Below are 57,067 nucleotides of genomic sequence, written 5' to 3'. Positions count from 1 at the left end.
GGGTAGGCGAGGTCGCTCAGCGGGGCCAGCTCGCCGCGGGCGTCGACGACGTAGCGCCGGTCGCCCTCCCCGGTCCCGGTGACCTCCACCAGCGTCCCGACGCGCGTGTCCACGGGCAGCCCGCCCTCCGGCAGCGCGGGCTCGCCCGCACCCTCGACGGTCAGCGGCGCCAGGTCGGAGCCCAGCGGGAAGAGCGTCAGCCAGTCGGCGCCCGCCTGGACCGGGGTGGCCGTGTCGAGGCCGAGCGCGCGCAGCACCGCGGCCTCGTCGGACTCCGGGACGGCGTGACGCACGCCGCCGGCCACGAGGTGGAGCTCCCCGGCGACCTCCACCAGCACCCCCGCGTCGGGGTCGACGTCCGGGGCCGGCGCCTCCGGGTCGAGGTCGAGGGTCGTGCCGCCGTCCGGGGTTACGCAGGACGCCCACCCGGTGGCGGTGAGCCGGCTCGGGAGCGGGAGCTCGTCGGGCGCTCCCGGGATGCCGATGGTGGCCCCGCGGGGGGCGTCGGTGATGTCGTCCTCGCCGACGTCGACCACGTGGAACGAGCCCGAGTCGAGCACCAGGCGCGCGCTCGTCACGTTGAGCACCGGGTGCAGGGTCCCCTGGATCCCGACGTACCGGCTGCCGTCGTCCTCGACGATGACGAGCGACTGGTCGTCCCAGCCGTCCGGCAGGGACGGGCTGAGCAGGCCGAGCCCGAGGCTGCCCAGCACCAGCAGCACGGTCAGCGACACCCCGGCGACGACGCCGCGCAGCGGCTTGGTGGGCTCGAGCTCCCGGCCGCCGGGCGCACCGCTCGTGAACGCCGTGAGCAGCCGGCGACGGCTGTAGGTCTGCGCCTCGACGAGGTCGCGCTTGGAGGCCACGGCTCAGACCAGGCCGGCGGCGGTCACGCCGAGCGGGAGCAGCAGCGCGAGGCAGGCGATCTCGAGGAAGTCGCCCAGCCGCGCGAGGCCGACACGACGCCGCGGCGCCACGAGTCCGAGCCCGATGACGACGGCCGCAGCGGCGCCCGCCAGCACGACCAGCGCCGGGCGCCACGACGGGTGCTGCGTCGCGGCGACCACCGCCACGACGACCAGCACCAGCACGGACATGCCGACCGTCAGCAGCACGTCCAGACGGGAGTACGTCTGCCGTGTGGCCAGCAGCAGCCCGGCGGCGGCGAGCACGAGCAGCAGGGTCCCGGCGACGCCGGTCGCGACGACGGCGGGGGCGGCGAGCACCGCCAGAGCTCCGATCGCGACGCGGAGCGCCACCTGCACGCGGTGCCCGGCGGCGAGCTGCGCCCGCACCTGCCCCGGGCCCACCGGCTGCGGGTCCGCGAGGATCTCGGCGTCGTTGCGCGGCGAGACGACCCGCAGCGGCGTGCTCGACAGCGCCAGCCAGGGCACCCCGATGCTGGCCGTGGCGACCGCGGCCACGACGACGGCCAGCACCTCGCCGGGCTCGGCACCCGTCAGCGCGATGGCCGTCCCGGCGACGGCGACCGCGAGCCCGCCGGCGAGCGGCGCGGCGCCGAGCTCGCGGTGGTCCACCAGGGCCGGCATGCCGAGCAGTCCGGCGACCAGCACACCCGTACCGGCCAGCGCGGCCGGCCACCCCCAGGACGGCGCCTGCGTCGTGGCGGTCAGCCCGGCGACGCCCGCGAGCACGGGGGCGACCAGCACGAGGACGCGGCCCGCGGCCGGCTCCGTGCCCACGCGGCCGACGACGGCACCGGCGACGAGCGCCAGCAGCGAGCCGAGCCCCGCGACGACCGGCGGCACCAGGGAGGCACGGTCCGCGCCGAGCAGCAGCGCCGCCCCGGCGAGCAGCAGCGCGGCAGAGGCCCACGCGGCGCTCAGCGCCGAGTCGCGCGGCGTCCACGGGGCGTACTGCTGCTCGACGGCGTCCGCGACGGCCTCCACGACGTCGTCGTAGATGCGCTCCTGCTCGCGCCGGGCGCCCGACTCCAGGGACAGCACCGCCCCGTCCTCGACGCCCTCGGCGAGGAGGCTCCGGGCGGAGTCAACGGGCGTGCCGTCTGCGCGGACCAGGCGGTACCCGCCGTGCGCGGTCGTGGCGTCCAGGAGGCCGAGCGCGCGGGCCAGGCCCGGCAGCACCTCGGCCATCGGCACGGCGCCCGGGATCCCGAGGTCGAGCCGCCGGTCCCCCGCGGTCACCGACACCCGCACGAGCGTCCCGACGGACGTCGTGGAGGCGGAGGCGTCTGTCATCGGGTCCCCTGTACTCCCTGGGCAGGTCGGCGGTCAGCATAGCGACGGCTCACGGAACCGCCCGTCGGACCGAGCACGCTCCCCGGGTGGTCGCGCCCGACCGGGTGGTCGCCGACGGCGTTCGACCGACTGGCCGTCACTCCTGCGGTGCACGGCCAACACGACAATCGGGACGACTCGGCGCAGAACAGCACCCCCGTCTGGGCCGATCGGGTGAAGCGCAGCACCAGTCAGCGTGAGCGTCCACAGGCTGCGTGATCTGGAGTGACGCTCGTCGAAGCCCTGGGCTAGCCTCCTGAACGGTCCCAGGGGTCGATCCGGTCCTTGGTTCTGCGGCGCCGCAGGGGTGCACGCACCGAGCAGGCCCGCAGGGCCGTGGCAGGGGAGGTGACATGGCAGCAGAGGTCTCCGCAGCAGATGGCGCGCTCAAGCAGGGCGCCGACGCGGTCGCCCAGAGTCGTGGGGAGCTGCAGCGCGAGCTGAGCGCCCTCGAGGGCAAGCTGTCCGGGATCGGGTCGCACTGGCAGGGCCAGGGCGCCGTGGCGTTCACCGCGCTGATGGCGCGCTGGCGCGAGGACGCGAACACGATCGTGTCCGCCCTCAACGAGTTCGAGGCCAACCTGCTCTCCTCGCAGTCGACGTACACCGCGTCCGACGAGGCCCAGCAGTCCACGTTCAGCCGCCTGCAGGGCCGGCTGGGCTGACCCGGGAAGGACGAGACGATGGCTGATCTCAAGGTCAACTTCGGCGGTCTGTCGACCGCCGCCGCGGACATCCAGACCTCTGCGGGCAACATCGAGTCCCGCCTGGCGGACCTCGACCGGTCGCTCCATCCCCTCAAGGCCAACTGGTCCGGTGAGGCGTCCACCGCCTACACCGCCGCCAAGGCCAAGTGGGAGGCCGCGCTCACCGACATGAAGGCGCTCCTCGCCGACGTCGGCCGTGCGGTGTCCACCTCCGGGGAGGACTACCAGTCCACCGAGCGAGCCAACGCCGCCCGCTGGTGACCACCCGGCGCTGCGCACCGCGCAGCGCCACCCAGCACCACCCGCGCGGTCGCGTCCGCCGTCCCACCGACGGCCGGGCGCGACCGCGCGGAGCACGGGCGCCGCGGGGGCGGCGCGCCGAGACTTCACGCGGAGGACGGACGTGGCAGGGGACGTCGAGGTCAGGACGCAGGTCCTGGAGGCCCGACTGCGGCAGCTCGTGAGGCTGTTCGACGACACGGACCAGCTCAAGACCCGCATCCAGACGCTGCGGTACAACCAGAGCGGCGGCGTGTGGCCGGAGATCCCGAGCGTCCAGGCGTTCGCGGCCCGGTACCGCGGGGCGCTGGAGCTCGTCGAGCAGCGCCTCGAGGTCATCCGGACCACCATCGACGCCTGCCGACAGGCCCTGGCCGACAGCGCGCTGTCGCTCGAGCAGCAGGACGCCGCCATCCAGGAGCAGTTCCGCCTGCTCACCGAGCGCCTGGAGGCGACGCCCGTGCCCGAGGCGCTGGTCGCGGGTGCCGTCGCGGCCGGTCGACTCGGCCGGTCCGCGTTCTGATGCGCCTCGCGCCGCGCCGCGCGGGCGCCGTGGTCGCCGCCGTCGCACTGATCGCCCTCGGGGGGGCCAGCCCGGCGTCCGCCGCGGTGCCCGGCGCCGACGACGGCCGCTGGTACTACGAGGCCACCAGCATGGCGGAGATCCACCAGCGGACGACCGGCGAGGGCATCACCGTCGCCCTGCTCGACGGCCCCGTGAACATCGACGTGTCCGACCTCGCCGGTGCCGACATCCGTCCCCACGAGCCCTCGTACTGCGCCGAGACGCCCGGCGGCGAGCCGTACCCGGCCACCTCAGCCGCACCGGACGCACGCCACGCGACGTCGATGGCGACCGTGCTCGTCGGCAGCGACGCGGGCCTTGACGGCCAGCCCGGCATCCCCGGTATCGCACCGGGTATCACCCTGCGCACCTACGCCTCGTACTTCGACAGCCTCCCCTGCAAGTCCCCGACGGGGGGCAGCTGGCTGGCAGACGACCCCATCAGGGACGCGGTCGCCGAGGGGGCGGACATCATCTTCGTCCCAGGCACCCAGGACATGTCTGCCAGCGTCATCGCGGAGGCGCAGCGGGCCGGGGTGATCGTCATCGGCGCAGCCGGCAACGACGGCAGCTTCGTCTGGGGCATGCCCGCGGCCTTGAACGGCGTGGTCGCCACCGGCACCCTGACACCCGACCAGACCCTCGATCCCGGGAGCCCCGACGGCGAGCGCCTCGGCGTCGTGGCGCCGGGCTCCCAGTTCCGCTCCCTCTCGCCGACGTGGGACAGCTACGGCATGTCGACGGGCTCCTCGAACTCCGCGGCGTACACCGCGGGTGCCCTCGCGCTGCTGTGGTCGCTCTACCCGGATGCCACCGACGGGCAGATCCTCCAGGCCCTGGTGCGGACCACGGACGGCGAGGTCAAGGACACCTGGACGCACGACCCCGACTGGGGCTACGGCGTCGTCAACGCCCGGGTGCTGATGACCGTGGACCCGACCACCTTCCCCGACGTGAACCCGTTCGTCGACGACGACCCCAATGCGATGCCGACCGCTGCGGAGATCCTGGGCCAGGCCGAGCCGACCTCGCCCACGAGCGGCGACGAGCCCAGCGCGACCGCCACCCCCGAGGACGTGCCCGGCGACGCCTCCGGTACCCGCCCTGCCTCGCCGGGCACTGCCGCAGATGGCATTGGCGTCATCCTCGGGGCGGCAGCCGGCGTGGTGGTGCTCGGCGCCACCGTGGCGATCGTCCTCGCACGCCGCCGCCGGGAGCCGGCGGTGGCCGGCTCCGACCACCACGACGCACCGCCGACCGACACGAGGGGGAACCATGGGTGAGCGCGCAGAGCAGCTCGGACGGACTCGGGAGGCCGACCTCGGCGTGATGGACATGTCCGTGCGGCAGCTCTCGGCCTACTCGTCGGACATCGAGCCCACCGTCGAGACACTCCGGGCCGTCGGGAGCGACACCGGCATCGAGGGCGCCAGCTCCGACGCCGCCGCCATCCAGGAGCAGTTCCGTCCGCTCACCGAGCGCCTGGAGGCCGCCCCTGTCCCCGAGGCGCCTGTCGCGGTCGGCCGGCTCGGCCGGTCCGCTTTCTGATGCGCCTCGCGCCGCGCCGCGCGGGCGCCGTGGTCGCCGCTGTCGCACTGATCGCCCTCGGTGGCTCCACCACCGCGTCCGCCGCCGTGCCCGGGGCCGACGACGGCCGCTGGTACTACGAGGCCACCAGCGTGGCGGAGATCCACCAGCGGACGACCGGCGAAGGCATCACCGTCGCCCTGATCGACGGGCGCGTGAACACAGACGTGTCCGAGCTCGCCGGTGCCGACATCCACCCCCATGAACCGTCCTACTGCGCGGGGACGACCGGCGGGGATCCCTATCCAGGTACGTCGACCGAACCGGATGCGCGCCACGCCACGTCGATGGCGACCCTGCTCGTCGGCCGCGACGCCGGCCTCGACGGGCAGCCCGGGATACCCGGCGTCGCCCCCGGGATCACCCTGAACACGTACGCCTCGTACCTCGAAGGCCTTCCGTGCGAGACCCCCCGCGGGGACGGGGACCTCTCGGACGACACCGTCCGCGACGCGATCACCGACGGAGCGGACATCATCGTGGTCCCCGGGACCCAGTACATGTCCGCGACGGTCGTCGCCGAGGCGCAGCGGGCCGGGGTGATCGTCGTCGGCGCGGCCGGGAACGACGGCGGCGCGATCACCGGCATGCCTGCCGTGTTCAACGGAGTCGTCGCGACGGGCACCCTGACCCCAGACCAGACACTCGACCCCGGGAGCACCTCGGGGGACCGCCTGGGCGTCGTCGCGCCGGGCTCGCGGTTCCGCGCGCTCACTCCCACCTGGGACGGCTACGAGACGGCGAGCGGGTCCTCGAACTCCTCGACGTACACCGCGGGAGTTCTCGCCCTGCTGTGGTCGCTGTACCCGGAGGCCACGGACGGCCAGATCCTCCAGGCGCTGGTCCGCACGACCGACGGCGAGGTCAAGGACACGTGGACGCACGACCCCGCCTGGGGCTACGGCGTGGTCAACGCCCGCGTGCTGATGACCGTGGACCCCACCACCTTCCCTGACGTCAACCCGTTCGTCGACGACGACCCGAACGCGATGCCGACCGCAGACGAGATCGGCGGTACGGCCGAGACGACCGCACCCGCGACCGACGACGAGACCGGCGGCACCCCCGACCCCGAGGGCGCGCCGGGCGACGCCTCCGGCACCGACGCCACGCCGCCGGCCACGACCGGCCCGGGCATCGGTGCCGCGCTCGGTGCCGCCGCGGGCGTCGTGGCGCTGGGCGCCGTCATCACCCTTGTTCTCGCACGCCGCCGCCGCGAGCCGGCAGTGGCCGGCTCCGACCACCACGACGCACCGCCGACCGACACGAGGGGGAACCATGGGTGAGCGCGCAGAGCAGCTCGGACGGACTCGGGATTTCGACCTCGGCGTGATGGACACGTCCGTGCGGCAGCTCTCGGCCTACTCGTCGGACATCGAGCCCACCGTCGAGACACTCCGGGCCGTCGGGAGCGACACCGGCATCGAGGGCGCCAGCTCCGACGCCGCGGCCGACCGGTTCGCGGGGCTCGCGCGCGAGGTCGCGGCCGTCGCCGACTACCTGTCGAGCCTCGCCGATGCCGGCGCTCGCTCCACCACGGCGATCGTCGCAGCGAAGACTGCGTACGCCAACCTCCCCGACGGGGAGCTCACGTTCGCCGAGCGCGCCGGCCTGACGGCCGCCGCGACCGTCGCACTCCCCGGCTTCGGCACCGTGACGGGCATCGCCGCCGGCGAGATCCTCTCCCGTCAGCGGGAGCAGGAGCGCGAGGCGAGGGCAGCTGCAGCTCTGCGGCAGCTCGACGCGTCGATGGGCGCGATCAACGTCGATCCTCCGCGGCGCCATGACTGGAACGACTTCACGCCCGGCACCGGCACGACCGACCCGAGCGGGCCGACGGGCAGCACCGGCAGTCGCAGCGGACCCGACGGCTGGACGGGCACGAGCGGCACTGGCGGCCGCACCGTGGGCGCCCCGACCCCGACGCCGGGCGGGGGCACCGTGGACATCGGGTGGACTCCCGGCGGCGGCTCGGGCAGCGGGAACGGCGGCGGCGGGTCCGGCACCGGCGGCGGTGGCTCCGACGGCGGGTCGGTCGGCCCGGGCTGGCAGCCCGGCGGCGGGTCCGGCTCCGGTTCCGGCGGCGGCAGCGGCTCGGGCGGCGGCTCCGGGACCGGCGGCGGCTACGTGCCCGGGACGGGCGACGGGAGCTCCTCCGACGGTCTCGTCGGCGGGACGGTGCCCGGCTCGGGCGGCGGAGGCAGCGGCGCCCACCTCGGCGGCCCCGGCGGCTCGGCGTGGGGCTCCGGCGCGAACGGCCTGTCCGGCCTCGGTGCGGGTGGCCTCGCCGGCGGCCTGACGGTCGGTGGCGCCGCGCTCGGCGGCGCCGGGCTCAGCCGGCTCGCCGGAGGCGGCGGAGTCGGCGTCGGCGGCGTCGGGGGGATCGGTGGCGCCGGTGGGTCGGGCGCCGGCATCCCCCTGGGGACGGTCGGCGCGGGCTCGTCCGGCTCGGGTCTGTCCGGGTCGACGTCCGCCCTCGTGCAGGGCTCGCAAGCGGGTGCCACGGGTGCCGGCGCGTCGGGTGCGCGGTCCGGCGGCATGCTCGGCGCCCCGATGGGCGGCGGTGCCGGGGCCGGGTCGTCGAAGGGGTCGAAGCGCCGCGGTTCCGACGGTCTGCTGGCGCCGGACATCGACGTCGAGGAGGGCGCCGAGCGTCCCGACCTCGGTGTGGCGGCAGGCGCCGGGGGCCGCGACTCCCTGCGTACCACCCCGGTCGAGGAGCGCCCGTCCTCGGGCGACGTCGACCCCGACGAGTGGTGAGGGTCCGACCGACGTGAGTGACGACCCCGAGCCGCTCGCCGACCTCCGGGACGATCTGGATCGGCGCGCGCAGGTCTACGAGCGCGCCGTCGACGCGGGCCCCCCGGTCGCGGGCGCGGACGAGACCGGACAGCTGAGCGTGCTCCTCGGCGCGGACGGCCGGCTCCACCGGGTCAAGTTGACCAGCACCTGGCGCAACGTCCTGGCACCAGCCGATCTCGGCCCTGCCCTGGTCAGCGCGGTGGCCTCGGCTGCCACCGCACGGCTCCGCTCCTGGGCGGAGCAGGTCGCCGACGACGACTCGACGCCGCTGACACGACCGGCTCCGCCCAGGAGCACCAGTCTCGCCGCCGACCTGGCCGACATCGTGAGCGCACGCGGTGATCGGCTGGACGCCCGGTACGCGATGCGGTCGCTCGCGGAGATGCTCCGGGAGATCAACGCGGAGCTCGACACGGCGCTCGAGCAGGTCCAGCAGCGCGCGTCGCGGGAGCACGCGGGTCGGAGCTCGGACGGCCACGTGCGCGCCTGGGCGGACGGTTCGGGGTCCCCTGTGCGGGTGGAGGTCGACGAGGGCTGGGCTGCACGAGCCCACGGCACGAACATCTCACGGGAGATGACGCAGGCGGTGCACGCTGCCGCCGCGGCTGCCGCCGCGGCTGCACCGGCCTCGTTGCTCGACGGCACCGCACTGGGGGCGATCGCGGCCGACGTCGCCGACGCGCGGGGTCTCGCGGCCCGCCTCGGTGTGCTGTGAAGGCGGGAGGACGGCGATGAGCGTCACGGCCGCTCTGGACGCGCTGACCGCCGACGCGGCGCTCTGGGACGACACCGCGGACGGGCTCGAGGACGCGAGGACGCGCGTGATCGGCCTCCACGTGCGCCCCCGGGCCTTCTCGTTCGCCGCTCTCAGCGTGGCGGACACCTACGAGTCCCTCCGGGCCCAGGTCGAGCGCCTGCTCCAGGAGGGTGAAGCCGCGAGCGGCGGTGCCGCCACCGCCCTGCGACGGGTGCGCGCGACGTACGAGGGCGCCGACCAGGACGCCCGCGACAGGATCGCCGGCCTCTGGACCTGGGACCACTGAGAGGAGCTGCGATGGACGAGGTGGTCGCCGAGATCACGGAGCTGCGCGAGCGGCTCGACCGCAAGGTCGCCGAGCTGGCTGCGGCCGTGAGCTCCGCGCTGCGGGCGGTGCCGGATCTCCTCACGTGGGTCGTCGAGCGGGTCGAGGACGGCTGGAACGCGTTCGTGCGCCGGTTCCGCGAGGTGACGCTGTGGATCGGGGACAAGCTGCTGTACGCCGGGGACCCCGGGGAGCTCACCGAGACGCGCGACGCCTGGCATGCGGAGGTCGCCGCGGTGACGTCCGCCCTGGCGGAGAGGCTCGACGCCGGCGACCTGCGCACCGACGACGCGTGGGACGGCGCGGCCGCCGAGCAGTACCGCCAGAAGGTGCCCGAGCAGCAGGCGGCCCTCCGGGCCGTCCGTGACGAGTTCACGGCAGGTATCACCGCGGCCCTCGACCAGGTGCGGGACGGGATCGTCGTGTTCTGGTGCGGTGTCGGAGCGGCGGTCTTCTCCCTGCTCGCGGGGATCGGCGGCGCGATCGTCGCGACGGGGACGATCATCGGTCTCCCAGCAGCTCCGGTCCTCGCCACTCTCGCGGCGCTCACTGCGCTCATGGAGCTGGGCGGGACGCTCCTCGTCCTCACGTCGAAGGCGTCGTCCGCCGAGAACACGCTCAACGGGGTCGCGTCCTCGGGCCTGACCGCCTGGCCGTCCTTCGCGCTGTCATGAGCACGGCACCAGTCCTCATGACACCCGAAAGAGCCCGCCGCAACGCCCTGGTCTGCGCGATCGCATCGCTTCTCGCCGCACCCTTCGCGCTCGCGACGGGTGTCCTGACCGCGGTGTACGGCACCGAACCAGACCTCCGCCTCGCGGCGTGGGCGGCAGCGCTCACCGGGGTCGGGCTCGGCACCTCCGCCTGCGGCTTCGCGGTGGTCGCAGGGCGGGCCCCTGTCGCTTCCTCCTTCGTCCTGGTCTGCCTGACACCGTTGCTCGCGCTCGGTGGCTTGGTGCACGGCGTCGCGCGGGTGGCGGGCGGTGCCGGCTCACTCCTGCTGTCGGTCACCACACCCGTCATCGTCGGTCTCGGGGTCGCGCAGCTCGCCGTCTTCGTCCACCAGGCGGCGCGCACCATGGCGCTCGCGTCCGCGGCCCGGGCGGGCGGCGCACGCCCGCCTCGCTGAACAGACTCGGCGAGCTCCCGCGGCGCTGACGTCACGCGGTGCGGACCACCCGGGCCGCCGAGCGCCGAGGGGCATCCATCGGGCCCGGGAAGCTCAGCCGCGCGGCGTCGGGGCGTCGATCCGGACGCCGCGGTCACCGACCTGGATCGTCGAGCCCGACGGCACCGGCACGCGCTGGTCAGAGGGGACCGGCACCACGCGGCCGCTCGGCAGGCGCAGGGTCGTGCCGTTGCCCGAGCCCGCGTCGGACACCCAGAACGTCCCCGCCTCGATGCCGAACCGCGCGTGCGTGCGGGAGACGCTCCGCTCGGGGTCCTCGACGACGATCACGTGGTCGCAGCGCTCGCCCGGGGTGGGACGCGGCGCGCGGCCGATGAGGCCCGGACCGGTCACGGACATGACCTGGCCCGTGTCGAGGGTGACGAGGAACGGCGCCGGCTGCGCCCGGTCCACCGCGCGTGAGGCAGCTGCGGGCGCGGGCTCGACCGGGGCCGGACCGGGCACGACCGGCCGGATCCCCGCCGAGGACGGCGCCTGCGCGGTGGGCGCCGGGGTGGACGGCACCGAGGTGGGCGGGGTCGGCGCGGCCGCGGCCGGGCCGACCGGCGACGGAACCCCCGACCCCGGGCGTGTGGACGACGACCCCGCCGCGGCGGGGGACGCCTGCTCCGCGGCAGCGCGGGCGGCGCGGCGGCCGGCGGGTGCGGGCGGGTGCGCTGCCGCGCCCGCCGGGACGGCGCCGGACGGAGCAGCGGGCACGGAGCTGGGCGGCGTCGTCGTGGCGGCACCCGGGCCCGGGCCGGCACCGCCCGCAGCCGCGGCCGGCGACACCGCGGGGCCGCCGGGCACCCCGGTCGCGTACGCGTCGGGTCCGGGCGGCGCGGCCGGCCCCGCCACACCTCCCGGGGTGCTCGTCGCCCACGACCCCGGCCCACCGACCTGCGACGCGACCGACGCGACCGGCCCGGGCACCGCGGAGCCGCGCGGTTCCGCGACGGCCCCCGCGCGCTCGCGCTCCGCGGCGTCCGACACGGCCTCGGCGGCGCGCTCGTGCGCCCGGACGTCCACGACGACCGCCCGGCCGACGCGGTCGTGCCAACCCTGCGCGCGTCCGGTGCGGTCGAACGCTCCGGACGCGACGACGACCCACTGCCCGAGTCCCGCGACGGCGTGGCCGGCGGTGAGCACCAGACCGCGCAGGAACGCGCGGGCCGGCCCGACGGAGTACGGGGTCTCCTCGCGGGCCGTGCGCAGCCCGAGCGCGGTGTTGCCGAACGTGCGGCCCGTGTGCGCCTCCCAGACGACGAGCCCGACGGCCAGCTCGAGGACGGCGAGACCGACGAGCAGCCACGACCCGGTCCACGCGAGCAGCCCGCCGGCGACGGCGCCGACGGCGACCGCGTCGAGGGCGTAGGCCAGGACCCGGCGCGCGGGCGCGGCGGGCGTCGCGTCCCCGAAGGCGGGGTGCAGCACGGCGGGGCGCGGTTCGCGCGCGGCGGACGCCGACCGGGTGCGGCCCTGGGCGCCCTCGACGAGGGTCACGGTGGCGTCCGGCTGCGCCGGCGTCCCGCAGGCGGTGCAGAACCGCGCCCCGGGCTGCAGGGGACGCCGGCAGCTCGCGCACGCCGCGACGGTGGCGACCGGCACGGCGCTCATCGTCTGCTCCACGTCCCGCCCCCTGTCGCCGTCACCCTGGTCCTCCAGCTCCACGTGCTCACGGCCGGCTCCACCGGCTCGCTCCGGGCCTCACGAGGTCACCCGCCGCAGGGTCTCCACGAGGTCGGCCGCGACGAGCGCGGCGGGCAGCGCGAGCACGACGCCGAACCCCTCGACCGCGTCGGCGAACCGGGACGCCACGACGGAGCGCCAGCCGCGGCCGAGCGCGACCGACACGGCCGCCACGAGCACGGCGAGCACCGCGCAGCCGACGGCGACCAGGACGGCCGACCCTCCGAGCCGCGGGCCGCCGAGCACCGCCAGCTCGACGAGCACCAGGCCCGCCGCGGCGCGCGGCGCCCAGCGGGCGACCGGCCCCCGTGCCGCGCGGGGCTGCAGCCCCAGCACGGCGAGCAGCGCGGCCACCAGCGCCACCGCCGCCCAGCCGCGCAGGGTGCCGCGCACCGGGTCCGCCAGGGCGGCGCCGACCACGACCGGCACCAGCAGCGGCGGGACCGCGCAGACGAGCAGGACGCCCGCATCCGTGCGGCGCTCGGCCGCGCCGACGGTGAGCACGACCTGGCGCTCGTTCACGCGCCCGAGCGCCCGCGGCCGGGGGCCGCGGACGGACGGCGCGGTGCGGGCCACGTGCGCGAGGTCGACGAGCTGCTCGTCGGGCACAGACAGCGCGAGCACGGGCAGCGCCCGCAGGGCGACCGGGACGAGGCCGAGCAGGGCCGCCGCGGCGAGCACCCCGGGCAGGCCCGCGAGCAGCACCGTGAGGACGACGGCGGCCGGGACGCCGGTGCCGGCGAGGACGGCGGAGGCCAGGTCGCGGCCGGAGCGGTGCGCGCGGGCGGCGACCCACCGGACGGCGGCGGCGGCGGTCGCGCACACCAGGCCGGCGGCGAGCGCGAGGCGGCGGTCGGCAGCGGTGGCCGGGTCGACGGCCGCGACCCCCGCGGCGAACGCCAGCACGGGTACGACGAGCGTGGCGGCCGAGCGCGCCGGGACGGGGACGACCGCGAGCGCCAGGGCACCGACGGCCAGGACCAGCGCGGCGACCAGCGTGAGGGCGCCACGCGGGGTGGGATCCGCCAGGACGACGACCGCGAGGACGCCGGCGGACGCCGCGGCGGCGGCGAGCAGCGCCGGCTGCGGGTCGGGGCGTCGTGCGACCCGGCCGGTCCGCAGCCGGGCGGCGCGGCCGCGGGGCCGGGGGGCGGGCGCGACCACGTGGACGGCGGCCCCGTCCGGCACCTGGGCGGCGACAGGGGCGGCGAGGTCGAGGACGCCGCCCGCGGAGTCGAGCACGAGCAGTCCGGGGACCAGCGGGACCTGCGCGGCGGCGAGGAGCTCCCCGAGCGTGCGGCCCGCGTCGAGGGCGACGTCGAGGCGACGGCCTCCCAGGTGCACGGCGACGCGCGTCAGCGCCGCGGGTGCCTGGACCGTCACGCGCGCTCCCTCCGCGGTCGGGCGCTCGGGACGGACGGCGGCGGCGGACCCGCCTGCCCCCGGGCGCAGCGCAGTCATGCTATGCGGTCGGGCCACGTCGGCACGTCGGTCCTCGTGCGGTCGCGCCCGTGGTCCCCAGGTTCGCCCGGGCGGCGGACCCGTGGCCCGCCCGCGCGCGCCGGCCCGGGTAGGTTGACCGCACGAGAACGTCGGGGGGCGTGCGGCTCCCCGCCCGGCAGGAGGGACCGAGCGCCGACGATGTCGATCGCGCCGCAGCAGGGGACGCGCCTGGAGCCGCCCGCCGTCCCCAGCGGGCAGGTCGTCCTGCAGCCGCCACCGGAGATCCAGGCGTCCGACGGCGTGAGCGGCCTGCTGGCGAACGCGATCCCGATGCTCGGGTCGGTCGGCTCCATCGTCTTCGTCGCGATGAACCAGCCCGGTCCGCGCGGCTACATCGCCGCGGGCATGTTCCTGCTCGCGTCGCTCGGGTTCGTCGGCGTGAACGGCTGGCGCCAGCGCTCGCAGCACCAGGCGCAGGTGGTCGGGGCCCGGCGCGAGTACCTCGCGTACCTGGCGGACCTGCGGTCGTCGGTGCGCCAGGCCGCGAGCGCCCAGCGCCGCGCCGCCGAGTGGACGTCGCCCGACCCGCGCGCGCTGCCCGCCGTCGCGGAGGAGCGCACCCGCGTGTGGGAGCGGCGGCCGCAGCACGACGACTTCCTGCACGCGCGCGTCGGCGTGGGCACGCAGCCCCTCTGCCTCGACCTGGAGGCGCCGCAGACGCCGCCGCTCGCCCAGCTGGACCCGGTCGCCGCGTCGGCCGCACACCGGTTCCTCGTGACGCACCGCGTGCAGCAGGGCGTGCCGCTGGCGTTCGACGTGCGCTCGGTCGCCCGCATCGAGGTCACGGGCGCCGCCGCGGAGTCCCGCGCCCTGGCCCGCGCGCTCGTGACGCAGCTCGCCACGTTCCACGCGCCGGAGGACCTGCAGGTCGCCGTGATCGCTGACGCCGCCGCGCTGCCCGAGTGGGACTGGGTCAAGTGGCTGCCGCACGCCCACTCCACCCGCTCCCGGGACGCCGTGGGGGCGGCCCGGCTCATCGGCACCGCCCTCGCGGACGTGGAGTCCCTGCTGCCCGAGGACCTCGTGGACCGCCCGCGCTTCGGGTATGCCGCGGAGGCGCCGCTGCCGCACGTCCTCGTGGTGGTCGACGGCGGGCAGGTGCCTGTCGGCAACGCGATCCTCACGACAGACGGGGTCCTGGGTGTGACGGTCCTCGAACTCCCGGAGCGCTGGGGCGAGCTCGACGACGTGACGACGCTGCGGCTCAACGTCGGCGCCGCCGTGACGACCCCGGAGGCCACGCGCGCGCCGGTCGACGTGCTGCGGCTCGGCAGCGCGCCCGTCCGGGTGGACGGCGACCAGATGTCCGTGCCGGACGCCGAGGCCACCGCGCGCCGGCTGCTCCCGCTGCACGTCGAGTCCGGTCCGGAGCGCTCCGACGAGGAGGTCTCCTCCGAGCTCGTGGACCTGCTGGGCGTCGGCGACGTCCGCGACCTCGACCTGTCGGTGGCGTGGCGGCCGCGGCTCCCCCGGGACCGGCTGCGCGTGCCCATCGGCGTGACCCCGCAGGGTCAGCCCGTCGCCCTCGACATCAAGGAGTCCGCGCAGCAGGGCATGGGACCGCACGGCCTCATCATCGGCGCGACGGGGTCCGGCAAGTCGGAGGTGCTGCGCACGCTGGTGCTCGCGCTCGCGCTGACGCACTCCTCGGAGGACCTCAACGTCGTCCTCGTCGACTTCAAGGGCGGCGCGACGTTCGCGGGCATGGCGGACATGCCGCACGTGTCGGCGATCATCACGAACCTCGGCGAGGAGCTCACGCTCGTCGACCGCATGCAGGACGCCCTGCAGGGCGAGATGGTCCGCCGCCAGGAGCTGCTGCGCGCCGCGGGCAACTTCGCGAACGTCGCGGACTACGAGAAGGCGCGCCGAGGCGGCCGCACCGACCTGGCGCCGCTGCCCGCGCTGCTGATCGTCTGCGACGAGTTCTCCGAGCTGCTGTCGGCCAAGCCGGAGTTCGTCGACCTGTTCGTGACGATCGGCCGGCTCGGTCGTTCCCTGCAGATGCACCTGCTGCTGTCGTCGCAGCGCCTCGAGGAAGGGAGGCTGCGCGGGCTGGAGTCGCACCTGTCGTACCGCATCGGCCTGCGGACGTTCTCGGCCGCGGAGTCACGCACCGTGCTCGGCGTCCCGGACGCGTACACGCTGCCGCCCGTCCCGGGCACCGGCTACCTCAAGCCCGACACGACGACGATGATCCAGTTCCGCGCCGCGTACGTCTCCGGGCCCCCGAGGACGCGGCGCACCGCGGGCGGCGGCGGTGCCGTCACCGGCACGGGCCGTGGGCGGCTCGAGTCGTTCACCGCCGCGCCGGTGCTCGGAGGCGTCGAGGAGCTGCCGGCCACCACCGAGGTGCTGCCGAGCGAGCCGGAGGAGACCCGCGCGACGTTCGACATCGCGGTGCAGCGCATGAAGGGCCAGGGTCCGCCCGCGCACCAGGTGTGGCTGCCGCCGCTGGTCGTGCCGCGGACGCTCGACGAGCTGATGCCGGACCTGACGGCGGACCCGCGCCTCGGGCTGGTCTCGCCCGGCTGGCGGGCCGCGGGGACGCTGACCGTCCCGCTCGGCACGGTCGACCGGCCGCTGGAGCAGCGGCGCGAGAACCTCACCGTGTCGCTCGGCGGCGCGGCGGGTCACATGGCGGTCGTCGGCGCACCGCGCACCGGCAAGAGCACGGTGCTGCGGTCCGTCGTCACGTCGCTCGCGCTGACGCGCACCCCGCTCGAGGTGCAGGTCTACGTGCTCGACTTCGGCGGCGGCACGTTCGCCCCGCTCGCGTCGCTGGCGCACGTGGCGGGCGTCGCCTCGCGCGCCGAGCCGGACGTGGTGCGGCGCGTCGTCTCCGAGGTCGAGTCGATCGTCGACGAGCGCGAGCGGTACTTCCGGCAGCACGCCATCGACTCCATCGAGACGTACCGGACCCGCCGCGAGCAGGGCACCGCCGACGACGGCTACGGCGACGTGTTCCTCCTGGTCGACGGCTGGTCGACCGTCCGCACGGAGTTCGACGAGCTCGAGGCCCGCATCCAGGCGCTCGCCGGCCGCGGCCTCACGTTCGGGGTGCACCTGGTCGCGACCGCGGCCCGCTGGATGGACTTCCGGACCCAGGTGAAGGACCTGTTCGGCACCCGGCTGGAGCTGCGGCTCGGCGACCCCATGGACTCCGAGATCGACCGCAAGGTGGCCGTCAACGTCCCCCAGGAGCGTCCCGGCCGCGGGCTCGCGGTGTCCAAGCACCACGTGCTCACCGCGCTGCCACGCATCGACGGCGACCCCTCGCCCGACACCCTCGGTGCCGGCATCACGCACCTGGTCGACGCGGTGAACGCCGCCTGGCAGGGGCCGGCGGCGCCGAAGCTGCGGCTGCTGCCGGAGCAGGTCACGCTCGCGCAGGTCCTCGCCGACCCCCGCGCCGACGCCGGTCGGCTCCTGCTCGGTATCGACGAGGCGGCGCTGGCCCCCGTGGGCGTCGACGTCCGCGAGGAGCCGCACCTGTACGCGTTCGGCGACGGCGGCTCCGGCAAGTCGGCGCTGCTGCGCGCCGTCGCCCGGGAGGTCCGCCGGCTGCACACCCCGCAGCAGGCGCAGATCTTCGCGGTCGACGTCCGCCGGTCGCTGCTCGGGGAGATCCCCGAGGAGTACCTCGCGGGCTACTTCACGACGCAGGAGCAGGCCGCCGGCGAGATCCAGGGCCTCGCGGACTACCTGCGCGGGCGGCTGCCGGGGCCGGACGTGACCCCGGAGCAGCTCCGGAACCGCTCGTGGTGGTCGGGCGCCGAGGTGTACGTGCTCGTGGACGACTACGACCTGGTCGCCACCACGACCGGCAACCCGCTGACCCCCCTCGTGCCGCTGCTGGCGCAGGCCGGCGACGTGGGCCTGCACCTGGTGCTCGCCCGCCGCTCCGGTGGTGCCGGCCGCGCGCTGTACGAGCCCGTGCTGCAGGCGCTGCGCGACCTCGCGGCGCCGGGCGTCGTGCTGTCCGGCAGCCCGGACGAGGGAGCCCTGGTCGGCGGGGCGAAGCCCGTGCCGGGCGTGCCCGGGCGCGCGCAGCTCGTCACCCGGGACGCGGGTCGTCAGGTCGTGCAGCTCGCGTGGACGCCGCCGACGCTCTGAGTCCGCTGGACCGCCGGACCCGGCCGCGCGCCGGGCGCGGCGGCTCTCCCGTCAGGCGGCCTCGACCGCGACGCGCAGGTTGCCCAGCACGAGTGTCCAGCCGGCCCCGACCAGAGCGGGGCGGCCCGGCGGGAGCGACCAGCGGCGGCCGTCCGCGTCGACGAGCAGGGTGCCGTTGGTCGACCCGCGGTCGAGGACCTCGAGCCCGCCCTCGACGGGGTGGGCCTCCAGGTGGGTCTGCGACACGGACTGACCGGGGTCCGGCACGGTCACGAGGTCCCAGGCCGTGCCGGGGGCGGTCGGCCGGCGCCCGACGAGCGTCGGCCGCGTCACGACCACCCGCTCACCCGTGCCGAGCACGAGCGCGAGGGCGGCGGGCGCCGGAACGCCATCCACCGGTGCGCGGCGCACGAGCCGGGTGTGCTCCAGGTCCCCGAGCTCGGGGACGGTGGGGATGGTGGCCTCCGGCAGCCCGCCGGCCGACGGGCGGCCGACCAGCGGACCGGGTTCCCGCCGAGCAGGGGAGGCCGGCCCGTCGGGGCGCGCTGCCGTCGGCACGGGGACGCCCGCCGACGCGACGGGGGGCGCCGACGCGGCGGGGGGCGGCGACGCGACGGGGGCCTGCCACGTCACGACAGCGGGCGTCGCCGACGCGGGGGTCGTCCCGGGCTCCGCCGTCCCCTGCGCCCGGCCGCGTCGCGGCGCCCGGAGCACCAGCGTCCCCGCGGCCTTGTCGTGCCAGCCGCGCTGCGTGGGGCCCTCGTCCCACGCGCCCGACCCCGCCACGACGTACAGCCCGATCCCGCCGAGCAGCACCCCGGCGCCCTGGACCGCCGACCGCACGAGCACGGCCCACAGCCCCGCCGGCCGGCCGGTGCGGGCCGAGACCGTCCGGGTCCCGAGCAGCGCACCGCCGAGGGTCCGGGCCGCGAACGCCTCGGCGAACCACTGCGCGGCACCGACGACGAGCAGCACGAGGGCAGGGACCAGCAGCGACCCGGGGTCCCCGGCGCGGAGCCTCGGCAGCACCGCCAGCGTGGCGAGCCCGCCCGCGGCACCGGCCACGACCTGGTCGACGAGGAGCGCGACCAGGCGACGCCAGACGGGGGCCGCCAGCTCGTCGAGGTCGGCGTCCGCGGCCCACGCGGGCGCCACCGTCGTCCCGGCCGCGGACGACGCGTGCCACGCCGGGACCGGGTCCGGCCCTGCTGCGGAGGGCGCCACGGGACCGTCGGCGACGGGCCCGGCCGTCCCGGCGACCGGCGCGGCCGTCCGCGCCCCGCACGCGCCGCAGAACGCGGCACCGGGCTCGAGCGCCGCCCCGCACCCGCCGCAGCGCCCGCCCGTGCGGTCGGTGACCGCTGTCATGCCTCCCCCTGCTCGCGCCCGGCCCACGGCGGCTGTGCGCGGGCCGTCCGGCGCCCGGTCAGGACGCCCGGTCCACCAGGGCGTCGGCGAACGAGACGAACGAGTCCTTGACGGGCCCGTCGGGCAGCGGCGCGAGGACCGCGACGGCCTCCTCGACGAGCGCGGACGCGCGGCGGCGGGTCTCCGCGACGACGTCGTGCGCCCGCAGCGCGGCGACGGTCTCGGCGAGGACGGCGTCGTCCGACAGGTCGCCGTCGAGCCGGGCGACGAGCGCGACGTCCTCCGGGTCGCCCCCGGCGGCGGCGCGCTCGCGCAGCAGCAGCACCGGCATGGTCGGCACCTGCTCGCGCAGGTCGGTGCCCGGCGTCTTGCCGGAGACGGAGCCCTCGGAGGTCAGGTCCAGCACGTCGTCGGCGAGCTGGAACGCCACACCGATGCGCTCGCCGAACGCGGCGACGGTCTCGACGACCTCGGGGCTGCAGCCGCCGTACATGGCACCGAGCCGCGCGGACGTCGCGATGAGCGACGCGGTCTTGTCGGCCAGCACCTGCAGGTAGTGCTGGACCGGGTCGCCGTGCTCCCCCGGGCCCATGGACTCGTGGAGCTGCCCCAGGCAGAGCCGCTCGAACGTGCCGGCCTGGATGACGACCGCCTCGGGGCCGAGGCGGGCGACCGTGGTCGACGCACGCGCGAAGAGCAGGTCCCCGACGAGGATCGCGACGGAGTTGCCCCAGACCTCGTGCGCGGCGGGCGCCCCCCGGCGCAGCGGCGCCGAGTCCATGACGTCGTCGTGGTAGAGCGACGCGAGGTGGGTGAGCTCGACGACGACGGCCGCCTGGAGCACCTCGTCTCGTGCGCCGTCCCCGAGCTCGGCCGCGAGGAGCGTGAGCAGCGGCCGCAGGCGCTTGCCGCCCGCGTTCGCGAGGTGGTGCGCGGCGTCGTCGACGAGCGGGTCGGCGTACGCGACGGCGGAGCGCAGACGCTCCTCGACCAGGTCGAGGCGTCCCGCGATGCGCTCGGCGAGCGCGGCGTCGGCGAGCGGCAGGGTGGTCGGGGATGTCACGGGACGAACCTATCTGGCCGCGCGGGCCCGGGCAGAACCGACGTGGCCGCCCGGCCCGGCGCGCAGGCACCGGACCGGGCGGCCACGGGGGTCACGGCAGGAGCTGGGCGACGCCGGCGATCGCGTCCAGGACCGGGCCGGGGAACACGCCGAGCGCGACGGTGAGCACCGCGCACAGGCCGATCGCCACGATCGCGAGGCCCTGGGAGCCCACGACGACGGCACCCGGGCGGGCCTCGTCGTCGCCGTCCTGCGGGCCGCCGTGCGGGCTGGTGAAGAACATCAGGACGATGATCCGCACGTAGAAGAACGCCGCAGCCGCCGAGGCGAGCACGCCGACCACGGCCAGCGGCCAGGCGCCGCCGTCGACAGCCGCGGAGAACACGGCGAACTTGCCGGTGAACCCGGCGGTCAGCGGGATGCCGGCGAACGACAGCAGGAACAGCGCGAACGTGGTGGCCAGCACCGGGTTGGTCCGGCCGAGCCCTGCCCACTGCGACAGGTGCGTGGCCTCGCCGAGCACCGGGCCCTCGGCCTCGAGCGGCTCGGCGCCGTCGTCTCCGGGCTCCGCCTCCTCGGTCTCCCCGCCCTCGTCGGCCGCGCCCGCCGGGCCGCCCGTCCCGGCGACGTCGACCGTGCTGCCGACCGTCGGGGCGGACGCCACCGCGGCGGCACCGGCCGGCGCCGCGCCCGCCGCGACCAGCAGCGGCACCCGCTCGGACTGCGCCGCGCGGACCGAGCCGCGCTCGCGCACCAGGGACACGATGCCGAACGCGCCGATCGTCGCCGCGCCGTACGCCAGCAGGTAGAACAGCACCGCGGTGATGCCCGACTCCGTGAGCGCGACGACGCCGGTGAGCACGAAGCCCGCGTGCGCGATCGACGAGTACGCCAGCACGCGCTTGACGTCGGTCTGCACGAGCGCGACGACCGTCCCGACCACCATCGTGGCGATGGCGACGGTCCACATCATCGGCTCGAGGTCCCACCGCAGGTCCGGCAGCACGCCGTAGAACACCCGGAGCAGGGCGCCGAACGCCGCGACCTTGGTGCACGCGGCCATGAAGCCGGTGATGGGCGTCGGGGCGCCCTGGTACACGTCGGGCGTCCAGGAGTGGAACGGCACGGCGCCGACCTTGAACAGCAGGCCGACGAGCACCAGCAGGGCGCCCGCGAGCAGCAGGCCGTCCATGCCGGTCACGGTGCGCACGGCCTCGGCGATGTCCGCGAACCGCAGCGACCCGGAGAACCCGTAGAGCAGCGCGATGCCGAACAGCAGCAGCGCGGACGCGAACGACCCCAGCAGGAAGTACTTCATGGACGCCTCCTGGCTGAGCAGGCGGCGACGGCGGGACAGCCCGGCCAGCAGGTACAGCGGCAGGGACAGCACCTCGAGCGCGACGAACAGCGTCAGCAGGTCCCCGGTGGCCGGGAAGATCAGCATGCCGCCGGTCGCGAACAGCACCAGGGGGTAGACCTCGGTCTGCTGCAGGCCGGCGACGCGCGCGGCCTCCTCGTACCCGGAGCCGGGGACGGCCGCGCCCTGCGGGGCGAACGCGTCCTCACCGGTGTCGGTACGGTCCGCGATGACGAGCACCGCGAGCAGGGCCAGCAGCGCCAGCGTGCCCTGGAGGACCAGGGTCGGTCCGTCGACCAGCAGGGAGCCGCTGAGCACGTCGGTCCCGCCGGTGGCGTCGACGTCCGACCAGAGGGCCGCGACCGCGACGACCGCCGCGGCCAGGGCGACCAGCGTGAGCGTCAGCTGCACGGGGCGACGGGCCCGGCGGGGCACGAACGCCTCGACGAGCACGCCCACCACCGCGGCGCCCAGCACCAGCAGCACCGGCGTCAGCTGCGCCCAGGCGATCTCGGGCACGGTGAACGCGCTCACTGGTCGCTCCCCTCGTCGTCACCGGTCAGCGCGACCGGGGTGTCCGGGGCGTCGGCGACGCCCACCTGCGTGACCGACTCGGCGGCGGGCTGGTCGACCAGCCGCAGCGCCGGGGCGGGGTAGAAGCCGAGCACCAGCATGATCGCGATGAGCGGGCCGACGACCCACCGCTCGCGACCGCCGAGGTCCCGGGTGCCCGCGAGCTCGTCGCGGACGGGGCCGGTGAACACGCGCTGGTACGTCCACAGCACGTAGATCGCCGCGAGCACCACGGCGACGACGGCGACCACCGCGGCCGGGCGGTTCGCGGCGAACGTGCCGACGACGACCAGGAACTCCGACACGAAGGTCGACAGGCCGGGCAGCGAGAGCGCCGACAGGCCGGTGACCAGGAACGTGCCGGCGAGCACCGGGGTGACCTTCTGCAGTCCGCCGAAGTCCTCGATGCGGGCGGACCCGCGGCGGGCGGCGAGGAAGCCGACCAGGAGGAACAGCGCACCGGTGGAGAGGCCGTGGTTGACCATGTAGAACGACGAGCCGGCGATGGACGTCGACGTGAAGGCGAAGATGCCCAGCACGATGAAGCCGAAGTGCGACACCGACGTGTACGCGACGAGCCGGAACAGGTCCTGCTGCCCGATGGCCAGCAGCGCGCCGTAGAAGATCGACACGATCGCCAGCACGATGATCACGGGCGCCGCCCAGCGGGAGGCCTCCGGGAACAGCGGCAGGCAGAGCGTGAGCATGCCGAAGGTGCCGACCTTGTCGAGCACGCCGACCAGCAGCGTCGAGGTGCCCGCGGGCGCCTGCTCGGCGGCGTCGGGCAGCCACGTGTGCACCGGGAACATCGGCGCCTTGATCGCGAAGGCGAGGAAGAACGCGAGGAACAGCCAGCGCTCGGTGCTGGTCGACAGGTCGAGGTTGCCGACCAGGTTGTCCACCAGGAAGCCCTGCTCGCCGCGCGGGCCCTGCAGGTAGAGCGCGATGACGCCCGCCAGCATGATGAGCCCGCCCGCGAGGGAGAACAGCAGGAACTTCACGGCCGCGTACCGCCGCTGCGGCCCGCCGAACGCGCCGATCATGAAGTAGACCGGGATCAGCATGGCCTCGAACAGCACGTAGAACAGGAACACGTCCCGGGCCGCGAACACGGCGACCATGAACGCGGTCAGCACGAGCACGAGCGCGAGGTAGTGCCGCAGCCGGTTGGTGGCGGCCTCACCGCTGCCCTGCTCGCGCCAGGCCGCGAGGATCACGACCGGCACCAGGACGACGGACAGCAGGACGAGCGCGAGCCCCACGCCGTCGACGCCCACGGCGTACGAGGCGCCGAGCTGCGGGATCCACCCGTGGGTCTCGGTGAGCTGGTGCACCCCGGCCGCGGCCGTGTCGAACGCCCGCAGCGCGCCGAGCGCGAGGACGACCTCGACGAGGGCGACTCCGAGCGCGACCTGGCGCGACCAGCGGCGGGCACCGGTGGCGGTCCCGTCGGCGGCCGTGGCCCCGGGCAGCGCCCAGAGCACCAGCGCGCCGACCAGCGGCCACACGATGAGGAGGGTCAGCCACGGCACGTCCGTGGTGACGGCGACAGTCGACATCAACATCCCCTCAGATCCGAGGCGCCAGGACGACGACCGCGAGGACGACCAGGCCGAGCAGCATCGTGGCGGCGTACTGCCGGGCGTACCCGGTCTGCACCTTGCGCACGAGCTCCCCGATCCCGACCGTCAGCCGGCCGAGGCCCGTGAACGCCCCGTCGACCGCGGTGCGGTCGCCGAACACGAGCGAGCGGGTCAGGTGCCGGCCGGGCTCGACCAGCAGGGCGTCGTTCACGGCGTCCTGGTACAGGTCGACGCGCGCGGCGCGGGTCAGCGGGGAGCCGGCGGGCGCGGTCTCGGGGACCGGCAGCGCGCCGTACTGCCGCCACGCGAGCAGCAGGCCGGCGGCGACGACCGCGAGGGTCGCGATCTGGATGACCAGGACCGGCAGCACGGGCTCGTGGTGCTCGACGTGCCCGGTGACGGGCTCGAGCCACGTGGTGAACCCGCCGCCCAGCTGGAGCACGAAGCCGAGCGCGACGGAGCCGACGGCCAGCACGATCATCGGGATCGTCATGAGCGCGGGCGACTCGTGCGGGTGCGGCTCGTGGCCGGCCTCGTCACGGGTCCAGCGCTTGCGCCCGTGGAACGTCATGAAGAACAGCCGCGACATGTAGAACGCGGTGATGCCGGCGCCGATCAGCGCGACCAGGCCGAACACCCACGCCCGCCACTCGCCGGCACCCTCCGGGACCACGAACGCGGACTCGATGATCTTGTCCTTCGACCAGAAGCCCGAGAACGGCGGGACGCCGAGGATGGCGAGCCAGCCGGCGCCGAACGTCACCCAGGTGATGGCCATGGACGTCCGCAGGGCGCCGAAGCGCCGCATGTCGGTCTGGTCGTCCATGCCGTGCATGACCGACCCGGCGCCGAGGAACATGCCGGCCTTGAAGAACCCGTGCGTGACGAGGTGGAAGATCGCGAACGCGTACCCGATGGGGCCGAGACCCGCGGCGAGCACCATGTAGCCGATCTGCGACATCGTGGAGGCGGCCAGCGCCTTCTTGATGTCGTCCTTCGCGGAGCCGATGACCGCCCCGATCACCAGCGTGATCGCGCCGATGATCGTCACGACGAGCTGCGCGGTCGGCGCGCCCTCGAACACCGGCGCGGACCGCACGATGAGGTAGACGCCCGCCGTGACCATGGTGGCGGCGTGGATGAGCGCGGACACCGGCGTCGGTCCGGCCATCGCGTCGCCGAGCCACGACTGGAGCGGGAACTGCGCCGACTTGCCGCAGGCGGCGAGCAGCAGCATCAGGCCGGTCGCGGTGAGCGTCGCGGTGGACGCGAGCCCGCCCTCGACGCCGGCGGCGACGCCCTCGAACGACACGGTGCCGAACGTCGCGAACATGAGCATCATCGCGACCAGCAGGCCGATGTCACCGACGCGGTTCGCGACGAACGCCTTCTTCGCGGCGACGGCGTACGGCGTGTGGTGGTTCCAGAACCCGATGAGCAGGTACGACGCGAGACCCACGCCCTCCCAGCCGACGAACAGCAGGAGGTAGGAGTCCGCGAGCACCAGGATCAGCATCGCGGCGATGAAGAGGTTGAGGTACGCGAAGAACCGACGCCGCGCGGCGTCGTGCTCCATGTACGCGACCGAGTACAGGTGGATCAGCGTGCCCACGAACGTCACCAGCAGGACGAACGTCAGCGACAGCGGGTCCACGAGCAGCCCGGCCGACAGGTCGAACCGGCCCGCGGAGATCCAGTCGAACAGGTGGACGTGCACCGCGCGCGCCTCGGCGTCCCGGCCGAGCAGGTCGGTCAGCAGGATCGCGGCGACCACGAAGGACGCGGCCGACGCGAGCACGCCGAGCCAGTGCCCCCACCGGTCGGAGCGTCGCCCGAGCAGCAGCAGCACAGCCGCGCTCGCCAGCGGCACCGCCACCAGCAGGGGGGCGAGGGAAGAGAAGTCGGTCACGGTCCCCTCAGCTCTTCAGCAGGTTGATGTCGTCGACGGACGCCGACTTCCGGGTGCGGAAGATCGACACGATGATCGCCAGGCCGACGACCACCTCCGCCGCGGCGACGACCATGACGAAGAAGGCCATGACCTGGCCCGTCAGGTCCCCGTGCATCCGGGAGAAGGTGACCAGGGCGAGGTTCGTCGCGTTGAGCATGAGCTCGACGCCCATGAAGACGATGATCGCGTTCCGGCGCAGCAGCACCGTCGCGGCGCCGAGCGAGAACAGGATCGCGGACAGCACCAGGTAGTTCGTCAGCGTCACGGCTGCGTCTCCGTCCGGGTCGAGGCGCCGCCGAGGTCGATGTCGGTCTGCGGTCCGGTGGTCGTGCCCGGCGGTGCCGCGGGCGGGCGCGGCTCGTCGTCGGTGGTCCCGAGCGCGGCCTCGGCCTCGTCCGGGGTGACGGCCGTGCCGCGCTCCGCGAGGACGGCGGTGACCGCGCGCCGGTAGGTGTCGGCGCGGAACTCGGCGGTGCCCGCCTCCTGCCCGCGGATGCGCAGCACACGCGGCACCGACTCGTCGATGGGGTTGCCCTGCGGGTCGAGCGCCGGCACGTCCATCGCGTTGTGCCGGGCGTACACGCCGGGGGCCGGCAGCGGCGTCAGGCGGGTGCCGGCCGCGACGCGCGCGGCGGCCCGCTCGGGCTGCTTCACCAGCGGCTTGAGGCGCTGCCGGTGCGTGAGCACCAGGGCACCGAGCGCGGCGGTCACGAGCAGGGCGCCGACGACCTCGAGGCCGAAGACGTGCTGCCCGAACACGATCCGCGCGACGCCCACGGGGTTGCCGTCGGCGTTGGCGGACTCCAGCCCGGCGGCCGCCGGGAACGTCGCCCGGCCGATCACCGAGACCAGCACGACCGCGAGGCCGACGCCGGCGAGCCAGCCGATCCAGCGCTGACCGCGGATCGTCTCGACCAGCGAGTCGGACGCGTCGACGCCCACCAGCATGAGGACGAACAGGAACAGCATCATGACCGCGCCGGTGTAGACGACCACCTGGACGACGCCGAGGAACGGCGCCTCCTGCGCGATGTAGAGGAACGCCAGCGAGATCATGACCGTGATCACGCACAGCGCCGCGTGCACGGCCTTGCGCGCGAACAGCAGGCCGAGGGCCGCGAGCACCATGATCGGCGCCAGCACCCAGAACAGGACCGCCTCGGCGGTGCTCGGGCTCATCGGGCCTCCCCGCCCACCGGCTGGGTCGTGCCCGCCGCCCCGGCCCGGGCGCGCGCCGCCTCGAGCGTCTCGTCCTCCGGGCGGTGCTCCGCGACCCAGTCGACCTGGGCCGGCGTGGGCGCGGTGACCTCGCCGCGGTAGTACTCGGTGTCGGTCGTCCCCTCCACCATGGGGTGGGGCGCCGCGAGCATGCCGTCGACGAGCGGGCCGAGCAGGTCCTGCTTCTCGTAGATGAGGCCCTCGCGGGTCGGGCCCGCCAGCTCGAAGTCGTTGGTCATCGTGAGCGCGCGGGTCGGGCACGCCTCGATGCACAGGCCGCAGAAGATGCAGCGCAGGTAGTTGATCTGGTAGACGCGGCCGTAGCGCTCGCCGGGCGAGAACTGCTCGTCCGGGGTGTTGTCGGCGGCCTCGACGTAGATCGCGTCCGCGGGGCAGGCCCACGCGCACAGCTCGCAGCCGATGCACTTCTCCAGGCCGTCCGGGTACCGGTTGAGCTGGTGCCGGCCGTGGAACCGCGGCTTCACGGGCGCCGTCTCGAACGGGTACTGCTCGGTGACGGTGCGGCTGAAGAAGTTCTTCAGCGTCACGCCGAACCCGGCGGCGGGCGCGAGGGCGTCGGCCACCGCGCTGCGCTTCGGGATCAGCGACTCGTACGGTCGCACCCGCCCCGCGGCGGCGACCTCGCCGCCGCCGGCGTCGGCCTTCGCGACGGACCTGTCGGGCGTGTCAGCCACGCGGCACCTCCTGGGTGGGGGACTCGGGGGCGTCGCCCTCGTCGGACGCGCCGGCGGCGGGGCCGCCGACCAGCGCGGGGGACGCGGGCGCCTGGGCCTGGCGACGCAGCGCGCGCGGCGAGGGCGGCAGCGTCTGGCCGGGCAGCGGCGGGACCGGGAAGCCGCCGGCGAACGCGTCGAACGGCTCGTCCGAGCGGTCCGGCTCCGGCTCCGGCTTCTTCTCCGGGATGAGGAACGACAGGAGCACGACCGCGACGATCACGCCCGCGAGGACGAACATCAGGGTCCGGAGCTCGACCTCGGCGAACTGGCGGACGCCCTGGACCACCGCGACGCACACCAGCCACACCAGGGCGGCCGGGATGAGCACCTTCCAGCCGAACTTCATGAACTGGTCGTACCGGAACCGCAGCAGCGTGCCGCGGATCCACACGAACAGGAACATGAACAGCCAGACCTTGGCGACGAACCACAGCAGCGGCCACCAGCCGGTGTTGAACATGCCGTCGTTGATCGCGGACAGCGGCCACGGGGCGCGCCAGCCGCCGAAGAACAGCGTGGTCGCCACCGCCGAGACGTTGAGCATGTTGATGTACTCGGCGAGGAAGAACCACGCGAACTTCATCGAGGAGTACTCGGTGGTGTACCCGCCGACCAGCTCGCCCTCGGCCTCCGGCAGGTCGAACGGCAGGCGGTTGGTCTCGCCGACCATCGAGATCACGTAGATGACGAAGGCCGGCGCCAGCGGGATGAGCCACCAGAGGGTGGTCTGCGAGCCGACGATCTCCGAGGTCGACATCGACCCCGCGAGGATGAAGACGCTGACCAGCGACAGGCCCATCGCGAGCTCGTACGAGATGACCTGCGCAGTGGAGCGCACGGCACCCAGCAGCGGGTAGGTCGAGTTGGACGACCAGCCGCCGAGCACGATGCCGTACACGCCGACGGACGCGCACGCGAGGATGTACAGCACCGCGACCGGGAAGTCCGTGAGCTGCAGCGGCGTCACCACGCCGAAGATCGAGACCTCCGGGCCGAACGGGATCACCGCGTACGTGAGCAGCGAGCAGAACACCGCGATGAACGGCGCGACGAGGTAGACCAGCTTGTCGGCGGCCTTGACCGTCACGTCCTCCTTGAGCAGGAGCTTCATCGCGTCGGCCAGCGACTGGAACAGGCCGAACGGGCCGTGGACGTTCGGGCCGGGACGCAGCTGCATCCGGCCGACCACGCGGCGCTCGAACCAGATCGCGATGAGCACGCTGGTCAGCAGGAACACCAGGATGCCGACCGCCTTGAGCAGCCAGACCCAGAACACGTCCTGGCTGAAGTCGGCGGCGCCCCCGTCGACGGCGGCTGCCGGCAGCGCGGCCGGCAGGCCGGTGAGCACGGGGCTGAGCACGGCGCTCATGCGGTGACCTCCTCGTCGGCGCCGGTCGGGGCGTCGGTGGTGGCGGTGGTGGCGTCGGGGGCAGCGGCCTCGACCCGGACCAGGTCGCCCGGCAGCGCGCGGAGCGCATCCCGGACCTGGCTGCCGGCGGACGCGGTGGGCAGCCACACGACGTGGTCGGCCATGTCCGTCAGCACCACGGGCAGGGTGATCGCACCCGCGTCGGTGGACACCGTGACGCGCCCACCGGGCTCGATCCCGGCCGCGGCGGCCGTCGCGGCCGAGAGCCGCGCGACCGGGCGCTTCGCGGTGCCGGCCAGGAACGGCTCGCCGTCCTGCAGCCGGCCGGCGTCCAGCAGCTGGTGCCACGTCGCGAGCACGGCGTGCCCGGGCGCGACGGCCGGCGGCTCGGCGGACGCGGCGGCGGGCGCGGGCACCCGGGCGCCGTCCCACTCGCCGGTCAGCGCGTCCGCGTCGGCGTGCACGTCGGCGATCGTGCGCAGCCCGAGGGTGACGCCGAGCTCGTCCGCCAGCGCGTCGAGGACGCGGTGGTCGGCCATGGCGGTCGACGTGAGGGCCTGCGGGAACGGGCGGGGGCGACCCTCCCAGCTGACGAACGTCCCGGGGCGCTCCACCGGCGGCGCGACAGGCAGGACCACGTCGGCCAGGGCGGTGACCTCGGACGCGCGGACCTCGAGCGAGACGACGAAGCCCGCGGCGGCCAGAGCGGCGCGTGCGGCCGCGGGGTCCGGCAGGTCGCGGGGCTCGAGCCCGCCGACGAGCAGGCCGCCCAGCGTGCCGTCCGCCGCCGCGGCGAGGATCGCCGAGGTGTCGCGGCCCGGCTCCGTCGGCAGCTGCTCGACGTCCCAGGCTGCGGCCACGTCCACGCGGGCCGCGGCGTCCGCGACCGGGCGTCCGCCCGGCAGCAGCGTCGGCAGGGCGCCGGCCTCGACGCCACCGCGCTCACCCGCACGGCGCGGGATCCACGCGAGGCGGGCGCCCGTGCGCTCCGCCAGCCGCAGCGCGGCCGACAGCGCGCCCGGGACGGCGGCGAGCCGCTCGCCCACGAGCACCAGCGCACCCTCGGCGCCCAGCGCCGCACCGGCGTCGGCCAGCTCGCCGGAGCCGACGGCGTCGAGGACCTCGGGCTCGGTGCCCGGCGCGGCCTTGATCAGCGTGCCGTCCAGGCGCTCCAGCCCGCGGCTCGCGAACGGCGCGACGGACAGCACGCGCGTCCGGCCCGCGACCACGCCCTTGCGCAGCCGCAGGAACACGACGCCGGCCTCCTCCTCGGCCTCCAGGCCCGCCAGCAGCACGGCCGGCGCGGCCTCCAGGTCGCGGAAGGTCACGCCGAGCCCGGTGCCGGCGACCGCGTGGCCGAGGAACGCGAGCTCCTCGTCCGAGTGCGGCCGGGCACGCAGGTCGACGTCGTTGGTGCCGAGCACGACGCGGGCGAACTTCGCGTACGCGTAGGCGTCCTCGAGGGTCACGCGGCCGCCGGGCAGCACGCCGACGCCACCGGCCGCGCGGGCCTGCTCCAGGCCGTGCGCCGCGACCTCCAGCGCCTCGGCCCAGGAGGTCGGGTGCAGCTCACCCTTCGTGCCGTCCGCCGCGACGTCCCGCACCAGCGGGGTCGTGATGCGGTCGGCCGCGGACTGCCAGGTGAACGCGAAGCGGTCCTTGTCGGTGATCCACTCCTCGTTGACCTCCGCGTCCTCGCCCGCGAGGCGGCGCAGCACGACGCCGCGGCGGTGGTCGACGCGGATCGCCGCGCCGGAGGAGTCGTGCTCCGCCACGCCGGGTGTCGACACCAGGTCGAACGGACGGGCGCGGAACCGGTACGCCGCACCGGTCAGCGCGCCGACCGGGCAGATCTGCACGGTGTTGCCGGAGAAGTAGGACGCGAACGGCGAGCCGGACTCGTCGTCCTCGCTGGGGCCGACCGGGATGTCCGCGCCGAGCAGCACCGGGCCGTCCGCGGACAGGCGGTCCGCCGACTCCGGGGTGCCGCCGTCGGCGCCCGCGAAGCCCAGCACGTCGGCGTCGAACCGGCCGATCTGCTGCATCGCCCCGCGCTTCTGCAGGTCGATGAACGGGTCGCCCGCGATCTCCCGGGAGAACCGGGTGCAGCGCTGGCACAGGATGCAGCGCTCGCGGTCCAGCAGGATCTCGGTCGAGATCGCCAGCGGCTTCGGGAACGTCCGCTTGACGTCGACGAACCGGCTCGTGGCGCGGCCGTTCGACATCGCCTGGTTCTGCAGGGGGCACTCGCCGCCCTTGTCGCAGACCGGGCAGTCCAGCGGGTGGTTGATGAGCAGCAGCTCCATGACGCCGTGCTGCGCCTTGTCCGCCTCGGCCGACGTGCGCTGCGTGCGCACCTCCATGCCGGGGGTGGCGGTCAGGGTGCAGGACGCCTGGGGCTTCGGCATCTTCGCGAGGTTGCCGTCGCGGCCCGGGGCCCAGACCTCGACGAGGCACTGCCGGCAGGCGCCGGCGGGGGCGAGCAGCGGGTGGTCGCAGAACCGCGGGATCTGGATCCCGAGCTCCTCGGCGGCGCGGATGACCAGGGTGCCCTTCGGCACGGTGGTCTCGATGCCGTCGATGGTGAACGTGACGCCGTCCGTGGGCGCGGGGGCGCCGGAGGGCTTGGACGCTGTGACTGTCATCGCGGGGTCCTCGCGGAATCGGGAGCGCAGCGAGCGATTGAGTGGGGTGTGATCATGCGTGGGCTCCCGCGAGCTGGCCGGTGCGGCGCGGCGTGTAGGGGAAGAGGGCCGAGCGCTCCGGCGGGAACAGCACGTCCGCCGGGGTGTGGGTGCCGGCCTCGAACTCCTCCCGGAAGTACTGGATGGCGGAGGTGATCGGGCTGGTGGCACCGTCCCCGAGGGCGCAGAACGCCTTGCCGAGGATGTTGTCGCACAGGTCGAGCAGCAGGTCGATGTCGCCCGGGGTGCCCTGGCCGGCCTCGAGGCGCCCGAGCACCTGCGCCAGCCAGAACGTGCCCTCGCGGCACGGGGTGCACTTGCCGCAGGACTCGTGCTTGTAGAACTGCGTCCACCGGGAGACGGCCTTGACGACCGACACCGTGTCGTCGAACACCTGCAGGGCGCGGGTGCCGAGCATGGAGCCGGCGGCGCCGACCTCCTCGTAGGTGAGCGGCACGTCGAGGTGCTCGGCCGTGAAGATCGGCGTCGAGGACCCGCCCGGCGTCCAGAACTTCAGCTCGTGGCCCTCGCGGACCCCGCCGGCCATCTCCAGCAGCTCCCGCATCGTGATGCCGAGCGGCGCCTCGTACTGACCGGGCCGCTGCACGTGGCCGGACAACGAGAACAGGCCGTGGCCCGGCGACCGGTCCGTGCCCATGCGGCGGAACCAGTCCGAGCCGCCGAGCACGATGTTCGGGACCGACGCGATCGACTCGACGTTGTTGACGACGGTCGGCCGCGCGTACAGGCCGGCGACGGCGGGGAACGGCGGCTTGAGGCGCGGCTGGCCGCGGCGGCCCTCGAGCGAGTCGAGCAGCGCCGTCTCCTCGCCGCAGATGTACGCGCCGGCGCCGGCGTGCACGGTGACCTCCAGGTCGTACCCGCTGCCCAGGACGTTCTTCCCGAGGTAGCCCTTCGCGTACGCCTCCTCGACGGCCTTGAGCAGCCGGCGGTAGACGTGCACGACCTCGCCGCGCAGGTAGATGAACGCGTGGTGGCAGCCGATGGCGTACGACGTGATGGCGACGCCCTCCACCAGCACCTGCGGGTCCGCCAGCATGAGCGGGATGTCCTTGCAGGTGCCCGGCTCGGACTCGTCCGCGTTGACCACGAGGTAGCGCGGGCCGCCGTCGGGCGCGGGCAGGAAGCCCCACTTCATGCCCGTCGGGAAGCCGGCACCGCCGCGGCCGCGCAGACCGGAGTCCTTGACGACGGTCACCACGTCGGCCGGATCCATGGTCAGCGCCTTGCGCAGGCCCTGGTACCCGCCGTGGGCCTCGTACGTCCCGAGGGTCCACGGGCGGTCGGCGTCCCAGCGCTCGGAGAGCACCGGGGTCAGGGTCGTCTCGGCCATCACGACTCCTTCGCGGGGGTGTCGGTGGAGCCGGCGGCATCACCCGCGGGCTCGCTGGTGTCGTCGGCGCGGTGCTCGGCCTTCTCCTGCTCGGCGGTGCGCTCCGGCGCGCCGGCCGCGGGCCGGTCGACGCTGGACTGCGTGCCGCCGGGTTGCGGGGCGGAGGCGGCCGCGGGTGCCTCCGCGGCGGGGGCGGCGTGCCCGGCGTTCCCGGCCGCCGGCGCGTCGGAGCCGTCGAGCGCGGGCGCGCTCCAGCCCCTCTCACGGGCCAGCTCCAGGCCCCGCAGGGTGGCGGGTCCTGCCGCGACGCCCTCGTCGGCGAGCCCGTCGGAGAACCCGGCGAGCACGCGCGACACCTGCTTGAACGTCTGCACCCGGGAGGGGCCGCGGGTCGGGGCCACTGGCTCCCCCGCGATGAGCTTCCCGACGACCTCCGCCGCGGACTCCGGCGTCTGGTTGTCGAAGAACTCCCAGTTGATCATCATGACCGGCGCGAAGTCGCAGGCCGCGTTGCACTCGATGCGCTCGAGCGTGATCTTGCCGTCGGCCGTCGTCTCGTCGTTCCCCACGCCGAGGCGCTCGGTGAGGTCCTCCCAGATCGCGTCGCCGCCCATGATCGCGCAGAGCGTGTTGGTGCAGACGCCCACGGTGTACTCGCCGTTGGGGCGGCGCTTGTACTGCGTGTAGAACGTCGCGACCGCCGAGACCTGCGCGGTCGACAGGTCCAGCGTCTGCGCGCAGAACGCGACGCCCGCCGGGCTGACGTAGCCGTCCTCGCTCTGCACCAGGTGCAGCAGGGGCAGCAGGGCCGACCGGCTGTCCGGGTAGCGGGCGACGACCTGGGCGGCGTCGGCGGCGAGCCGCGCGCGCGTCTCCTCGTCGTACGCCGCGCGGGGCCGGCCGCTGCCGGGGACCCGCGGGTGGTCGATCGTGGTCATCAGCGGTCCACCCCTCCGAGCACCGGGTCGATCGAGGCGACCGAGCAGACGACGTCCGCCACCTGGCCGCCCTCGCACAGCACCGAGACGGCCTGCAGGTTGTTGAACGACGGGTCGCGGAAGTGCGCCCGGTACGGCTTGGTGCCCCCGTCGGAGACGAGGTGCACGCCGAGCTCGCCGCGGGGGTGCTCGACGGTCTGCCACGCCTGCCCCGCCGGGACCCGGAAGCCCTCGGTCACGAGCTTGAAGTGGTGGATCAGGGCCTCCATCGAGGTGCCCATGATCTCGCGGATGTGGTCGAGCGAGTTGCCCATGCCGTCGGAGCCGATGGCGAGCTGCGCCGGCCACGCGATCTTCTTGTCGCCGACCATGACCGGGGCCCCGCCGCGCTGGCCGCCGGCCTGGAGGCGCTCGAGCACCTGGTCGATGATCCGCATCGACTGGTAGCACTCCTCGATGCGCAGGACCATGCGGTCCCAGCAGTCGGAGCCCTCGGCGACCGGGACGTCGAAGTCGTAGGTCTCGTAGCCGCAGTACGGCGCGGCCTTGCGCACGTCGTACGGCAGGCCGGTCGACCGGAGCATCGGGCCGGTGATGCCCAGCGCCATGCAGCCCGCGAGGTTCAGCACGCCCACGTTCTGCAGCCGCCCCTTGAGGATCGGCTGGCCGAGCATGAGGTCCTCGAGCTGCTTCATGTAGCGCCGCACACCGACGAGCGCCTCGCGGATCGAGTCGAGCGCGCCCGGGGGGATGTCCTGCGCGACGCCGCCGGGGCGGATGTACGCGTGGTTCATGCGCAGGCCGCTGATGAGCTCGAAGATCCGCAGGATCTCCTCGCGGGCCGTGAAGCCGATCGTCATGATCGTCGTCGCGCCGAGCTCGTTGCCGCCGGTCGCCAGGCACACCAGGTGCGACGAGATCCGGTTGAGCTCCATCATCAGCACCCGGATCTGGGTGGCGCGCTCCGGCACGTCGTCGGTGATGCCCAGCAGCTTCTCGACCGCCAGGCAGTACGCGGCCTCCTGGAACAGCGGGGCGACGTAGTCCATGCGGGTGCAGAACGTCACGCCCTGGGTCCAGGTGCGGAACTCCATGTTCTTCTCGATGCCGGTGTGCAGGTAGCCGATGCCCGCGCGGGCCTCGGTCACCGTCTCGCCGTCGATCTCGAGCATGAGCCGGAGCACGCCGTGCGTCGACGGGTGCTGCGGGCCCATGTTGACCACGATGCGCTGCTCGCCGAGCCGGGCGGCCTCCTCGGCGATGTCGGACCAGTCGCCGCCCGTCGCCTCGAAGGTGCGCAGGCCGACGGTCTCGTCGTCGACCACGTGGCCCGTGGCGTGGACGTCCGGAGGGGTCTGGGTCGTCATGAGTACTGCCTCCGCTGGTCGGCCGGCGGGATGGTCGCGCCCTTGTACTCGACCGGGATGCCGCCGAGCGGGTAGTCCTTGCGCTGCGGGTGCCCGGGCCAGTCGTCCGGCATCTCGATCCGCGCCAGGTCGGTGCGGCCCGTGAAGACGATGCCGAAGAAGTCCCAGGTCTCCCGCTCGTGCCAGTCGTTCGCCGGGTACACCCCGACGGTGCTGGGGATCGTGGCGTCGCCCTCGGGGGCGGCCACCTCGAGACGCAGGCGGCGGCCGTGGGTGACCGACACCAGGTGGTAGACGGCGTGCAGCTCGCGGCCCGTGTCGTGCGGGTAGTGCACGCCGCTGACGCCGAGCGACAGCTCGAACCGCAGGTCCTGGTCGTCGCGCAGGTGCTGCGCGACCTCGACGAGGTGCTCCCGGGCGATGTTCAGCGTGAGCTCGCCGCGGTCCACGACGACGGACTCCAGCGCGGAGGCGGCGCCGGTGCCCGACGCGTCCAGCAGCTCGGTGAGCACGTCGACGACCTCGTCGAACCAGCCGCCGTACGGCCGCTCGCTCGGCCCGGGCAGCGCCACGGTCTGCACCAGGCCGCCGAACCCGGACGTGTCGCCCGAGCCGTGCACGCCGAACATGCCCTGCCGGGTCGTGACGACCTCCAGCGGCAGCGTCCGGTCGGCGGGCACGTTCTGCGAGCCGGCCTCGAGGGCCGCCTCGCTGGTCGTCTGCGCGCCGGCGTCCGCGCCGGACGCGTCACCGGCCTTCGCGGCCTCGGCGGCGTCGCGCTTCTCGTCGCTCATCGCAGCAGTCCCGTCATGTGCGAGGTGGGGGCGGCCTGGAGCGCGGCGGCCTCGACCTTGCGCGCGATCTCGGCGCGGTCCCGGCCGAGCGGCTCGTTCTTGATCTGCTCGTGCAGCTCGAGGATCGCGTTCAGCAGCATCTCCGGGCGCGGGGGGCAGCCCGGCAGGTAGATGTCCACCGGCACGATGTGGTCGACGCCCTGCACGATCGCGTAGTTGTTGAACATGCCGCCGCTGCTCGCGCAGACGCCCATGGACAGCACCCACTTGGGCTCGGCCATCTGGTCGTAGACCTGCCGCACCACCGGCGCCATCTTCTGGCTGACGCGGCCCGCGACGATCATGAGGTCGGACTGCCGCGGGGACGCCCGGAACACCTCCATGCCGAACCGGGAGATGTCGAACCGGGACCCGCCCGTCGCCATCATCTCGATCGCGCAGCACGCGAGGCCGAACGTCACCGGCCACAGCGACGCCTTGCGGACCAGGCCCGCGAGCGTCTCGACCGAGGTCAGCAGGAACCCCGAGGGGGCCTCTTCGATACCCATGTCAGTCCTCGTCCCACTCCAGGCCGCCGCGGCGCCACTCGTACAGGAACGGCACCGTGATCAGCGCCAGGAACCCGATCATCGCCACCAGCCCGAACACCGCGAGCTCGGCGAAGGACACCGCCCACGGGTACAGGAACACGACCTCGATGTCGAAGATGATGAAGGTCATCGCGACCAGGTAGTACTTCACCGGGAACCGCCCGCCGCCGACGGCGTGCGGGGTCGGCTGGATGCCGCACTCGTAGGCCTCGAGCTTGGCGCGGTTATACCGCTTGGGGCCGATCACGGCGCTGGCGGCGAGGCCGCCGACGGCGAGGACGGCAGCCACCCCCATCATGACGAGGAGGGGGATGTACGGGTTGGTCATCGGTTTGCTCTCCCGGTGGGGGGTGGAGTGCGGGCCGGTCGTGGGACGGCGGGGACGGGCGAGGTCCCCACGTCAGGGTGGTGCGGTCATGCGGCCGGCGCCAGCCGTGCGAGCGCCGCGATCGTCCGGTCCGCCCAGTCGCCGCCGTGCGGCTCGTAGCAGTCGGCGAGCAGCTTGTGCGTCAGCTTCATCACGGTCGGGCGGGGCAGCCCGTACCGCGTGCACGCGCGCATGACCTGGGGGTGCTCGATGAGCTTCACGAACACCCGGCCGAGCGAGTAGTAGCCGCCCAGGTCGTCCTTCATGCGCGAGCCGTACGTGGCGAGCGCGCGCTCCCGTCCGGCGGCGGTGCCCCGCGCGGCGGCCTGGACGATCGCGTCCGCCGCGACCCGGCCGGCCTGCAGGGCGTAGGCGATGCCCTCGCCGTTGAACGGGCTCACCATGCCGGCCGCGTCGCCGACCAGCATGAGGCCGCGGCCGTAGAGCGGGCCGCGGTTGAACCCCATCGGCAGCGCGGCCCCGCGGACGGGGCCGAGCTGGTTCTCCGGGGTGAACTCCCACTCCTCGGGGGCGTTCGCCATCCACGTCGCGAAGAGGTCCTTGTAGTCGACCTTCGTGGCGGCGGCCGTGGAGGACACCGAGCCGAGGCCCACGTTCGCGGTGCCGTCGCCCAGCGAGAAGATCCAGCCGTAGCCCGGCATGAGGTTCGACGCGTGGGGCACGCCGTCCCAGAGCTCGAGGTGGCTCTCCATCCACGGGTCGTCGTGGCGGGGCGTGCGGAAGTACGTGCGGACGGCCACGCCCAGCGGGCGGTCGTCGCGCTTCTCCAGGCCCAGGCCGGTCGCGAGGCGGGCGGAGACGCCGTCGGCGGCGATCACCACGGGTGCGCGGTACGTGACGGGGTCACCGGCGCGGCGGCCGTCCGCGTCGACCGGGCGGGCCTGCACGCCGATCACGCGGCCGGTGCGCTCGTCCAGCAGCGGGCCGGTGACGTTCGTGCGCTCCTGCACCTTCGCGCCGGCGGCGCGGGCGTGCTCGAGCAGCAGGTGGTCCAGCGACATCCGCGAGCGCGCCAGCCCGTACGACGGGTAGGACGACAGCTCGGGCCACGGCAGCTCGACGACGTGCCCGCCGCCGAGGACGCGCAGGCCGACGTTGCGGATCCAGCCGTCCTCCTCGCGCAGCGGGACGCCCATGCGGGCGAGCTCCGCGACGGCACGCGGGGTCAGGCCGTCGCCGCAGACCTTGTCGCGGGGGAACGAGGCCTTGTCGAGCAGCAGCACGGACAGGCCGGCGGCAGCGCAGTGGTAGGCCGCGCTGGACCCACCGGGTCCGGCGCCGACGACGATGACGTCCGCGTCGTCGCTCTTGCCACTGTGCACAGTTCGCCCCATTTGTGAATGCCTTCACACCTGTTTCAGGCCGAGTCTAGTGATCGGACCAAGGTCCTGTCTGCGAAGGCTTGCCTCAGTAGCCTCGTCGCTCCTGACCAGGGCACCTGCGGGACTTTCGTCCCACGACTGGTCCTACCGCGGGCCCGGATTCGTCCCACGATGCAGCGCGACGATACCCCCGGACAGGTTCCGGTACGCGACCGAGCTCCACCCCGCCTCGTGCAGCAGCCGCGCCAGCCCGACCTGGTCCGGCCAGTCCTGGATCGACTCCGCCAGGTACGTGTACGCCGCGGACTCGCGCGCCACCACCCGCGCCACCGCCGGCAGGGCCTTCGTCAGGTAGCCGTCGTACACGGCACGGAACGGCGCCCACGCCGGCGTCGAGAACTCGCACACCACCAGGCGGCCGCCCGGCCGGGTCACCCGACGCATCTCCTCCAGGGCTCGCACCGTGTCCACGACGTTCCGCAGCCCGAACGAGATGGTCACCGCGTCGAACACCCCGTCCGCGAAGGGAAGCGCCGTCGCGTCCCCCGCGGTGAACGGCAGGTCCGGGCGCCGCCGCTTGCCGACGGTCAGCATCCCCGTCGACAGGTCGCACGGGACGACCTTCACGCCCGCGTCCGCCAGCGGCTCGCTCGACGTGCCGGTCCCCGCCGCGAGGTCCAGCACCGTCTCCCCCGGCAGGGCGTCGAGCGCCTTGAGGGTCGCGCGGCGCCACGCGCGGTCCTGGCCCAGCGACAGCACGTCGTTGGTCAGGTCGTACCGGCGGGCGACGCCGTCGAACATGGTGGCGACGTCGCGGGGGTCCTTGTCGAGTGAGGCACGAGGCATGGGGGCCATGGTGTCAGGTCCACCCGGGCGGACGCGTGCCCGGGGCCGGGGCGTGACGCGGCAGCGCGGTCGCGGTCGTACCCTGGTCGGCGATGACCAGCCCCCTCGGCGACCGCGACACCGCCGCGTCCCCGCACCCCGAGCCGCTCGTGGTGCGCACCGTCCCCCTCGACGCACCCGAGGACCTGCTGTCGCTGCTCCCCGAGGACGCCCCGCTCACGTGGGTGCGGCGCGGTGACGGGCTGGTCGGCTGGGGCGAGGCCGCGCGGGTCGAGGTCGCCGGGGCGAGGCGGTTCGCCGACGCCGAGCGGGCGTGGCAGCAGCTCGTCGCGCACGCGGTCGTCCGCGACGAGGTGCGGCTTCCCGGCACCGGGCCGGTGGCGTTCGGCTCGTTCGCCTTCGACGACACCTCCACGGCGGGCGGCGTGCTCCTGGTGCCGGAGGTCGTGGTCGGCCGGCGTGACGGCCGGGCGTGGCTGACGGTGGTCGGCACCGCCGGGGCGATCGGGCCCGCGCCCGACTGGACGACCGTCGCCCGGCACGTCGCCGGGCTGACGCCCGTCCGCTCCCCCGGCGAGGTGACGTACTCCTCGGGCTCGGTCGCGGCCGAGGACTGGCCGCAGGTCGTCGCGCGCGGCATCGCCGCGATCCGCGCCGGCGAGGTCGACAAGGTCGTGCTCGCCCGCGACGAGGTCGCGACCACCTCGGAGCCGCTGGACGTCCGGCACGCGCTCGGGCGCCTCGCAGAGCGCTACCCCACCTGCTGGACGTTCTCCGTCGACGGGCTGATCGGCGCCACGCCGGAGCTCCTCGTGCGGTCCGACAAGGGCCTGGTCACCTCGCGCGTGCTCGCGGGGACGATCCGCCGCACGGGCGACGACGACGCCGACCTGGCGCACGCCGCGATCCTCGCGCACTCGTCGAAGGACCTCGAGGAGCACGAGTACGCGGTGACCTCCGTGGCCCGGGCGCTCGCGCCGTTCTGCTCCTCCACCAACGTGCCGGACGCGCCGTTCGTGCTGCACCTGCCCAACGTGCTGCACCTGGCGTCCGACGTGACCGGCGTGCTCGCAGGGGCCGGCGAGGGCGGCGACGTGCCGCACCCGACGTCCCTGGCGCTCGCCGCGGCGCTGCACCCGACGGCCGCCGTGTGCGGCACCCCGACCGACGCCGCCCGCGTGCTGATCCGCCGCGTCGAGGGCATGGACCGTGCGCGCTACGCCGGGCCGGTCGGCTGGGTCGGCGCGGACGGCGACGGCGAGTGGGGCATCGGGCTGCGCTCCGCGGAGGTCGACCGGGACGACCCCCACCGGCTCCGGCTGTTCGCGGGCTGCGGCGTCGTGGCCGCGTCCGATCCGGCCGCGGAGCTGGCGGAGTCGCGGGCGAAGCTGGTCCCGATGCGGACGGCTCTGGCGACGGACTGACGCGTCGGACCGGCAGCGGTCCGGTGCCGCGCGGAGCCGGCGGGCCCGGCAGCACGGCACGGCCGACGCCACCTCCTGCACTCGCTGGTGCGGAGACGCCGCCGCGCGCAGGCACGTCCCCCGGCACGGCTCCGGCGCACCGACGCCGACCCCGCGTCGCGGCAGCACCGCGGACGCACCGGCGGCCCCCGACGGGCGCCGGGGGTGGGCGCCGCGACGGAGGCCGTCGGTGCGGTGGCCGGGGGGCAGGACCCGCCACCGGGAGGCCCGGGCGGGGCAGGGGGTCACCCGCCCGGGCGGTCGGGGGGCGGGTCAGCCGCGGCCCTGCTGCTGCTGGAACCACTCCCAGAGCTGCTCGGGAGTCATGTCCTCCAGGCCGCCGGAGCCCTGGCCGGGCGACTGCTGCTCGCCCTGCTCGGAACCGCCCCGGCCGGATCCCTGGTCGGCCGTCGCGGTGGCCTCCAGCGTCGCGAGCGTCACGTCGACGTCCATCGCCTTCCCGTCGCGCACGACCGTCAGGGTGACCTCGTCGCCCGAGGCGTGCGCCCGGACGTAGCCGGTGAGCGACTCGGCCCCGGCCACCGCGCGGCCGTCGATCGCCACGATGACGTCGTCGGGCTGCAGCCCGGCCTTCGCGGCCGGCGTGCCGTCGGAGACGCTCATGACCGTCGCCCCGGCGCGCGTCACGCCGTCGGCGGTGGCCGTGCCGTCGCCCAGGGTGACGCCGAGGAACGCGTGCTCCGCGGTGCCGTCCTGGATCAGCTGGCCGGCGATCATGTCGACCACGTCGACGGGGATCGCGAAGCCCAGGCCGATCGAGCCGGACTGGCTCGACGTGGTGGCGATGGACGACGTGATGCCGATGACACGGCCCTGCGCGTCGAACAGCGGGCCGCCCGAGTTGCCGGGGTTCACGGCCGCGTCGATCTGGATCGCGTTGGTGACCACGGCGTCGGACGCACCGGACTCGGTGGTCGACACCGGGCGGTCGAGCGCGGACACGATGCCGGTGGTCACGGTGTTGGCCAGGCCGAGCGGGTTGCCGACCGCCATCACCGGGTCGCCGACCGCCACGTCGCCGACGCTGCCGAACGTGGCAGGCGACAGGTCGTCCGGGGCGTCCTGGAGCTGGATGACGGCGAGGTCGGTGGTGGGGTCGGTGCCCACGACGTCGGCCGTGAAGATGCGGCCGTCGGTGAGGGTGACCTGGACCTGGCCGTCCTGGGCGCCGGACACGACGTGGTTGTTCGTCACGACGTGACCCTCGGAGTCGACGATCACGCCGGAGCCCTCGGCCCCGCCGTTGCTGGTCGTGACCTGGATCGCCACGACGGACGCCTGCACAGCCGACGCGACGGCCTGCCAGTCGGGGTTCTCCGCGGAGGACCCCGAGACCGGGACCGTGTCGCTCTCGGAGCGGCCGATGGACGAGAGGTCCGCGGCGCGCGAGCCGCCGCCGGCCTGGTCGTCGAACGCGCCGGTGAGTGCCGCCGTGCCGAGGCTGCCGAGCAGGGCCGCGGCCGCGGCGACGCCGACGACCGGCAGCCACATGCGGGTGCGCGGGGACCGCGGCCGGCCGTCGGGCGCTGCGGGTCCGGCGCCGGGGACGGGCGGCTCGCCCGGACCTGCCGGCGCACCTGTGCCCGCGGGGGCCGGTGTGCGGAAGGCAGCCAACGGGTCGTGGGTCGCCGCGCCCTGGCCCGCGAGGGCGTGCTGCGGCGCGGGGGCCGGCTGCACCGCGACATGCGCGTAGGGCGCCTGATGCGGCGCGGCCTGCTGCGGCGCACCGTGCTGGTACGGGGCGGGGTACGGACGCTGCGGGGCGGGGGCGTGCGGCACCGCCTGCGTCGCCGTCGGCGTGATGCGCTGGGTGGGGGCGTCCTGCGGGTGCCCGGTGGACGGGGGTGGGCCGACCGGCGGCTGGTCCTGCGGCCCGGCGGCGGCCGGGGTGGCCGGCAGCGCCTCGGTGGCGGTGGTGCGGTCGTGCTGCGGGAGGTGCTCGGTCGGGGCGGTGCCCTGCGGCACGGCCTGGGTGGGGGCGGGCGCCTGCGGCGCGGCGGCGTTCTCGTCGCGCTGCGGCTGCGCGTCGCCCGCGTCCGGCCGGTGTCCCTCGGGGGTGCTGGTCATGGTCGGTTCCTCCTTCTCGCCGACCATGAGACTCCCCACCCCTGGAGTGATGCTCGGGGGAACCTGGGAGTCCGCTGCGAGTTCCGCGGCGACGCCCCGTGGGTCGTCGCGTGTGCGGCGTGCTCAGCGCTGCACGAGGCCCCGCACCGCGTCCCGCACCGCGGCCGCCAGCCGCTCGCCGAGCGCGCGCCGGTCCGCCCGGTCGACGCGGACCTCGACCACCGACAACCCCCGGCCGGGGGCCGCGAGGGCGGCGTCCAGCGCCGGTCCGTCACTGACGCGGACGTGCCGCACCCCGTACCCGGCGCACAGGGCCGCGAGGTCCGCCGCGTGCGGCGTGGCGAACACCCGCTCGAACGACCGGGCCCGCTCCGGGGCACCGTGCTCGAGAGTCGCGAAGATCGACCCGCCGCCGTCGTTCAGGACCACGAGCTGCAGGTCCGGCACCTGCTCGGTCGTGGGAACCAGCAGACCGCCCACGTCGTGCAGGAACGTGAGGTCGCCGACGAGCGCGCGCACCCGGCGCGCCGGCAGCCCGAGCGCCACCCCGGCCGCCGTCGAGACCATCCCGTCGATGCCCGCCAGGCCGCGGTTGGCGACGACCGCGGGCGGGGAGTCCCAGCGCGCCACCAGGTCGAGGTCGCGCACCGGGTTCGAGGAGCCGACCACCAGGACGTCGTCCGGCAGGCACGCCCGCGCCACGTGCCGCACCGCGCGCGGCCCGGACAGGGGCGGTGTGCCGCGGCTCGGCGGGGCCGACGGGTCGTCGCCCAGCAGCGCGTCGAGCGCCTCGGACGCGGCGGCGTCCGCCCGCTGCCAGGCCGCCAGCCAGCGCGGGTCCCCCGCGGGGCCCGCGAGCCACGACGACGGCACGCCGGGCAGCACCCGGTCGGCCGCGCGCCCGGCGTCGGGCCACGCCGCACCCCACGGCGCGACCACGGTCAGGTCGACGTCGTCACGGGCGAGGAGCGCGCTCACCGGGCGGGACAGGGTCGGCCGGCCGAGCAGGACGACGGATCGCACCCGCCCGCCGAGGTCGGGGTCGCCGAGCAGCAGGCGATAGGCGGCCAGGGCGTTCGGGCCGCCGCGCGCGCCCGACGACGGCTCGGCCAGCAGCGGCCACCCTCGGGCCTCCGCGAGGCGGCGGGCGTCCGGCCCAGCGGCGTCGCCCGCGACCACCACGACGGGTCCCGGGGGGTCCGCGGGCGCCGGGGAGCCCCCTGCGCCCAGTCCCTCCGTGCTCGCGGGGACGCGCGCGACGACGTCCGCCCGGCCGGCGGCGTCCGGTGCGGGCCACGCCGCGTCGTCGGCGCCGAGCGGCTCGCGGTACGCCAGGTCGAGGTGCACGGGCCCCGGGTCGGCCGTCCGTGTGCCGAGCGCCGCGGCGACGGCGCGCGTCACCAGGTGCCGCAGGTCGCGGTCCTCGCCGGGGCGTCCGGTCGGCGCCGGCACGTCGGCGTCGAGTCGCACCGCGGGACCGAAGATGCCGGCCTGCACGGTGGTCTGGTTGGCGCCGGTGCCGCGGAGCTCGTGCGGCCGGTCGGCCGTCAGCAGCAGCAGCGGGAGGCCGGCGTGGTGAGCCTCGAGCACGGCGGCGTGCAGGTGGGCGACCGCCGTGCCGGAGGTCGTCACGACCGCGACGGGGCGCGGGGCACCCTCGACGACGGTCGCCCGCGCCAGGCCGAGCGCCAGGAACGCGGCGTCGCGCTCGTCGACCCGCACGTGCAGCCGGAGCGCCGGCGCGCCGGCCGGGCGCTCGCCGTCGGGGAGGGCGGCGTCGGCGAGGGCGGCGGCGAGCGGCGCGCTGCGGGACCCGGGTGCGAGCACGACGTCGCGCACGCCGTGGGCCGCGAGCTCGGTGAGCTGGACGCGCGCGGCGTGCGGCGCGGGTGGGGCCGGCGGCGCCACCGGGGCCGACGAGCCGTCCCGCTCCGCCGGCGCGGGGCCGGTCACCGCGGCATCCCCGGTCACCCGGCCACCGCCCGCACCGCCGCGACCCGCTCCGCCCACCGCTGGGCGGTCGCGGCGTCGGCGGCCGTCGCGGCGAGCCGCCCGGGGTCGGGGGCCACGGCGAGGGCGTCCGCGACGCGCAGGGCGCCGTCGACCGGCAGCAGCGGCGGCGTGGCCACGTCGGCGGTCAGCAGCTGCGCGGTCGCCAGCCCGCAGGCGAACGGCAGCTCCGGCAGCGCGGCGGCCAGCGCGACCCCGGCGGCCAGGCCGACGGAGGACTCCAGGGCGGAGGACACGACCACCGGCAGCCCGACGCGCTCGGCGAGCTCGAGGCAGGCACGTACCCCGCCGAGCGGCTGCACCTTGAGCACCACCACGTCAGCGGCCTCGGCGCGCACCACCGCCAGCGGGTCCTCGGCCCGGCGGATCGACTCGTCCGCGGCGATCGGCACGTGCGTCGCCCGGCGGACGCGCGCGAGGTCGTCGACGGACGCGACGGGCTGCTCGGCGTACTCCAGGCCCCGGGCGGCGCGGTCCAGCAGCGCGAGCCGGTCGACGGCGGTCTCGACGTCCCAGGCGGCGTTCGCGTCGACCCGGATGGACCCGCGAGGACCGAGCGCCTCGCGGACGGCGGCGAGCCGGTCGGCCTCCTCGGCGGCGCCCTGGCCGGGTTCGGCGACCTTCACCTTGGCGGTGGTGCAGCCGCCGGAGGCGAGCACGATCCGTCGCGCGGCGTCCGGCCCGACCGCCGGGACGGTCACGTTGACGGGCACCCGGTCGCGGACCGGCTCCGGCCAGCCCCGGTCCGCGCCCTCGCGCGCCGCCCGCCACCACGCCGCGGACTCGGCGGCGTCGTAGTCCCAGAACGGGCTGAACTCACCCCACCCGGCGTCGCCGCGCAGCAGGACGCCCTCGCGCACCGTGATCCGGCGGAAGCGCGTGCGCAGCGGGATCGCGTAGACGTGCACGCGCCTCAGCGTACGGCGTCGGCACCGGCGGCACGGGGCAGGGGCGCACGCCCGGGCAGGGCGTCCGCGAGCAGCGCGCGGGCGGTCTCCCGCACCGGGCGGCCCTCGCTCGCGGCGGCGACCACGGCGCCGTCGACCAGCGCGAGAACGGTCGCCGGGGCGACGTCGCCCCGGCCGAGCGCGTCGAGCAGCTGCTCCAGCACCGCGTCGAGCCGGGCGCGGCCGGCACCGAGTGCCGCCGCCAGTGCCGGCACGCGCGCAGCCGCGAGGAGCTGCTCGTAGTGCGCGCGGACGGTGGCGTCGTCGCCGGGCGGCAGCACCGCCTCGACCACGGCGGCGACAGGATCGGGCGCGGGCGCGGACCGCACCCGCCGCAGCACTCCGTCCGCGTGGGCGACCCAGTCCGCCACCAGCGCGCTGCCGGCTGCGGCGGCCAGGTCGTCGAGCCCGCGGTAGTAGTACGTCGTCGCCGCGAGCGGCAGCCCCGCGCGGGCCGCCACGGCCCGGTGGCTGAGCGCGACCGGTCCCTCCGCGCGCACCAGCTCCGCCGCGGCCCGCGCGAGCTGCCCGCGCCGGAGGTCTCCCTTCGGCGTGCGCGCGGTGCCCGCGGCGCGGGCGGTCCCGCGGGCCGTGGCGTCGCCGGTGCGGCCCGGCACGGCGGTCACCCGTGCCCGCCCGACAGGTTCAGCCCGATCACGCCGGCGACGATGAGCACCAGCGACACGACCTTGAGCACCGAGAGCGGCTCGTCCAGCAGCACGACGGCGAGGATCGCGGTGGTGGCCGCACCCACGCCGACCCAGACCGCGTACGCGGCGCCGACCGGCAGCTCGCGCAGCGCCCAGCTGAGACCGGCGAACGACGCGACGGCGAAGACCGCGAACGCCACGCTGGGCCAGAGCCTGCTGAAGCCGTCGGACGCCTTGAGGCTCAGGGCCCACCCGGCCTCGAGCAGGCCGGAGAGGATCAGGACGACCCATGCCATGCGGTCACGCACCCTTCGTGGCGGGCGCGCCGGGTGGCCTCGTCCGCCGTCCCGCGCCCGCATTCTGGTACGACCGTACCGGATTGCTCGGCACCCTACGCTGGGCGGGTGACCGAGCCCACCCATCCCGCAGCCCCGGCGCCCGCCCTCCCCCCGCGCGTCTCCGACACCTTCGACCCCGCGCGGTGGCGGACGGTCACCGGCGTCGGCGAGCTCACCGACCTCACGTACCACCGCGGGGTGTGCCGGGCGGCGGACGGCACCGAGCGCGACCTGCCCGTCGTGCGCGTGGCGTTCGACCGGCCCGAGGTCCGCAACGCGTTCCGGCCCCACACGGTCGACGAGCTGTACCGGGTGCTCGACCACGCGCGCATGACGTCGGACGTCGGCACCGTGCTGCTCACGGGGAACGGACCCAGCCCCAAGGACGGCGGGTACGCGTTCTGCTCCGGCGGTGACCAGCGCATCCGCGGGCGCGACGGCTACCGCTACACCGACTCGCCCGACGCCGCGACGGCCGACCACATCGACCCGGCGCGCGCCGGGCGGCTGCACATCCTCGAGGTGCAGCGGCTCATCCGCACGATGCCGAAGGTCGTCGTCGCGGTGGTGAACGGCTGGGCGGCCGGCGGCGGCCACTCGCTGCACGTCGTCGCCGACCTCACCATCGCCTCCCGGCAGCACGCGCGGTTCATGCAGACCGACGCGAACGTGGGCTCGTTCGACGGCGGGTACGGCTCCGCCCTGCTCGCCCGGCAGGTGGGCCAGAAGCGCGCCCGGGAGATCTTCTTCCTGGCGCGGGAGTACTCGGCGGAGCAGGCGTACGCCTGGGGGGCCGTGAACGACGTCGTCGACCACGAGCACCTCGAGGACGCCGCGCTGGAGTACGCGCGGATCATCGCGACGAAGTCCCCGCAGGCCGTGCGGATGCTGAAGTTCGCGTTCAACCTCGCGGACGACGGGCTCGCCGGGCAGCAGGTCTTCGCGGGCGAGGCGACCCGGCTCGCGTACATGACCGACGAGGCCGTCGAGGGCCGCGACGCGTTCCTCGAGCGCCGCGACCCCGACTGGAGCCGGTTCCCGTACGCCTACTGACGCCGGGCCGTCAGGCCGTCAGGCCGTCAGGCCGTCAGGCCGTCAGGAGACGGTCAGCGACCCGGAGCCCTTCGGCACCAGCTCCACCCACGTGCTGCCGGGCGCGAGCTCGGCCGTCTTCCCGTCCGCGGTCGTCAGCACCAGGGGCGCGTCGCGCGACTCCTTCTGCCAGCGGACCGCGACCGTCCTGCCGCCCGTGGCCAGCGTGCCCTCGCCGGAGCCCCCGCCGAGCACGTAGGTCGGCACGGTCGCCCCGTTCTGCGCGCCGAACCCGGTGCCCAGGTGGTCCGCCACGACGGAGACGACGTTGGTCGCCGTGAGGCGCGCGCCGGTCGCGTCGGTCGCCGGCGTCGACCCCTCCGAGCGCTCCCACACGGTGCCGTTCCAGGTCCAGGACGGCTTCGACTGGCTGGACAGGTCGAACGCGAGGGTCGTGGCCGGGGTGCCCTGCGTGACCGCCGTGGCGCGCTCCGGCGACCGGGCGAACGCGAACTGCTCGCCCGGGCTGCCCTGGTGGTTCGCGTCGGCCTGCGCCCACAGGGCGTTCGGGTCCCCGTAGACGTTGTGCGGCGCGCTGCGGCTGCTCACGCGGTACAGACCCGCGGCACCGGCGTCGTGGCTGATCGGCTGCACGGGGCTGGCGTCCACGAGCGCGAGGATGCCCGGCTGGCCGCCGGAGAACGTCAGCAGGCCGTTGAGCGGGGCGACGATGTCCGGGTCCATCGGGCGCACCGAGCGGATCGGGCCGATCTCCGCGGGGATCTGCGAGTGGAACACCGCGACCAGGCGGGAGACCTCGAACTCGACGATCGTCTCCCAGACGACGTCGGCCTGCTCGAGCCCCGACTGCGGCCGCGCCGTGGCGGTGTTCTCCACCTTCACCGCGAGGGCCGGTCGGTTCGCGACCTCCCCGGCCACGCCGGTCAGCGGCCAGGTGGCCGGCACGACGGGCTCGGGCGCCGCCGCCTTGTGCGGGTCGAGCGTCGGCGCCACCGTGGTGGCCTCGGGCGCGGGGGCCTCCTCCTGGGAGCACCCGGCGACCAGCAGCGTCGCCGCGACCGCCAGCGCGCCGGCGCGCCGCAGCCGCCGCCTCGTGGTGTGGACCATCTCTTCCGGACCTCCGTGCCGCTGTCGTGCGTTCCGCGACACTCTACGGGCGGACCTACCCTGGCCGGGTGAGCCGACCCGTCCGCGCCGTGACCGCCACCGCCGCCGGGGTCCCCGCGCTGCGCGACGCGCTCGCCGCCGCGCTCGACGGGTCGGGCCCGGCGGTGCTGCCCGTCGAGGACGCCACCCCGGACGAGGACCGCGGCACCGTGCCCGACGACGTCGCGCTGCTCGTGAGGACCTCCGGGTCGACCGGCACGCCCCGCGAGGTGATGCTGACAGCCGCCGCGCTGCGGGCGTCCGCGGAGGCGACGCACCGCCGGCTCGGCGGCCCGGGCCGGTGGCTGCTGCCGCTACCGCCCGCGCACGTCGCCGGGCTGCAGGTGCTCGTCCGGTCGCTGGTGGCCGGCACCGAGCCGGCCGCGCTGGGCGGGCCCTTCCGCCCGGACGCCTTCGCGGTGGCCACCCGCGCACTGCCCGGCCCTGGCCCCCGCTACACGTCGCTGGTGCCCACGCAGGTGCACCGCCTGCTCGCCGACGACGCGGGCCGCGAGGCTCTGGCCGCCTACGACGCGGTGCTGCTGGGTGGCGCGGCGAGCCCGCCGGGCCTCGTCGAACGCGCCCGGGACGCCGGTGCGCGGGTCGTCACCACGTACGGCATGTCGGAGACCTGCGGCGGCTGCGTGTACGACGGCGAGCCGCTCGACGGCGTCTCCGTCGCGCTGGAGGACGACGGCCGGATCCGGCTGGCCGGGCCGGTGCTCGCGGCGGGCTACCGGGGTCGGCCCGGCCTGGACGCCGAGCTGTTCGAGCGGCGCGACGGGGTCCGGTGGCTGCGCACCAGCGACCTCGGCCGGTGGGCCGCCGGGCCCGACGGCGGCACGACGCGCCTCGAGGTGCTCGGCCGGGCCGACGACGTCCTGGTCACCGGGGGCGTGAAGGTCGCGCCCGCCGCGACCGAGCGCGTGCTGGCGACGCTGGAGGGCGTCGGCGAGGTCCTGGTCGTCGGCGTCCCCGACGCCGAGTGGGGTCAGGCGCTCGTCGCCGTCGTCGTCCCGGACCCCGCCGCGCCGACCCCCGCGCTCGACCCGCTGCGCCGCGCGGTGACCGAGCGGCTCGGCCCGGCCGCCGCCCCCCGGCACCTCGTGCTGCTCGACGCGCTGCCGTTGCGCGGGCCGGGCAAGCCCGACCGGAGCGCGGCCACCGAGCTGGCGAGGCGCTCCCTGGCCCGCGCGACCCCACCGCCGGCCTGAGCGACGGGCGGGGTACGGTCGGGCTCCCGCCCGCGAGCCGCACCCCGCGTCGCCCGGCCCGCACCCCCGCCGCACCCGACCCGCCCGCACCCGACCCCAGGAGCACCATGGCCACCTCGTCCGAGTGGATCGCCGGCGCCCGCCCGCGCACCCTGCCCGCCGCCGTGGCGCCCGTGCTGGTCGGCACCGGCGCCGCCGCGCAGGTCGACGCGGCGCACCTCGGCCGGGCCCTGCTCGCCGCGGGCGTGGCCCTGGCCCTGCAGGTCGGCGTGAACTACGCGAACGACTACTCCGACGGGGTGCGCGGCACCGACACGGAGCGGGTCGGCCCGATGCGGCTCACCGCCAGCGGGGCCGCACGGCCGCGGGCGGTGCGGGGGGCCGCCTTCGCCGCGTTCGGCGTCGCGGGGGTGCTGGGCCTGGCCCTGGTCGCCCTGTCCGGGCAGTGGTGGCTGCTCGCGGTCGGCGCGCTGTGCGTCCTGGCGGCGTGGTTCTACACCGGGGGCCGGCGCCCGTACGGGTACCTGGGTCTCGGCGAGGTCGGCGTCTTCCTGTTCTTCGGCCTCGTCGCGGTGCTCGGCACCACCTACACCCAGGCGGGGCGGCTGACGTGGCCGGCGTGGGTCGGGGCGGTCGCCGTCGGGCTGATCGCGTGCGCGCTGCTCATGGTGAACAACCTGCGCGACGTCCCCACCGACGCCCTGGTGGGCAAGCGCACGCTCGCCGTGCGGATCGGCGAGCGCCGCGCGCGCGTCGTCTACGCGGTGATGGTGGTGCTGCCCGTGCTGCTCGGCGTGGCCTGCGCCCTGGCGAACCCGTGGGCGCTGCTGGTCATGCTGCTGGCGCTCCCGGCCGGGCTGCTCGCGTTCACGGTGCTGGTCGGCGCCCGGGGGATCGCCCTGGTGCCGGTGCTCGCCGGGACGGGGATGTACGAGCTCGCGTTCGGCGTGCTGCTGGGGCTCGGTCTGGCGCTCTGACCCCGGTCAGGACGGGCGGCCCGGCGCGGCGTCCTCCGACCCGGTCCCGGTGGCGCGATCCGGCGCCCCGCGGCCGTCCGGGGCCGCCGGCCCGTCGGGGGTGGTCGACGCGTCGACCGCGGCGTCCTCGGCCGCGGCGTCCTCGGCGGCCCGGCGCGAGAGCCGCGGACGGTCGCCCCGTGCCTCCGAGCGGGCCTGCAGCCACAGCGCCGCGCGGTCGCGCGGCCCGGCCAGCAGCACGTACGACAGCAGCGCCGCGAGCAGCGCGGCGAGCACCACGCCGAGCAGCCAGCCCGTCCCGGCGAGCACGAGGCCGGCGAGGCAGGCCACGAACAGGGCGAGCCGGAGCAGGGAGTACGTCACCACGGGCACCCGCCCAGGGTAGGCCGCCGCCGGGACGCCCCGCTCGGCTCGGCCCCCTGCTCCGCGCTGGTTAGGCTGGGACGCATGGCCCGCGCCCTGCTGCTCCTCGCGATGATCGGACTGACGGTGTACGCCGTCGCCGACATCGTCTCGAGTGACGACGAGGACCGGCTCGGCGTCCCCCGGCTCCCGTGGGTGCTCGTGGCGCTCGTCCCGTTCGTGGGCCCGATCACGTGGATCCTCGTCCGCCGGTCCCAGCGCGCACGCCGCGCGGGCGGCGGGGGTGGAGGTACCGCGCCGGGCCCCTCCGGCCGGCCCGGACCGGGACGCGGTGGCCCGGTCGCCCCGGACGACGACCCGGAGTTCCTCTGGCGCCTCGAGCAGGAACGCCTCCGTCGCGAGCGCGAGACGCGGGGGCCACGGCCCGACGAGGACCGGCCTCCCCGGCGCGGCGACCAGCCGCAGCAGCCCGACGGCGACCTCCCGGGCGACGCCCGGGGCTGAGCCCGCTCCCGCGCCGGTCCGCGACGGGCACCCGCCCCGACTCGACCGGCACCCGTGCCCGGCCCGGCCCGGACGCCCCGCCGCGGGCGCGCCCGGTCAGAGCCCGGAGTACGAGTGCTTGCCGGAGACGAACAGGTTCACCACGGTGAAGTTCGCCAGCACCACCGCGTAGCCGACGTACACGAAGTACGCGGCCCGGCGGCCGGCCCAGCCGCGGGTCGTGCGGGCGTGCAGGTACGCGGCGTAGACGACCCACGCCACGAACGTGCCGACCTCCTTGGGGTCCCAGCCCCAGTACCGGCCCCAGGCCTGCTCGGCCCAGATGGCCCCGCCGATCAGCGTGAGCGTCCAGAGCACGAAGCCGATGGCGTTGAGCCGGAAGGACAGCGCCTCGAGCTGCCGGGCCGGCGGGACGGTGCGCAGCCACGACCAGGCCGGGCCGGTGACGCGCCAGCGCGCGAGCGGCCGGCGCAGACCGTCGAGGCGGTTCCACCGGTGGTCGACGTGCGAGCGCCCGGTCTCGCGCCCGTCCTGGAGCACCTGGAGCACGGCGGTGGCGAACGCGACGGTGAAGATGCCGGTGGCGATGATCGCGACGCCGACGTGGATCACGAGCCAGTAGTTCTGGAGGGCGGGCTGGACGGCGTCGGCCTGCACGTAGAACGCGTTCAGCCCGAGCACGAGCGCCAGCACGGCGATGCCCATGACGACGACCCCGAGGAACGGCACCACGCGCCGGCGCTGCACGACGGCGAGGACGACGGACGCCACGAGGGTCCCGACCAGGGTGAACTCGTACATGTTCGCGGTGGGCCAGCGCCCGGCGGCGGCGCCGCGGAGCACGATGCCCACCAGCAGCAGGACGATGCCGAGCGCGGTGGTGGAGCCGGCGATGCCGGTGGCCGCCGAGCGGGCCGTGGCTGCAGCGGTGCCGCCCTGCCCCTCGCCGGTCGCGGCGGGCAGGACAGGGCCGGCCGGACCCGGCTCCGCGCCGGAGGGCCCGTCCGCGGGCACCACGAGCGACGACGGACCGCCCGCCCCCACGGCCTCCCGGGCGGCCAGGCGCGTCTGCCGGGCGGCGGCACGGGCGGCACGGTGCTCGCGGGAGGCGGCGTCGGCCACCCGGGCGAGCGCGACCGAGTACGCGATCAGGGCGATCGTGAACGCCGTCGCCGCACCCCACACGAGCAGGGTGCTGATGTCGCCCAGTGCCATGTCCTCCACCTTCCGGGTCAGCCGACGGCGGGCAGGTCGCCCCCGGCCGGTCGGAGCCGGTCCACCGCCCGGTCGAGCTCCGCCTGCAGCCCGACGTCGTCGCCGCGCGCGAGGGCCGCGGCGGTGACCACTGTACGACCTGACCCGGGACCTTCGTCCCCCTCGGGGGCGGGCGACGCCCGGACCCACACACGCCGGCGCGGGGCGAACAGCGAGGCCGCCAGACCGGCGAACGCCAGCATCGCGAACGTCAGCACCCACGCGAGCGACGGGTCGTGGCGCAGGTCCAGCGCGACGAACCGCGGCAGCGCGTCGAAGGTCAGCGTCCCCAGGCCGTCCGGGAGGTCGACCGTCTCCCCGGGGCGCACGTAGAGCGTGAGAGGCCGGCCGTCCTCCCGGGTGGCCTGCGTGAGACCGGACTCGTCCAGCTGGTACACGTTCTGCGGGATGCCGTCGTCCAGCCCGAGGTCCCCGCTCCACAGCGCCAGCGCGAGCAGCGGCTCCGTGGGCTGCGGGTCGACGGAGCGCCAGATCTCGTCGGAGAGCTGCTGCGCGGTGGGGAGCAGGACGCCCTGCAGGCCGATCTGCGGCCCGGTGGTGACGTCGGGCACCTTGATGACGCCCTGTGACGTGTACACGGTGTCCTGCGGCAGGAACGGCACGGCCCCGGAGAACGCCACCTCACCGGCGGCGTCCCGGACCGTGACCTGCGGCGCGTAGCCGTTGCCCTGCAGGTAGACCTTCGCCCCGCCGACCTCCAGCGGGTGGTTCACCTTGATGGTGTCGGCCACCGGGTCGGCACCGGGCTCGGTGACGGTGACCCGGGCGGTGAAGTCGCGCGACTGGAGCGTCTCGGGGTCGAACCGCGACTCGAACGAGTCCAGGCGCAGCGCGAACGGCTCCAGGGAGGAGGCGCGGAACCCGCTCCCCGCCTCGAACGTGTCGTAGTCGCTCTGCGTGTTGGCGAACGCGCGGCCCTCGACGACGATCGCCTGGCCGCGGTAGTGCAGGAGCTGCCCGGTCGCGACCGCGACGAGCAGGCCGACCAGCGCGAGGTGGAACACGAGGTTGCCGGTCTCGCGGAGGTAACCGCGCTCGGCGGCGACGCTCCGGACGCCGCCGCCCTCGTCGCGGACGTCCACCCGGAACCGGCGCCACCAGCGGGGCCCGCGCAGCGCGGCGGCGGCGCGCTCGGCGACCTCCTGCGGCGTCCCGTCGACCTCGAGCGAGGCCTGCGCGGGGAACCGGTCGAACCGTCGGGGGGCACGCGGCGGCCGCGCGCGCAGCGCCCGGAGGTGGGTGCGGCTGCGCGGCAGGATGCAGCCGACCAGCGACACGAACAGCAGCAGGTAGATCGCGGAGAACCAGACCGACGCGTACACGTCGAAGAACCCGAGGCGCTCCAGCAGCGGCCCGACGTCGGGGTGGTCGGTGAGGTAGGTCGCCACCCGGGCCGGGTCCTGCGGCCGCTGCGGGAAGACGGTGCCGGGCACGGCCGCGACGGCGAGCAGCATGAGCAGCAGCAGCGCGACCCGCATCGACGTGAGCTGCCGCCAGCCCCAGCGGAGCCAGCCGACGAGGCCGAGGGCCGGGAGCTGCGGGGCCTCGCCGCCGGTCGGGGTGCCGGCGGCCGCGGGCGGCGCGGGCGGCGCGGGCGGGGCGCCGTCGACGAACGCGTCCTCGAGCCCCTCGGGCCGGTAGCCGGTGGTCGGTCGCTCGGTCACGTCACACCGCCGGGACGAAGGGCTGGGCGCCGGTGAGCAGGCCCTGCAGCCAGCTCGCCCACGCGGACCAGAGCCCGGTGACCAGCGCCACGCCGAGCAGGATGAGGAGGCCGCCGCCGGCGCGCATGATCGCCAGGCGGTGCCGGGCCAGCCAGTCGAGGGCGCGGCGGCTGCGCTGCAGGCCGAGCGCGACGGCGACGAACGGCAGCCCCAGCCCGGCGCAGAACGCCAGCGCGAGCAGCGCGCCCCGGCCCGGGGACCCGCCGTCGAGCGACAGCAGCAGGATCGCGGCCAGCGTCGGGCCGATGCACGGCGTCCACCCGATGCCGAACGTCACCCCGAGCACGGGCGCGCCCCACAGCCCCGCACGCGGCGCGACGAGCGTCCGCCGGTCCCGCTGCAGGAACGGCAGCAGCCCCAGGAACGCCAGGCCCATGACGACCGTGAGGACGCCGAGCACGCGTGACAGGGGGTCCTGCCAGCGCAGCAGGAACGAGCCCAGCGTGCCGGCGAGCGAGCCGTACGCGAGGAACACCGCGGTGAACCCGGCGACGAACAGCAGCACACCCAGCACGACGCGGCGCCGTGAGGGGGGCGGCGCCGGGGTCGCCGCGAGCACCGGCTGCGCGGGCAGGTGGGCCGCGAGGTCCAGCGGGGCGGACCCGGCGGCGGTCGCCACCGCCCGCGGGGCGGGGGCCGGCCGGGGCGCGGTCGCGGCGGACATCCCGCCGAGGTAGCCGACGTAGGCGGGGACGAGCGGCAGCACGCACGGTGACGCGAACGACACCAGGCCGGCCAGCAGAGCCACGGGCACCGCGGCCAGCAGCGACCCGGAGGCGGCGGTCCGGGCGAACGCGTCCCCGACGTCGGCGGCGATCACGGCTCGTCCTCGGCCAGCACCTCGTCGACGAGCGCCCGCAACGTCGAGCCCTCGACCAGGCCCACGACCCGCGCGGCGACGTGGCCCTCGCGGTCGAGCACGACGGTGGTGGGCGTCGCCTGGATCGGGACGACGCCCTGGAGCGCGGCGACGGCCTGCTTCTCGCGGTCGTCGATGCTCGGGTAGGGGACGTCGAACGTCTCCTGGAACGACTCCGCCGCGCCGGCGTCGTCGACGCCGTTGATGCCGAGCACGTGCACGCCCTGGTCGGCGTAGTCCTCGGCGACGGCGACGAGGTCGGGCGCCTCCTCGCGGCACGGCGGGCACTGCGCGTACCAGGTGTTGAGCACGACGACCTCGCCGCGCCAGTCCGCGACGTCGACCGGGGCGCCCGCGAAGTCCGTGCCCGCGACCTCGACCGGCCCCTGGCGGTCGCCCGGCTCCCACTGGGTGACGGACCCGTCCCCGGACACGTAGCCCTGGTCCGGCACGTCGTCGCCGGACGCCGTGCCGGCGCCCCCTCCCGCGGAGCAGCCCGCGAGGGCGACGACCGCGACGGCGACCAGCACGGCGGCGCGCGACCGGGCGGCGGGCCGGTGGCGGGTCCTCATGCGCCCGCCACGGCGGAGGCGCCCGGCAGCAGGTCGGCGGCCGGCTCGGTGTAGCCGACGCGCACCAGGCGATCGTCCTCGTAGACGAGGGAGGTGAGAGAGGCCAGGGAGCACTGGCGGCGGCGCGGGTCGTGCCATAGCCGGCGGTCCTCGAGCGCGAGCCGCGTGACCCAGATGGGCAGCTGGTGGCTGACGAGCACGGCCTCGTGGCCCCGCGCGGCCTCGCGGGCGCGGTCGACGACGCCGAGCACGCGCGCGACCTGCTGCCGGTAGGGCTCGCCCCAGGACGGCCGGAACGGGTTGACGAGCAGGGGCCAGTGCCGCGGGTGGCGCAGCGAGCCGTCGCCGACGCCGAACGTCAGGCCCTCGAAGCGGTTCTCGGCCTCGAGCAGGCCCTCGTCCGTCGTGACGGGCAGGTCGAGCGCGTCCGCGATCGGCGCGACGGTCTCCTGCGCGCGCTGCAGCGGGGAGGCGACCAGCACGGTCACGTCACGGCGCGGCGACCCGAGGCCGCCGGCCAGGTACGCCGCCACCCGCTCGGCCATCTGCTGCCCGCGCTCGGACAGGTGGTACCCGGGCAGGCGCCCGTACAGGACGCCGGTGGGGTTGTGGACCTCGCCGTGGCG

At 75.6% G+C, this 57,067-nt stretch carries 51 protein-coding genes (2 of these 51 running past the window's edge); 17 read left to right on the top strand and 34 right to left on the bottom strand.

All coding sequences use genetic code 11. The annotated features are described in order from the left end of the window. Positions 1–866, bottom strand: the 5' portion of a protein-coding gene (gene eccB / locus K5O09_RS02045; RefSeq protein WP_222171225.1) for a type VII secretion protein EccB. It extends 523 nt beyond the left edge of the window; only the first 866 of its 1,389 coding nucleotides appear in the window; it begins with the start codon at positions 864–866; its stop codon lies beyond the left edge, outside the window. Positions 867–869: 3 nt separating this feature from the next. Then, on the bottom strand, positions 870–2,219 hold the full coding sequence (gene eccD / locus K5O09_RS02040; RefSeq protein ID WP_222171224.1) for a type VII secretion integral membrane protein EccD: 1,350 nt from the start codon (positions 2,217–2,219) through the stop codon (positions 870–872). 392 nt (positions 2,220–2,611) lie between these two features. On the opposite strand from eccD, the gene K5O09_RS02035 reads away from it, so the two are divergent. The 11 genes from K5O09_RS02035 (at position 2,612) to K5O09_RS01985 (ending at position 10,409) form a co-directional block, all read left to right on the top strand. Beyond that, positions 2,612–2,923, top strand: coding sequence for a WXG100 family type VII secretion target (locus K5O09_RS02035; RefSeq protein ID WP_222171223.1), 312 nt, complete (start codon positions 2,612–2,614; stop codon positions 2,921–2,923). An 18-nt stretch (positions 2,924–2,941) separates the two neighbouring features. Beyond that, positions 2,942–3,226 carry a WXG100 family type VII secretion target gene (locus K5O09_RS02030; protein ID WP_222171222.1) on the top strand — a complete coding sequence of 95 codons (285 nt, stop codon included), beginning with the start codon at positions 2,942–2,944 and terminating at the stop codon, positions 3,224–3,226. 142 nt (positions 3,227–3,368) lie between these two features. After that, positions 3,369–3,767 carry a hypothetical protein gene (locus tag K5O09_RS02025; RefSeq protein ID WP_222171221.1) on the top strand — a complete coding sequence of 133 codons (399 nt, stop codon included), beginning with the start codon at positions 3,369–3,371 and terminating at the stop codon, positions 3,765–3,767. Next, a complete protein-coding gene (locus K5O09_RS02020) occupies positions 3,767–5,092 on the top strand; it encodes a S8/S53 family peptidase (RefSeq protein ID WP_222171220.1) in 1,326 nt (441 codons plus the stop codon). The genes K5O09_RS02025 and K5O09_RS02020 overlap by 1 nt, the downstream gene beginning before the upstream one ends. Further along, the gene (locus K5O09_RS02015; protein WP_222171219.1) at positions 5,085–5,357 is read left to right on the top strand and encodes a hypothetical protein; all 273 of its coding nucleotides are present in this window, start codon (positions 5,085–5,087) and stop codon (positions 5,355–5,357) included. Before K5O09_RS02020 ends, K5O09_RS02015 begins: the two co-directional genes overlap by 8 nt. Then, positions 5,357–6,682 carry a S8 family serine peptidase gene (locus tag K5O09_RS02010; RefSeq protein ID WP_222171218.1) on the top strand — a complete coding sequence of 442 codons (1,326 nt, stop codon included), beginning with the start codon at positions 5,357–5,359 and terminating at the stop codon, positions 6,680–6,682. Before K5O09_RS02015 ends, K5O09_RS02010 begins: the two co-directional genes overlap by 1 nt. Beyond that, entirely contained in the window at positions 6,675–8,156 is a 1,482-nt protein-coding gene (locus K5O09_RS02005; protein WP_222171217.1) for a hypothetical protein, read from the top strand. Before K5O09_RS02010 ends, K5O09_RS02005 begins: the two co-directional genes overlap by 8 nt. A gap of 13 nt (positions 8,157–8,169) precedes the next feature. Beyond that, complete coding sequence (locus tag K5O09_RS02000) at positions 8,170–8,913, top strand: hypothetical protein (RefSeq protein WP_222171216.1); 744 nt, start codon at positions 8,170–8,172, stop codon at positions 8,911–8,913. Between the two features lie 16 nt (positions 8,914–8,929). Further along, a complete protein-coding gene (locus K5O09_RS01995) occupies positions 8,930–9,241 on the top strand; it encodes a hypothetical protein (protein ID WP_222171215.1) in 312 nt (103 codons plus the stop codon). 11 nt (positions 9,242–9,252) lie between these two features. Beyond that, a complete protein-coding gene (locus K5O09_RS01990) occupies positions 9,253–9,954 on the top strand; it encodes a hypothetical protein (protein WP_222171214.1) in 702 nt (233 codons plus the stop codon). Next, a complete protein-coding gene (locus K5O09_RS01985; protein WP_222171213.1) occupies positions 9,951–10,409 on the top strand; it encodes a hypothetical protein in 459 nt (152 codons plus the stop codon). The genes K5O09_RS01990 and K5O09_RS01985 overlap by 4 nt, the downstream gene beginning before the upstream one ends. 93 nt (positions 10,410–10,502) lie before the next feature. On the opposite strand, the gene K5O09_RS01980 is transcribed toward K5O09_RS01985, so the two are convergent. Beyond that, positions 10,503–12,119, bottom strand: a complete 1,617-nt coding sequence (locus K5O09_RS01980; RefSeq protein WP_222171212.1) for an RDD family protein — start codon at positions 12,117–12,119, stop codon at positions 10,503–10,505. 36 nt (positions 12,120–12,155) lie between these two features. Next, on the bottom strand, positions 12,156–13,520 hold the full coding sequence (locus tag K5O09_RS01975) for a hypothetical protein (protein WP_222171211.1): 1,365 nt from the start codon (positions 13,518–13,520) through the stop codon (positions 12,156–12,158). A gap of 258 nt (positions 13,521–13,778) precedes the next feature. Here K5O09_RS01975 and eccCa point away from each other — a divergent pair, with 258 nt between their 5' ends. Then, positions 13,779–17,756: a type VII secretion protein EccCa gene (gene eccCa / locus K5O09_RS01970; RefSeq protein ID WP_222171210.1), complete on the top strand. Its 3,978-nt coding sequence runs from the start codon at positions 13,779–13,781 to the stop codon at positions 17,754–17,756. 51 nt (positions 17,757–17,807) lie between these two features. Here the strand turns inward: eccCa and K5O09_RS19390 are convergent, their stop codons facing one another. From K5O09_RS19390 to K5O09_RS01880, 18 genes are all read right to left on the bottom strand, one after another. Then, the gene (locus tag K5O09_RS19390; RefSeq protein WP_222171209.1) at positions 17,808–19,124 is read right to left on the bottom strand and encodes an RDD family protein; all 1,317 of its coding nucleotides are present in this window, start codon (positions 19,122–19,124) and stop codon (positions 17,808–17,810) included. 58 nt (positions 19,125–19,182) lie between these two features. Then, positions 19,183–20,187 carry a polyprenyl synthetase family protein gene (locus tag K5O09_RS01960; RefSeq protein ID WP_222171208.1) on the bottom strand — a complete coding sequence of 335 codons (1,005 nt, stop codon included), beginning with the start codon at positions 20,185–20,187 and terminating at the stop codon, positions 19,183–19,185. Positions 20,188–20,278: 91 nt separating this feature from the next. Beyond that, complete coding sequence (gene nuoN / locus K5O09_RS01955) at positions 20,279–22,078, bottom strand: NADH-quinone oxidoreductase subunit NuoN (RefSeq protein ID WP_222171207.1); 1,800 nt, start codon at positions 22,076–22,078, stop codon at positions 20,279–20,281. Continuing rightward, the gene (locus K5O09_RS01950) at positions 22,075–23,676 is read right to left on the bottom strand and encodes an NADH-quinone oxidoreductase subunit M (RefSeq protein ID WP_222171206.1); all 1,602 of its coding nucleotides are present in this window, start codon (positions 23,674–23,676) and stop codon (positions 22,075–22,077) included. The genes nuoN and K5O09_RS01950 overlap by 4 nt, the downstream gene beginning before the upstream one ends. Before the next feature lie 10 nt (positions 23,677–23,686). After that, positions 23,687–25,609 carry an NADH-quinone oxidoreductase subunit L gene (gene nuoL / locus K5O09_RS01945; RefSeq protein WP_222171205.1) on the bottom strand — a complete coding sequence of 641 codons (1,923 nt, stop codon included), beginning with the start codon at positions 25,607–25,609 and terminating at the stop codon, positions 23,687–23,689. Between the two features lie 7 nt (positions 25,610–25,616). Next, the gene (gene nuoK, locus K5O09_RS01940; RefSeq protein WP_146833940.1) at positions 25,617–25,916 is read right to left on the bottom strand and encodes an NADH-quinone oxidoreductase subunit NuoK; all 300 of its coding nucleotides are present in this window, start codon (positions 25,914–25,916) and stop codon (positions 25,617–25,619) included. Then, the gene (locus K5O09_RS01935) at positions 25,913–26,830 is read right to left on the bottom strand and encodes an NADH-quinone oxidoreductase subunit J (protein ID WP_222171204.1); all 918 of its coding nucleotides are present in this window, start codon (positions 26,828–26,830) and stop codon (positions 25,913–25,915) included. Before K5O09_RS01935 ends, nuoK begins: the two co-directional genes overlap by 4 nt. Beyond that, entirely contained in the window at positions 26,827–27,564 is a 738-nt protein-coding gene (gene nuoI / locus K5O09_RS01930; RefSeq protein ID WP_370635506.1) for an NADH-quinone oxidoreductase subunit NuoI, read from the bottom strand. The genes K5O09_RS01935 and nuoI overlap by 4 nt, the downstream gene beginning before the upstream one ends. Beyond that, positions 27,557–28,975, bottom strand: coding sequence for an NADH-quinone oxidoreductase subunit NuoH (gene nuoH / locus K5O09_RS01925; RefSeq protein WP_222171203.1), 1,419 nt, complete (start codon positions 28,973–28,975; stop codon positions 27,557–27,559). Before nuoH ends, nuoI begins: the two co-directional genes overlap by 8 nt. After that, entirely contained in the window at positions 28,972–31,620 is a 2,649-nt protein-coding gene (locus K5O09_RS01920; protein ID WP_222171202.1) for an NADH-quinone oxidoreductase subunit G, read from the bottom strand. Before K5O09_RS01920 ends, nuoH begins: the two co-directional genes overlap by 4 nt. A 52-nt stretch (positions 31,621–31,672) precedes the next feature. Then, positions 31,673–33,013: an NADH-quinone oxidoreductase subunit NuoF gene (gene nuoF / locus K5O09_RS01915; protein WP_222171201.1), complete on the bottom strand. Its 1,341-nt coding sequence runs from the start codon at positions 33,011–33,013 to the stop codon at positions 31,673–31,675. Further along, complete coding sequence (gene nuoE, locus K5O09_RS01910) at positions 33,013–33,951, bottom strand: NADH-quinone oxidoreductase subunit NuoE (RefSeq protein ID WP_222171200.1); 939 nt, start codon at positions 33,949–33,951, stop codon at positions 33,013–33,015. The genes nuoF and nuoE overlap by 1 nt, the downstream gene beginning before the upstream one ends. Next, positions 33,951–35,318: an NADH-quinone oxidoreductase subunit D gene (locus K5O09_RS01905; protein ID WP_222171199.1), complete on the bottom strand. Its 1,368-nt coding sequence runs from the start codon at positions 35,316–35,318 to the stop codon at positions 33,951–33,953. Before K5O09_RS01905 ends, nuoE begins: the two co-directional genes overlap by 1 nt. Further along, positions 35,315–36,112: an NADH-quinone oxidoreductase subunit C gene (locus tag K5O09_RS01900; RefSeq protein WP_222171198.1), complete on the bottom strand. Its 798-nt coding sequence runs from the start codon at positions 36,110–36,112 to the stop codon at positions 35,315–35,317. The genes K5O09_RS01905 and K5O09_RS01900 overlap by 4 nt, the downstream gene beginning before the upstream one ends. Then, positions 36,109–36,660 carry an NADH-quinone oxidoreductase subunit B family protein gene (locus tag K5O09_RS01895; RefSeq protein ID WP_222171197.1) on the bottom strand — a complete coding sequence of 184 codons (552 nt, stop codon included), beginning with the start codon at positions 36,658–36,660 and terminating at the stop codon, positions 36,109–36,111. Before K5O09_RS01895 ends, K5O09_RS01900 begins: the two co-directional genes overlap by 4 nt. A 1-nt stretch (position 36,661) precedes the next feature. After that, entirely contained in the window at positions 36,662–37,030 is a 369-nt protein-coding gene (locus tag K5O09_RS01890; RefSeq protein ID WP_222171196.1) for an NADH-quinone oxidoreductase subunit A, read from the bottom strand. 86 nt (positions 37,031–37,116) lie between these two features. Continuing rightward, entirely contained in the window at positions 37,117–38,424 is a 1,308-nt protein-coding gene (locus K5O09_RS01885; protein ID WP_222171195.1) for a geranylgeranyl reductase family protein, read from the bottom strand. A gap of 132 nt (positions 38,425–38,556) precedes the next feature. Next, positions 38,557–39,258, bottom strand: coding sequence for a demethylmenaquinone methyltransferase (locus K5O09_RS01880; RefSeq protein ID WP_222171194.1), 702 nt, complete (start codon positions 39,256–39,258; stop codon positions 38,557–38,559). Between the two features lie 92 nt (positions 39,259–39,350). Here K5O09_RS01880 and K5O09_RS01875 point away from each other — a divergent pair, with 92 nt between their 5' ends. After that, a complete protein-coding gene (locus tag K5O09_RS01875) occupies positions 39,351–40,682 on the top strand; it encodes an isochorismate synthase MenF (RefSeq protein WP_222171193.1) in 1,332 nt (443 codons plus the stop codon). A gap of 312 nt (positions 40,683–40,994) precedes the next feature. Here the strand turns inward: K5O09_RS01875 and K5O09_RS01870 are convergent, their stop codons facing one another. From K5O09_RS01870 to K5O09_RS01850, 5 genes are all read right to left on the bottom strand, one after another. Further along, complete coding sequence (locus K5O09_RS01870; protein ID WP_255595988.1) at positions 40,995–42,809, bottom strand: S1C family serine protease; 1,815 nt, start codon at positions 42,807–42,809, stop codon at positions 40,995–40,997. Positions 42,810–42,932: 123 nt separating this feature from the next. Beyond that, positions 42,933–44,762 (bottom strand): 2-succinyl-5-enolpyruvyl-6-hydroxy-3-cyclohexene-1-carboxylic-acid synthase, encoded by a 1,830-nt coding sequence (menD, locus tag K5O09_RS01865; RefSeq protein ID WP_255595987.1) that lies wholly within the window; start codon positions 44,760–44,762, stop codon positions 42,933–42,935. Positions 44,763–44,776: 14 nt separating this feature from the next. Next, positions 44,777–45,727, bottom strand: coding sequence for an o-succinylbenzoate synthase (locus K5O09_RS01860; RefSeq protein ID WP_255595986.1), 951 nt, complete (start codon positions 45,725–45,727; stop codon positions 44,777–44,779). Between the two features lie 5 nt (positions 45,728–45,732). Continuing rightward, positions 45,733–46,383: a TetR/AcrR family transcriptional regulator gene (locus K5O09_RS01855; protein ID WP_222171191.1), complete on the bottom strand. Its 651-nt coding sequence runs from the start codon at positions 46,381–46,383 to the stop codon at positions 45,733–45,735. A gap of 5 nt (positions 46,384–46,388) precedes the next feature. Further along, entirely contained in the window at positions 46,389–46,712 is a 324-nt protein-coding gene (locus K5O09_RS01850; RefSeq protein WP_222171190.1) for a multidrug efflux SMR transporter, read from the bottom strand. Between the two features lie 108 nt (positions 46,713–46,820). Here K5O09_RS01850 and K5O09_RS01845 point away from each other — a divergent pair, with 108 nt between their 5' ends. Next, entirely contained in the window at positions 46,821–47,807 is a 987-nt protein-coding gene (locus K5O09_RS01845; protein ID WP_222171189.1) for a 1,4-dihydroxy-2-naphthoyl-CoA synthase, read from the top strand. Between the two features lie 42 nt (positions 47,808–47,849). Here the strand turns inward: K5O09_RS01845 and K5O09_RS01840 are convergent, their stop codons facing one another. Next, entirely contained in the window at positions 47,850–48,914 is a 1,065-nt protein-coding gene (locus tag K5O09_RS01840) for a DUF3048 domain-containing protein (RefSeq protein WP_222171188.1), read from the bottom strand. 68 nt (positions 48,915–48,982) lie between these two features. Here K5O09_RS01840 and menE point away from each other — a divergent pair, with 68 nt between their 5' ends. Both menE and K5O09_RS01830 read left to right on the top strand, forming a co-directional pair. After that, positions 48,983–50,167, top strand: a complete 1,185-nt coding sequence (gene menE, locus K5O09_RS01835; RefSeq protein WP_222171187.1) for an o-succinylbenzoate--CoA ligase — start codon at positions 48,983–48,985, stop codon at positions 50,165–50,167. A 107-nt stretch (positions 50,168–50,274) separates the two neighbouring features. Continuing rightward, positions 50,275–51,144: a 1,4-dihydroxy-2-naphthoate polyprenyltransferase gene (locus tag K5O09_RS01830; protein ID WP_222171186.1), complete on the top strand. Its 870-nt coding sequence runs from the start codon at positions 50,275–50,277 to the stop codon at positions 51,142–51,144. A 6-nt stretch (positions 51,145–51,150) separates the two neighbouring features. On the opposite strand, the gene K5O09_RS01825 is transcribed toward K5O09_RS01830, so the two are convergent. After that, complete coding sequence (locus tag K5O09_RS01825) at positions 51,151–51,516, bottom strand: DUF4229 domain-containing protein (RefSeq protein ID WP_222171185.1); 366 nt, start codon at positions 51,514–51,516, stop codon at positions 51,151–51,153. A 75-nt stretch (positions 51,517–51,591) separates the two neighbouring features. On the opposite strand from K5O09_RS01825, the gene K5O09_RS01820 reads away from it, so the two are divergent. Then, entirely contained in the window at positions 51,592–52,011 is a 420-nt protein-coding gene (locus K5O09_RS01820; RefSeq protein WP_222171184.1) for a PLD nuclease N-terminal domain-containing protein, read from the top strand. Between the two features lie 96 nt (positions 52,012–52,107). On the opposite strand, the gene ccsB is transcribed toward K5O09_RS01820, so the two are convergent. The 5 genes in view from ccsB to K5O09_RS01795 are tightly spaced (at most 50 nt apart) and all read right to left on the bottom strand, a layout consistent with a single transcriptional unit that may run on beyond the window. Continuing rightward, positions 52,108–53,226, bottom strand: coding sequence for a c-type cytochrome biogenesis protein CcsB (gene ccsB / locus K5O09_RS01815; protein ID WP_222171183.1), 1,119 nt, complete (start codon positions 53,224–53,226; stop codon positions 52,108–52,110). Positions 53,227–53,243: 17 nt separating this feature from the next. Further along, on the bottom strand, positions 53,244–54,950 hold the full coding sequence (locus K5O09_RS01810; RefSeq protein ID WP_255595985.1) for a cytochrome c biogenesis protein ResB: 1,707 nt from the start codon (positions 54,948–54,950) through the stop codon (positions 53,244–53,246). Position 54,951: 1 nt separating this feature from the next. Next, positions 54,952–55,776, bottom strand: coding sequence for a cytochrome c biogenesis CcdA family protein (locus K5O09_RS01805; protein WP_222172524.1), 825 nt, complete (start codon positions 55,774–55,776; stop codon positions 54,952–54,954). A gap of 50 nt (positions 55,777–55,826) precedes the next feature. Beyond that, complete coding sequence (locus K5O09_RS01800) at positions 55,827–56,441, bottom strand: TlpA disulfide reductase family protein (protein WP_222171182.1); 615 nt, start codon at positions 56,439–56,441, stop codon at positions 55,827–55,829. After that, on the bottom strand, positions 56,438–57,067 hold the 3' portion of the coding sequence (locus K5O09_RS01795; RefSeq protein WP_222171181.1) for a histidine phosphatase family protein. Its footprint extends 27 nt past the window's final position; 630 of the gene's 657 nt are visible here — the last part of the coding sequence; the start codon falls outside the window, past its right edge; its stop codon occupies positions 56,438–56,440. The genes K5O09_RS01800 and K5O09_RS01795 overlap by 4 nt, the downstream gene beginning before the upstream one ends.

The sequence above is a fragment of the Cellulomonas sp. C5510 genome (genome assembly GCF_019797765.1).
Classification (GTDB): domain Bacteria; phylum Actinomycetota; class Actinomycetes; order Actinomycetales; family Cellulomonadaceae; genus Cellulomonas.
This window is presented reverse-complemented; position numbering and strand designations above follow the sequence as displayed.

What these genes read in the sequence shown, in the direction of transcription:
- eccCa (WP_222171210.1), top strand. Translation starts at nt 13,779, where the DNA reads ATGTCGATCGCGCCGCAGCAGGGGACGCGCCTGGAGCCGCCCGCCGTC.
- K5O09_RS02005 (WP_222171217.1), top strand. Translation starts at nt 6,675, where the DNA reads ATGGGTGAGCGCGCAGAGCAGCTCGGACGGACTCGGGATTTCGACCTC.
- K5O09_RS01890 (WP_222171196.1), bottom strand. Translation starts at nt 37,030, where the DNA reads ATGACCAACCCGTACATCCCCCTCCTCGTCATGATGGGGGTGGCTGCC.
- K5O09_RS01895 (WP_222171197.1), bottom strand. Translation starts at nt 36,660, where the DNA reads ATGGGTATCGAAGAGGCCCCCTCGGGGTTCCTGCTGACCTCGGTCGAG.
- K5O09_RS01905 (WP_222171199.1), bottom strand. Translation starts at nt 35,318, where the DNA reads ATGACGACCCAGACCCCTCCGGACGTCCACGCCACGGGCCACGTGGTC.
- K5O09_RS01880 (WP_222171194.1), bottom strand. Translation starts at nt 39,258, where the DNA reads ATGCCTCGTGCCTCACTCGACAAGGACCCCCGCGACGTCGCCACCATG.
- K5O09_RS01900 (WP_222171198.1), bottom strand. Translation starts at nt 36,112, where the DNA reads ATGAGCGACGAGAAGCGCGACGCCGCCGAGGCCGCGAAGGCCGGTGAC.
- K5O09_RS01950 (WP_222171206.1), bottom strand. Translation starts at nt 23,676, where the DNA reads ATGTCGACTGTCGCCGTCACCACGGACGTGCCGTGGCTGACCCTCCTC.
- K5O09_RS02030 (WP_222171222.1), top strand. Translation starts at nt 2,942, where the DNA reads ATGGCTGATCTCAAGGTCAACTTCGGCGGTCTGTCGACCGCCGCCGCG.
- K5O09_RS01885 (WP_222171195.1), bottom strand. Translation starts at nt 38,424, where the DNA reads ATGGGGCGAACTGTGCACAGTGGCAAGAGCGACGACGCGGACGTCATC.
- K5O09_RS01830 (WP_222171186.1), top strand. Translation starts at nt 50,275, where the DNA reads ATGGCCACCTCGTCCGAGTGGATCGCCGGCGCCCGCCCGCGCACCCTG.
- K5O09_RS01870 (WP_255595988.1), bottom strand. Translation starts at nt 42,809, where the DNA reads ATGACCAGCACCCCCGAGGGACACCGGCCGGACGCGGGCGACGCGCAG.
- K5O09_RS01820 (WP_222171184.1), top strand. Translation starts at nt 51,592, where the DNA reads ATGGCCCGCGCCCTGCTGCTCCTCGCGATGATCGGACTGACGGTGTAC.
- K5O09_RS01875 (WP_222171193.1), top strand. Translation starts at nt 39,351, where the DNA reads ATGACCAGCCCCCTCGGCGACCGCGACACCGCCGCGTCCCCGCACCCC.
- K5O09_RS01995 (WP_222171215.1), top strand. Translation starts at nt 8,930, where the DNA reads ATGAGCGTCACGGCCGCTCTGGACGCGCTGACCGCCGACGCGGCGCTC.
- nuoF (WP_222171201.1), bottom strand. Translation starts at nt 33,013, where the DNA reads ATGGCCGAGACGACCCTGACCCCGGTGCTCTCCGAGCGCTGGGACGCC.
- K5O09_RS01935 (WP_222171204.1), bottom strand. Translation starts at nt 26,830, where the DNA reads ATGAGCCCGAGCACCGCCGAGGCGGTCCTGTTCTGGGTGCTGGCGCCG.
- K5O09_RS01990 (WP_222171214.1), top strand. Translation starts at nt 9,253, where the DNA reads ATGGACGAGGTGGTCGCCGAGATCACGGAGCTGCGCGAGCGGCTCGAC.
- K5O09_RS01920 (WP_222171202.1), bottom strand. Translation starts at nt 31,620, where the DNA reads ATGACAGTCACAGCGTCCAAGCCCTCCGGCGCCCCCGCGCCCACGGAC.
- ccsB (WP_222171183.1), bottom strand. Translation starts at nt 53,226, where the DNA reads ATGGCACTGGGCGACATCAGCACCCTGCTCGTGTGGGGTGCGGCGACG.
- K5O09_RS19390 (WP_222171209.1), bottom strand. Translation starts at nt 19,124, where the DNA reads ATGACAGCGGTCACCGACCGCACGGGCGGGCGCTGCGGCGGGTGCGGG.
- K5O09_RS01850 (WP_222171190.1), bottom strand. Translation starts at nt 46,712, where the DNA reads ATGGCATGGGTCGTCCTGATCCTCTCCGGCCTGCTCGAGGCCGGGTGG.
- eccD (WP_222171224.1), bottom strand. Translation starts at nt 2,219, where the DNA reads ATGACAGACGCCTCCGCCTCCACGACGTCCGTCGGGACGCTCGTGCGG.
- K5O09_RS01985 (WP_222171213.1), top strand. Translation starts at nt 9,951, where the DNA reads ATGAGCACGGCACCAGTCCTCATGACACCCGAAAGAGCCCGCCGCAAC.
- K5O09_RS02020 (WP_222171220.1), top strand. Translation starts at nt 3,767, where the DNA reads ATGCGCCTCGCGCCGCGCCGCGCGGGCGCCGTGGTCGCCGCCGTCGCA.
- K5O09_RS02015 (WP_222171219.1), top strand. Translation starts at nt 5,085, where the DNA reads ATGGGTGAGCGCGCAGAGCAGCTCGGACGGACTCGGGAGGCCGACCTC.
- nuoE (WP_222171200.1), bottom strand. Translation starts at nt 33,951, where the DNA reads ATGACCACGATCGACCACCCGCGGGTCCCCGGCAGCGGCCGGCCCCGC.
- K5O09_RS01800 (WP_222171182.1), bottom strand. Translation starts at nt 56,441, where the DNA reads ATGAGGACCCGCCACCGGCCCGCCGCCCGGTCGCGCGCCGCCGTGCTG.
- K5O09_RS02035 (WP_222171223.1), top strand. Translation starts at nt 2,612, where the DNA reads ATGGCAGCAGAGGTCTCCGCAGCAGATGGCGCGCTCAAGCAGGGCGCC.
- K5O09_RS02010 (WP_222171218.1), top strand. Translation starts at nt 5,357, where the DNA reads ATGCGCCTCGCGCCGCGCCGCGCGGGCGCCGTGGTCGCCGCTGTCGCA.
- K5O09_RS01840 (WP_222171188.1), bottom strand. Translation starts at nt 48,914, where the DNA reads ATGGTCCACACCACGAGGCGGCGGCTGCGGCGCGCCGGCGCGCTGGCG.
- nuoH (WP_222171203.1), bottom strand. Translation starts at nt 28,975, where the DNA reads ATGAGCGCCGTGCTCAGCCCCGTGCTCACCGGCCTGCCGGCCGCGCTG.